The following is a 57,671-nucleotide window of genomic DNA, read 5'->3' as shown; positions in this document are numbered from 1 at the left end:
CGGAGAACGGCTTCTTCGGCGTTGCGCCGGGCACCAACTACGATTCCAACCCGATTGCCATGAAGACCATGGAGCCGGGCAACACCCTGTTCACCAACGTTGCGCTTACCGACGACGGCGATGTCTGGTGGGAGGACATGGGCGAGGCTCCAGCCCACCTCATCGACTGGCTTGGCAATGACTGGACCCCTGAGTCCACCACCAATGCGGCACACCCGAACTCTCGCTACTGCGTTCCGATTACCCAGTGCCCAACCGCTGCACCGGAGTTCGATGACTGGAAGGGCGTCAAGATTGATGCCATCCTGTTCGGCGGCCGCCGCGCGGATACTGTCCCGCTGGTTACTCAGGCATTCAGCTGGAACCACGGCACCATGATCGGCTCCCTGCTGGCTTCTGGCCAGACTGCAGCTGCGGAGGGTAAGGTCGGCGCACTGCGCCACGACCCAATGGCTATGCTGCCGTTTATCGGCTACAACGCTGGCGACTACCTGCAGCACTGGATTGACATGGGTGAAAAGGGCGGCGAGCGTATGCCGTCCATCTTCCTGGTCAACTGGTTCCGCCGTGGCGAAGATGGCCGCTTCCTGTGGCCGGGCTTCGGTGAGAACTCCCGCGTTCTGAAATGGATTGTCGATCGCATCGAGGGCAAGGCTGAGGCTGTCGAGACCGTCGTCGGCCACACCGCTCGCGCTGAGGACATCGACATCGAGGGCCTGGACTTCGATATCGAAGATGTTCGCGAGGCGCTGGCCGTCAACGCTTCCGAATGGGCTGGAGACATGGAAGACAATACCGAGTGGCTGCACTTCCTGGGCTCCCGCGTTCCTTCCGAGGTGTGGGACGAGTTCAATGCTTTGAAGTCCCGCGTGGAAAACGCCTAATCTTCTTACTTTCCACGGTTGGCTAAGTCTAAAGCAGTTAGCTGATTGCTGAAGAGGCCGACTTCTGGACAGCTTGAGTAACTGAATTCAGGCTGTTTGGGCATCTAGGGTCTGGCTCCGATCATGCATCGGAGCCAGACCCTTTGTGTTATTTCGGGCAAATGGTAGGTCAAACAAAAGGCCTAAAAGGACAGAAGTCGATTGAGCCGCGATAAAAAGAATGGCGGTGAAACAAACTCGTACACCACGCTAACGGGCGCAACCCAATTTTCGCGGATCAGCCAACTGCATCCTTGGATAAAGCTAATGCAGCTGTAGCTATTGTTACCCACGACGACCGTGTTCGGAAACAATGTTCCCGAACGTTTGAATTGGATACATTTTGCGGGGAATCGGGCTCAACGGCGTAGCACGAGGACAAGGTTTGAGGTAAGGAACTCGCGCAGGACGGGCACCCGCGTTACCCACCACGCCCAGCTGGGGTGGTAGCGCGGGAACGTCGCTACTAGCGTCGGACCATCCACAGTGGCGCCGCCAAGTGCGGCGCCACTGCTGGTGATAGCTTCCGCCCACTTAAGGCCCTCGCGGGCAGAGACCGCGAACAGCGAAGTGCCGAAGACGTTCTTCGGCGGGTGGCCGTGGCGGCGGGTATAGCGATCGCGGGCGAAGGCGCCGCCGACATAGTGCTCCCAGAGGCCGGTCTCGTGCCCGCCGAAGGGGCCCAGCCACACGGTGTAGCTGAGCACAACCAATCCGCCGGGCTTGGACACGCGCAGCATTTCTTCTCCCATATCCCATGGATGCGGGATATGTTCGGCCACGTTGGAGGAGTATGTGATGTCGAAGGTATCTGCAGCGAAGGGTAGCTGCGTGCCATCACCGCGCACGGCGCTCGCCAGGGCAATTCCCGCCGCGGACATTTCCCCGGCGTCCGGTTCCACGCCGAAATACTGTGCCCCGCGGCGGGCGAAGGCCTCTGCGAAATAGCCCGGGCCGCCGCCGACGTCGAGAACGCGCGCGCCGGTGAGTTGGGTGCCGGCGTCGTGGCAGAGGGCGTCGATAAGCAGTGCGGTGTCTTCGGCCAGACCGCCGTAAAAAATATCCGGCGCAGTCTGCTCAAAGCGGAAAGAACGGAGCAGGCGCCACGAACGCGCGAGCGTGGCCAAGGCACGGGTTTGTTTCATAACCCACTAGGCTAGTAGTTCGACATGAAGATTCTTTTACTGTGCTGGCGTGATTCCACCCACCCTCAAGGCGGTGGCTCGGAACGCTATCTGGAGCGCGTCGGGGAGTACCTGGCGGCGCAAGGCCACGAGGTGGTCTTCCGCACCGCGCGGCACATGAATGCTGCAAAGCGTGAGCATCGCGAAGGCGTTTTATATTCTCGCGGCGGTGCCAAGTTCAGCGTGTATCCGCGCGCGTGGCTAGCCATTTTGGCCGGGCGCTTGGGGCTTGGCGACGCCAAGAACATCGATGTCATTGTCGATACCCAGAACGGCATTCCTTTCTTCGCCAAACTGGTCTCGAAGGCGCCAACTGTTTTGCTCACCCATCATTGCCATCGCGAACAATGGCCGGTTGCGGGCCCTCTCTTGGCACGTTTGGGGTGGTTCTTGGAGTCGAAGGTTGCGCCAAGGGTTTATCGGAGCAGCCCTTATGTGACGGTCTCGCAGGCTTCCAAGCAGGATTTGGAAGAGCTGGGAATTAAAGGCGCGCACATCATCGAAAATGGTGTCGACCTACTGCCAGAACATGTGCCGACCCTGCAACGCGAGACGGCCATCCATCTGGTGACGCTCTCGCGGTTGGTTCCGCACAAGCAGATTGAACATGCGATGGACACGGTGGCAAAGATGCCTGGCGCGGTCCTCGACGTCATCGGTTCCGGCTGGTGGGAAGCGCAGCTGCGTGAGTACGCCGAGCGCATTGGAGTGGCCTCGCGGGTTCGCTTCCGCGGGCAGGTTACCGAGGACTATAAGCACGCTTTGCTTGCGCTTGCCGACGTCCACCTCATGCCCTCGCGCAAAGAAGGCTGGGGGCTGGCAGTGATGGAGGCCGCGCAGCACGGTGTGCCGACGGTGGGCTATTCCTTCGGGCTGCGCGATAGCGTCATCCCGGGCCAGACTGGCGTGCTGGTCGATACCGAGGAAGAGTTTGTGCGGGCAGTCCGCGAGCTTGTTGCGGATGCGAGTTTACGCCGTCAGTTGGGCGAGAATGCCCGTGAGCTGGCAGCACATTACTCCTGGGAGAAGACGGGGCGCGCTTTTGAGAAGTTGCTAACGCAGACCGCTCGTGCGACGGCGGGTAGCTAGAAGGCCTGGACGGACCAGCAGCCAGAGCACTAAGCAGGCCAGCGGGCTGGCCACCCAGGCGGCGGTAAGAGCCCACGGAACCTTGGGCGCGGGGGCGGGCGGCTCGGCGACGATGCGGCCGTCAACAACCACCGCGCCCACGCCGAGTTGGGCGAGCTTATCTAAGTCCTGGTCCTGCCAAGCTTGCAGCGCTGCGCGGTAGGCGGGCTGGGCTTGGTCGACTACAACGCCGTCGACGCGCAGTTCGCCGGATTCCAGTTTGTTCACGGCCTTCGAATACGGGTCGACTGCGGTGGTGCCGTCGGACAAAGTGACGAGGGAGGGGCGTTGCGGGAAGAGTGCTAGCCGGCCGTCTAGCTCTTCGACGAGCTGGTGATCAATGCCGCTGGGGCGTGGCGTGAGGACAGCTAGCTCGCGTGGAGTGTCGGGAGCCTGAAGCAGGCAGGCGAGGAGCGCCAAGGCTGCGGGGAGGTTAGGCAGGGCGCCGATACCGGCGACGTAGAGGGGTAGGGCAAGTAGCGTTAGCTTGGAGGCGTCGCGAAGCAGGCCCGCGCCGGGGACCGTTTCAATCAGCCACGCCAGTGCGCCGGGGCAAGCCCAGGAAATAAGCGCGCTGCCGAGGCCTACGGCGGCGAGGAGGAGCAGGGGGCGTCGGCAAGCGGGGGCGAGGCGGCGGGCGCCGAGCAGCGCAACAGCTGCAACCACTAGCCCTGCGAGCGCAAAGCCGTGGTGGCGGGAGTCGGGAACGGCGTCGGCGCTCCAGATGCCGCCGAGACCAAGGAGAGCGCCGACGGTGCCCACGCCAGCTTCCGCGCGAGGCGCGAATGCAGCCACCTGCGCGGCAGCCGGACCGGGAACTGCGTTGTTGGTAATCGCCGGCACCAGCCACGGCAGGCACAGCGCCACGCCACCCGCGGCGAGCTTGAAACGGCCAGTAACAAGGGCGATTAGCACGCCGAATACGCCGCCGGTGGGAGTAAGGGAACTTGCCCACAGACTCAGCCACGCGGGAATCGCGCGCTTGTGCAGGCACGCCCATGCCAGAACTGGCGCGAGCCATCCCGCAATTGCAAGGGACCAGTGCCCCAGGAGCAGGCGCTCGACGATGAAAGGATTGGCCACCGCACAAGCCATCGCAGCGGCGGCGGAAAGCGAAGTGCGGGCCCACTTCGCAGCAAAGTATGCGCTAGCACTTGCGGAAGCGGTGACGAGCACGCGTGCGAACCAATCACCTCCCAGCAAAGCTAGCGCGCCGTCCTGGGGCGCATTACGGGCGGGCAGCGAGCCCAGCCCAAAGTTGGAGGCGGTAAAACCGGGGTTGCGGAGTAGAACCATATCGCGCCACACCATCTCGCCGGGCAGGAAAAACGGCCAGCACACTGCCACCACGAGCAGGGCGCCCCACAGCCCTAGGCCCCAGCGCGCGGACCTGCGGCGCGCGGACCTGTGGCGCGCGGGTTTAGGCGCCGGCACGGTGGCGGCGCATGTACATAAAGGCGGCATAGGCCAGCAAGATAACGCCGATGACCTTGCCTAACCAGCCGACGATGCTGAGAATCTTCACGTTGTTGATGGTCGTGCGTACCGTGTCCAAACGTTCCTTCTTGGTGGCATCGGACCAGTTCAAGCTGGCCTGGAAGAGGGAGCGGTCGGCAGTGTCGTCCTCAGCGACCATCTTCTTCGCCTGGTCCTGGTCAGTGGCGAGGAAAATCTTTATGTCCTCATGAGCATCGACGATGGTGCCGGTGGTTGGTTCTACCCAGACGTCACGCGTGACCGTGTAGAAAGGCTCGAGGCTGACGTGCTCGGTGGGGTCCAGCCCGAAGCGGCGCAGCGACTCCTCATCGAACATCGCCTGCGCCGGGCCGGAGCGCTGTAGCTTCTCTGGGCTCGTGCGTGTGGCTTTCTCATCGGGGGTTTGCTGCTGCAAGACACCCAGCGAATAGGCCAAGGCAACCGGCTCAATTTCCTGGTGGAAGATGTAGGTCGGAATTGTCTCGCGCTTTTCGGTACCGGTGAAGTCGATGGGCGCTGTGGTCTGCGTCATCGGATCGAAATACGGGTAGCTGCGCTGTTCCGCCTTAGCCGGGAAGAAGTAGCTGATGCCATCGCGCGAAAAATCGCGGCCTGCCGCAGAGATATTCAGCGGGGCGATATCAACCTGCTGTGAGCTATTGGGCCCTGCTACCGGATAAGCGGATTCGCGGTTGAGCAGTGAGTTTTCCTTGATCTCCGCGATAGTCTGGCCATTCGAGGTGACCTGGAGGAGGGAATCGGCGGAAGCCACGGCGTCGTCGGCAGTAGGCGAGGTGCGGGTGGTGCGTTTGAGCGAAACGTCTCGTTCCTCTGCATAGCAATAGAGTGGAGCATCCTTGGCATCGCAGTCAGGGTTGCCGTGGGTATCCGCTGGCTTCTTGTGTTGCACAGCGCGGCTGACGTTAAGAGCCGTGCCCTGGGTAGGGGCGGTGTCGATGGTGAAGTTTAGATCATCAGGCAGCGGCCGGGCCTGATTGTTGTACAACGGCGGCAGCACAGAACCGAGGAGCAAAAAGACGATTGCGGCGACGATCACCTTCGTCATCCGCGAGCTCCAGTTAATCAGCCGCTTCATTACAGTAGAGTTCCAATCAGTTTACGTGCGCCGTGCATCATGAGGAGGAAGGAAAAATTAGTGTGGCTTCCCATTCTTCCTTAAAGAGCCTACCCCGCCATATTTCTGAGTTGGATGGTATGCGAGGCTGCGCCGCTTTGGGAATTGTGGTCACGCATGTCTCCTTTCAAACGGGCACCGGTTGGGGGATTGCGGAGCGTTTCGATTACTTCGTTTCGGTGTTCTTTGCGCTGAGCGCTTTCCTGCTGTGGCGCCGGCGCGGCCTGCACAGCCCGCGGGATTATGCGTGGTCCCGCGTGGGACGCCTGGCGCCTGCGTATCTGGTGTGTGTGGTGCTGGTCTTCGCACTGCTTCCCGACGCCCACTCCGCCACCGCTACCCAGCTATTCAGCAACCTAACGGGCACGCAGATTTATGTAGTCGACGGTCTGGCGCCGGGACTTACGCAACTGTGGTCGCTGTGTGTGGAGTTCGCGTTTTATCTGGTGCTGCCGCTGCTGGCGGCGGTGATGCGCGGATGGTCGCGGCGGCGCAGGGTGTGGGCCATTGCTGTGGCGGCGGTGCTGAGCTGGGGCTGGGGCTTTGTTCCCTTCGTGGCTGATTACGCCAAGGGGGACGTGAATTCGCAGATTTGGCCGCCGGCGTATGCCTCGTGGTTTGCAGTCGGGATGCTGCTAGCTGAAGCAGAAACTGTGCGCGGGCAGTTTCCAGGGTGGCTAAAACGTGCGCTGCGGATGCGGTGGGCGTGGTGGCTGGTGGCGTGTGGTTGCCTGTGGCTGGCTAGCCGCGAGTGGTTTGGCCCGCGGGGTTTGGCGCATCCGGAGCCAGGGGAGTTCGCGCGACGCATCATGGTGGGCGCGGTCTTTGCGGTGTGCGTGATGGCGCCTGTGGCTTTGGCCCCACGGAAGTCTTCGCTGCTGAGCAGCCAGTGGGGGCAGGCTTTGGGGCGTTGGTCCTACTCGCTGTTTTTGTGGCACGTTGCGGTGTTGTCGGTGGTCTTTCCCTTGCTGGGAGTGCCGTTGTTTTCGGGCAAGGTCGTGGACTTCTGCGTGGTCTTCGCGGTGACGGTGGCGGGCAGCCTGCTGGTCTCGGCCGTTAGCTACGCCGTGGTGGAAGAACCCGGCAGGCGGTTGGTTGGTCAGTTCGCGCGGCGGCTGGGCCACAGGACGCAGGCTAGCGAGGCAGCGCACAAGCAGGTCACGAGGACCGAATCGCCGGCATAGCTGCCGCTGGCCCACGGCGCGCGGGCAAGCATGGTCCCAGCCGCCGCCGTCAGGGCGGCGGCTAAAGGAGCAGCGCTTAGCGACGTCCATCTCAACACCACCCACGCAGCTACACCCGCGAGTACGGCGGGCAGGCCGAGCAGGCTGAGCGTACCCAGGCCGCATACTGCAGCGAGAATGTGGGCGCCGCGGCCATCGTCTGGCTGCCACGGCGCGGTGGGGCGGCGGCGAAGAGAAAGCAGGCAGCCGGCCACGGTCAGCAGGGCCAGCGCGCCGCCTAAGCCAAGCGCGGCCTTATAGGTACGCGCCGCGGCAAAGCTCATGCGGAAGCTACCGCTTCTGCCTGCGGGAATAACAAAAGCCTGGAGGGAAGCGTTGATCTCTCGCGGCGCGAGGTCGATGCTGCCGGCCTCCGAATCGAGGTGGCCCTGCAGGCCGGGGTTAAACGCATTGCCGGTGATAAGCAGCCGGTCCTGCCCCGTGGCTTCGATGGTGCCGGAGGTTCGTTTGCTGGCGGCGGCCGGTGACCAGCCCACCTCGCGCAGGCTGATCCATCCGCCGGTGCTGCGCACGCGGTGGGTGCCGGAGCGGAGGGTGAGGTGCGCACCGGGGTTATAACGCACACCGTCGATAAGCACGGGCTTGCGGGCGTCCAGCTCCAACCGCATGGTGCGGGGCACCGTGAAGTCACGGATGAGGATACGGGTGTCCTGGGCTAGCTGCTGGAAGAAGAACTGGTGGACGTCCGGGGAAGTCGCCGGAACGGTGACCACGCGCTCGATGGGGGAGCCCACGACCTGCGCGTTGGCGATGCCCACGCGCTCGGAAAGATCGATGCGGATGCTGCGGGTATCCCCACCTGGCACGCGCACTTCTCGGGAGCGGTAGGGCTTGAGCTTAACCTTGACCTTCGCGCTTCCCGAGCGCACGGTGACCTCGGTGTGTCCAGTGGACATGAGCTTGACCACCGGCGCGTGCCACGCCGGCGTATTCGGGTCCTTGTTTAGCTCCAGCCAGCCGGTATCGCCGGGGGCGGGCCACCAGGCGGTGGAATTTTCGCCGTCAACAGCAGCGGTGCGCGAGCGCGCGGGATTGGCGCCGCCGAAGGCATCGGCGTCGGCAGCCGAGGAAGAAGCGCGGACTGTGCCGCCGTGCGAAACCACCTTTGTCAGCGGCCCGGCGGAGGGGTAGTCGCGCAGGCGGTTATTCACCGTCGAGGGATCTCCCTCGGCCAAAGGCGCGGAGATGGGCCCGTCGAGGGTGCCGTAGTTGCGGTCGGTCAGCGTGGGCGTATCGGTGACGATGTCGGCGTCACGATCGACGAGCTCGTAGGCAGGAGCCGAACCGTCACCATGGGCATCCAGGAAGGCCAGGGACTCCCCGCCGCCGGCCACGCGGACGGGATTGGCGGAGGTCAGCGTGCCTACGGCATCGTCGGCATGCGGGAGGATGATGACCTCCACCTCGTCATCAGGGCCGAAAGAGTGGACCTGCCCGCCGTAGGAGGAAGCATCGCGCCAGGCCGCCAGCTGGGAGTCATCGCGGCCGTTCGCGCCCTCTGTAGAGACTAAGTCGTGGCGCAGCAGCACCGCACCGATGCCGAGGCGGCGCAGCGCGGCGCTACCGGTGGCGGGATCTTCGTGGAGGGCTGCCACCACGCCGTCGAGTCCGCGGATGGCCTCGGGCGGGACGAGGGGGATGGCGTCGCGGACGGCCCACGGGACGTCGAGAAGCGGCTGTGCCGGCTCATCGCGTGTCCAACCCCAGTCTTGGCGTGCGAAAGAGGTCTCGGGGAACAGCAGCGTGCGCGTGCCTTGGGCATGGGTGTTGAGGAAGTCCACGGCCTCGTGCCAGTACTCCGGGACCTTTTCGTAGGCGCCCTTGGGAAGTAGACGCCCAGTCCACGCGGGCGAGAAGGACGCGCAGGCAATGGCGGCCACCAGCACCGCCACCGCTTGGCGACGCCCCGGCCGCAACCACTCGTCCCGTACCCGCGGCAGGGGCAGGGCGGAGGTTGCCGCGGCGAAACCGAGCAGCAGTGGGATGCGCACGAGCGGATCGAACTTGTGGAGGTTTCTTAGCGCGGCAAGCGGGCCGTCGAGCGCGTTGAGATACCAGGCGGCGTGGGTGCCGAGGATAGCGATGCCCACGCAGGCCATGACCGGCCAGACTCGCGGCAGTCGTGCTAGGCCGTAGAGGCCAATTGCTGCCACCGTCATGGTGACCAGTACGAAGAAAGGCTGGGTGGCCAGTGCATATCCGGCCGCGCGCTCCGTGTCGACGAAGGGTGCCCAGCTGGTGGTGCCGCGGAGAATTTCCGGCAGGTTTAGCCAGCGGGTGGTGACATAGGAAGACTCGATGAACTCAGTAAATGGCGGGGCGTAGCGCCCCAGCACCAAAAGCGGCACTATCCACCACAGAGAAACCGCCGCGCAGCCGGCCAGCCACACTAGGCCGGGACGCCAGGCTCGGCGGTACAAAAGCACCACCGCTGCCGGAACACAGGCAGCGAGGGTAGCGGTGGCATTGACCGCGCCCATCGCTGCCACCGGCAAAACTGCTGCCGTGGCGCAGCGCCACGTTAGCTCCCGGCGCAAGAAGGGCAGGATGACCCACGGCGCCAGCATGACCGGCCAGGTCTCCGAGGAAATCGCGCCTATCGTAGTCAGCGCGCGGGGCGAAAGAGCGTAAAGCAGGGCCGCAAGAAAAGGCCAGACAGGCGAAACCTCCCGCCTAAGGCCCTCCCGCCTAAGGTCTCTGAACTGCGGAGGAAGAGACGCATAAATCAGCCGGTGGAAGCCCCAAAAGCCCACGCCTAGGACGAGCAACCACCACAAGCGCTGAGCTACCCAATCCGGCAGCGGCGAGGTAAGAAGAAAAAACGGGCCCTGCGGGAAAAGATAACCATAAGCCTGGTTCTGTAACTGGCCGAGCGTAAAGACCTCGGTATAGGCGCTGGTCGCCCCGCGTAGAAAGCCCAGGGGGTTAGCGGTGAGATCGTGCTTGGTATCCGCCGCAACCAAGCCAAAGGGCTGGGTAAATACAAAAACAGCGAGAGCTAAAAGCCCGCCTATGCGCCAGCGGGACTGCGCATTCATTAGTTCCTAGAGCCGTACTCCGGGCCGCCCATTACGGCATCAGAAGCGGAAACTGCACCGTCCGACGGAACTGCATCAGCATTAGAAAACTGCGCGATGCCGATGATGGTGATGACGCCGAGGGCGATGCCCACGACGGTGCTGCCCACGGCGGGGCCGAGGGTGCGCTTGTTGAGGGAGTCCGTCTCGAGTGCCATAAACCCACATCCTAGCAGCTACCTGCTAGAAATTTAGCTATCTTCTTCCTCCGCGTCGTCGTCCAACTCGGGCGGAACAATAAAGACCGGAAGGCCAGCGTTACGCACGATGTGCTCGGCCGTGGAGTTGGTCCACCAGCCGCGGAAGCCACTGAGAGCGCGGGTGCCGGTGACGATGATATCGACGTCGAGTTCTTGCGCGGCGTCGACAATAGCGGAGGCAATCGTGGTCACCGACTCCACCAAGTGGGCGCGGCCGGAAAGGCCCAGGTTTTCTGCAACCTCGACTCCTTGCCTACAAATCCGCAGCGCTTCCTCATAGGCCGGATCATCTTCCACCGCTTCCGGCGCCACCGTGGACTGGTGCATGCCAGTACGGCTGACTGCACGCGCTGCCTGACGGGCCATCGGCTCCCACGCCGTCAAAATCTCGACGTGGCGCGGGCGCAGCAGGCGGGCTGCGTGCTCCATCGCGCGGGCTGCCCGAGTGGAGCCGTCGTAAGCAATCAACATCGTCTCACCGTTACTCATGGATGCCATACTAACCCCCTCCGCGGGCATATCGCTGGGAATCGTGCACACTGGAAGGCATGGAACTTTCCCCGTCCCCGATGTTCTCGGCCCGCACTGCGGCTGCCGCTGTCCTCACGCTTGGGCTTGGTTTTGGCCTGGCTTCCTGCGATAGCGAGCAGCCGGAAAGCGCGCAGGAGCCCGCAGCGTCGAGCTCGGCGCCTGGTGCGGTGTCGGCAAGCGCGGCACCGAGTACAACCCCCAGCGAGGAAGTGCCTGTGCCCGTGGACCGCCGCCAGCTGGCCGCATCGGTGCTCATGCCGCCCGCGGTGAACTACGACGACGCGCTGGCCATACTGCAGGCCGGCGCCGGCGGAATCTTCATCCCCAGCTGGGCAGACCCGGCGCTGCTCAGCGAGCCAGGACGCGACATTAACGCCCTGCGTGCGGCAGTGGGCCGCGATTTCCAAGTCTCCATTGATTTCGAAGGCGGGCGTGTACAGCGCTTTTCCGAAATCCTCGGCGAGCATCCCGCGCCTGCGCAGATGGCCGCCGAGCATAGCCCAGAAGAGGTCGAGCAGATGGGTGCCGAGATCGGGCGCGTGCTGAAAGAACATGGCATCAACGTGGACTTCGCGCCGGTTCTCGACGTCGATGGTGGCGAACTCGAAGTAGTAGGCGACCGTTCCTTTTCCACCGACCCCAAGCAGGCCGGCGAGTACGGCGCGGCTTTTGCCCGCGGCCTGGAATCGGCGGGAGTAAAGGCTGTGTTCAAGCACTTCCCAGGTCACGGCCGCGCTTCCGGTGACACCCATCTCGGCGAGGCTGTGACTCCGCCGCTGGAGGAGCTTTACGGCCACGAGTTTGTGCCTTTCCAGGAGGCGATCCCGGCGGCTCCTGCGGCGGGACTCATGATGGGGCACCTCGTTGTGCCGGGGCTGGGCGACGGGCAAACCCCCGCCTCCATCAATCCCGCGGCATACCAGCTTGCGCGCGAGCAGCTGCACTATGGCGGGCCTATCTACACCGATGACATCGGCGGCATGGCCTCTATCGCAGACACCATGAACGTCCCGCAGGCGGTGGTGGCTGCGCTGGCTAGCGGCGCGGATATGCCACTGTGGTCCACGGATGCTGAATTCCCCGCGGCTGTCGATGCGGTGGCCGCAGCACTCGATGACGGCACGCTCACCGATGTGCAGCTGCAAGCCTCCGCCCAACGGCTTACGGGTGGAAAATTGCCCGAATAGTAAGAGCTGATCAGGACCTTACTAGGAAAGTTTCAGCTTGAACGATAGTCTTTAAGGCGTGAAAAAGGCAGTAGGAAAGCAAACTGGCAAAGGCTGGCACATCACACTCGGTGTGATTGTCGGCCTTCTCCTCATCGCAGGCATCGCCTATGGGTGGGATGTAGTTGCGAATCAGGGCAAGGTCCCGCGCGCGACGTCGGTTGGCGGCGTCAACATTTCCGGCATGGAGCGCACCGCAGCGGTGGAAAAGCTGGAGCGGGAGCTTGGCGACGTCGAGACTAAACCTGTCTCGGTCGCCTCTGGAGAGAAGTCATCCCAGTTGGTGCCGAATGAATCCGGCTTGATTTTGAACTATCAAAAGGCCGTGGACGGTATCCCTGATGCTTCCTATAATCCGTTTAGCCGCCTTTATAGCTTCGTGAAATCCACCAAGGAAATCCCGGTGGCCGTGGACGTTGATGCCGCGGCTTTGGACAGTACTTTGGAGCGGGTAAAGAAGGAACTTTCCTTCGAGCCGAAGGACGGCATGCTGGAGCTAAACAACGGCGGCCTGAAGGTAACCAAGCCGGTCCTTGGCCAGACCGTGGATGATGCGGATCTGCAGAAGTCGGTGAAGGATAACTGGCTGGACCCAGCCGGCGTTGAGGTGGCGCCTGTTGTTGTGGAGCCGGCGATTAACGACGACGCGATTGAAGCAATGCGCACCGGTGACGTCGCGAAGGCTTTGGATAACCCGCTGACCTTGAACGGTGAGAACAATGTCTCCGGCACGCTGCGCAAGGATGAGATCGCGCAGTTTGTTTCCATCGAGGCAAAAGACGGCAAGCTGGAACTGAAGGTGGATACCCCGAAGGCGCAGCAGTTGTTTGAAGAGCACATGGATGGCTCGCAGGTGCCAGGCCAGAATGCCAAGATTTCCTTCAGCGGCAGCAAGATGAACGTGACTCCTTCGGTCGATGGCTCGATTATCGACTGGGAGAAGACCATGAAGGATTTCGACAAGCGCGTTAAGGGCGACGAGCGCACCTGGGATGCGGACTACAAGCCGGATCCGGCGGAGTACACCACGGAAATGGCGGAGAAGGCAACCTTCAACGACACTGTTTCTGAGTTTTCTACCGGTGGCTTTTCGGGCGCTTCGGGTGAGAACATCCGCCGCGTGGCGGAGGAAGTAAACGGCGCTGTTGTCAGCCCGGGCGAGACTTTCTCTCTTAACGGCTACACCGGCCCGCGCGGTACTGCGCAGGGCTATGTGGAATCCGGCATCATTATTGATGGCCACTCCGGTACTGCAGTGGGCGGCGGCATCTCGCAGTTCGCCACCACGTTGTACAACGCTGCCTACTTCGCTGGCATGGAAGATGTGGCGCACACGCCGCACTCATACTACATCTCACGCTACCCGGCGGGCCGTGAGGCTACCGTGTACGAGGGTGCTATCGACCTGCAGTTTAAGAACACCACGAACACCCCGGTCCGCATTGAGACCAGCTTCGGTGGCGGCAAGATCACCGTCCGCTTCAAGGGCGTGAAGACCTACAACGTGGAGTCTGTCAACAACGGTCGCTGGGCCACTACCCAGCCAACCCGTATGTCGGTGGGTGAGGATTGCTCGCCGTCGTCAGGCGCGCCGGGCTTTACTACCTCGGATACCCGCATTATTAAGGACCTCTCCGGCCGCGAGATTTCGCGCGAAACCACCACCACGGTCTACGACCCGCAGCCCATCGTCTCCTGCGGTTAGGTCATGGCTCGGCCGATGCACACCGCGGTGAAGGACCCGGCGGACGTCGATCAGCTGGCCCAGCACCCGATTGCCTTTCGCCGCGTGGCCGGCCTTTTCGCAGCCCACCGCGGCACGCTGCTTGTGGTGGTAGCGCTCATCATCGCGACCTCTGGGCTGACGGTGGTGCAGCCTTTCTTGGTGCGCCGCACCGTGGATGAGGCCATTCCCAACCACGACACCGCACTGCTTCTGTGGTTGGTTGGCGGCATGCTGGCCATCACCGTGGTCTCCCAAGCCATTGGCGTTATCCAGTCCTTTTTATCCGCGCGGGTGGGGCACACCATCATGCACGAGCTGCGCACGCAGGTCTTTGCCAACCTGCAGCGCCAATCGCTGCAGTTCTTCACCAATAACCGCGGCGGCGAAATCCAGTCCCGCCTGACCAATGACATCGCGGCGATGCGCGGCATGGTGACCACAACCGCGACATCCGTGGCCAGCAACCTCACCATGACTGTGGCTACGTTGGTGGCGATGGTGGCGCTTTCGCCTACCCTCTCGCTTTTGTCCCTGGTGGTACTGCCGCCTGCAGTGTGGCTGACCCGCCGCGCCGCCGTTCTGCGCCGCAGCCTCATGGAGAAAAACAGCCGCGCGCAGGCGACGCTGCAGCAGACCATTTCGGAGAACCTGTCCGTGTCCGGCATGCGCCTGGCGGCCACGCTGGGTGCGCAGGAGCGCGTCTATGACGGCTTTGAGAAAACCTCCCGCTCCCTCATCCGTTTGGAGCTGGAATCGCAGTTGGCCGGGCGCTGGCGCATGGCGCTGACGCAAATCATCTTCGGCGTGATGCCGGCCCTGATTTACCTGGCGGCCGGCTTGCGCCCGGGCATTACGATTGGCACGCTCATCGCCTTTTCCACCCTGCAGACCCAGATCTTCCGTCCCATTACCGGCCTGCTCAACGTGGGCGCGCAGTGGGTAGCGTCGATGGCGCTGTTCAGCCGCATCTTCGAGTACCTGGACTTGGAGCCCGAACTCACGGAGACCACCCAGCCCGCCCAGCTTGCCGACGCCTCCCTCACCCTCCACAACGTCTCCTACCGCTACCCCGGCACCGACACCGACGCGCTTTCCGACGTCTCCCTTTCCATCCCCGCCCACACCACCACCGCGCTAGTGGGGCATACCGGGTCCGGCAAGTCCACGGTGGCCGCACTTTTTGCGCGCCTTGCCGATCCGACCGAAGGCACCGTGCACCTGGGCGGGGTCGACCTGCGCGATATTCCACCTGAGCAGCGCGCGGAGGTCATTGGCGTGGTCTCCCAGGAGACCTACCTGATTCACGGCACGGTGCGGGAGAACCTCCTTTTCGCGCAGCCGAATGCGAGTGAGGAACAGATGTGGGCGGCGCTTAACGCCGCGCGCGTGGACGAGGTCATCGCCGCGCTGCCGGAAGGTCTGGACACAGTGGTGGGCTCGCGCGGCTACCGCTTCTCCGGCGGTGAGCAGCAGCGCCTTTCGCTTGCCCGCACGTTGCTGCGCCAACCACGGGTGCTCATCTTGGATGAGGCCACCTCCGCCCTCGACAACGAGACGGAGCGCGCCATCCAGGAGGCAGTGCTTGGCGCGGATGCTACCCGCTTGGTCATCGCCCACCGCCTGTCCACTATCCGCGATGCCGACCAGATCATCGTCCTCGACGCCGGCCGCGTGGCCGAGCGCGGCACCCACGCTGAGCTGCTGGCCCGCGACGGCGCTTATGCGGCGCTCCTTCGTGCCGCGAAAACTACTGGTGATCGTTCTTAGAGAGCCCCGCCAAGAAACCTAGGGATGTTAGCTTTCTATCTGGAGTTTGTTAAAGACCGAGAAAATATATGGCTTCGGGATTGTCCTGAGGTACCTTCTTGCCGCGCCCCAGTGGTTGCCCATGAAGATTCACGTCTACCTGGCGATATTGACAGTGTTAATGGTTGTGCTGGTGGTTGCATGGCGCTCTTGGTAAGCGTTTCGCAGTGAGATAGTTGCCACCAATGTGCCTGGGCAAGGCTGCTAGAGCCCCCGTAAGGGGGCGGTGAGGTCGATATCACTCAAAGTGGAATGGCAGCTACCAATACCGCAGTTTAACTGCGAATATAATTATTATCTGCGCGGGGGGGGGCGATTACTTGAGAGGGCTAGCTGGTTTTATGGGAAGCGGGCATTTGTTCGATATCGCATTTCTTCTTCTAGGTATAGGGTCTAGCTATGTAATCCACAGGCTACCGTTACTTAGGCTAGGGGCCCGGGTAGGTGCCTTACCTTCTTGGGAACGTCGCTCTATGTGGGTGAAAGATTCTTAGCGATGGGCCGGGCCATGGTGTGTAAACCGTGGGGAGTGGATTGCGTACAGCTGATGAGGCGCGGTGTCTCATTACACAACTCATGTAAAGGACCTGTTTCCGTGAACAAGATCTCTCGTACCGCTCGTTCGGTCACTTTCGCAGCAGTCGTAGGCCTCTCCCTGGGGATCTCCGCTCCGGGCGCCCTGGCTCAGGACGATACCGCCGCCGATGCTTCGGCGACTACCACTTCTGAGGCTCCCGCGGGCACCTCCGTTAACCCGGCCAACATCGACTTTTCCAAGAAGGGCTCCATCACCCTCTACAAGAAGAAGGGTGCCGAGTCTGGTAATGCAGCTACCGGCCAGGAGATGGAAGGCGTACAGGGTGAGCCGCTCGCTGGTGTGACCTACAAGATCACCAAGCTGAACTACGACCTGCAGAATGGCGACTGGTCTAAGTTCCCGAAGACGGCTGCCGATGCCAAGGGCCACGAGACTGAAGAAACTTTCGAGACGACCACCGGTGACGACGGCAAGGTGGCTTTCGAGAACCTGGATCTTGGCATCTACCTCGTTGAGGAGACCGATGCTCCTGCCGGCATCGTGTCTGGTGCTCCGTTCATCGTGTCGGTGCCGATGGTCAATGAGGCCTCCGATGCGTGGAACTACAATGTCGTGGCCTACCCAAAGAACACCGAGACCAAGACTGAGAAGACCGTCAAGGATGCAGATAAGCACATCCAGGATGGTTACACCTACACCATTAACGCTTACGCCCCGACCTGGGGCGAGGGCAAGAGCCTGACTGCTTTCCGCTTCGAAGACCAGCTGGATAAGCGCCTGGACTTCCAGAAGGTTACCGAGGTCAAGGCTGGCGACACTGTTCTGGAAACCGGTGACTACGAGGTCAACACTCCGGCTGACAACAGCAACAAGCTCATCGTCAAGCTGACTGACCAGGGCCTGACCAAGGTTGAGTCCGGCGACAAGATGTCCCTGACCTTCGAGGTCAAGCGCAAGGAGGTTGGCGACACCACTGAGCTGAAGAACCAGGCTGACGTCATCTTCAACAACCCGAATACCGGTAAAGAGGTCAAGAACAAGACCAACGAGGTCGTGACCTACCACGGCAAGCTGAAGGTTGTGAAGAAGGACGGCAAGGAGGCCGGTAAGGTCCTGCAGGGTGCGGAGTTTGAGCTCTACCGATGTGCCTCCGCGCAGGATAAGCTCGAGAACCCGCTGAGGGTAAACGGTGCGAACAAGTGGACTACCGGCGCTGACGGTACCTTTACAATCGACGGCCTGCACGTCACCGACTTCGAGGACAGCAAGGAGGTTGCTCCGGCAACCAAGAAGTTCTGTCTGAAGGAGACCAAGGCTCCGGCTGGTTATGCACTGCCGGAGAAGAACGTTACCGAGATTGACTTCACCCGCGAGAATATCGCGAAGACTGGTGAGCTCAACGGTGACGACAAGATTACCCTCGTGTCTGAGATCGACAACATCAAGCAGGACACCCCGAACCTGCCGATGACTGGTGGTGCCGGTGTCGGAATCCTGGCCGCTATTGGTGCAGCCATCGTCGCAGCTGGTGCATGGTTCGCTCGCCGTACCGCGCGCAACTAATAGCCGGGCGTAGTTCCGGTGGCGCAGACTGTCCATGGTGGTCTGCGCTGCGGGTCGGGTAGCCAAGGTAGGCAGCCCGACCCAATGAGGGGACTGGACTAGGCGTAGATTCCGGTCCCTATCTTTCTCTTTCGTTGTAATCCCGGTCGCGCTGCGCTAGCGCGTGGGCATTGTTTTGGGTGGTGCGGGTCGTTGACTTCGGTGGTAGGCCAGGAAATGGGCCGGCGGCACAGGCGCCGTGGAGGCTTAGCTCTTCCGGCGGTAATCGTTGTCGTCGGGTTGTTGGTGATGCTGTACCCAGTGGTCTCGACCGCCTGGAACAACTGGAATGCCTCACGGGTGGCGCAAGAGTATGCGCGACTGGACAAAGAGACACCGGCGCAGGTGCAGGACTCCGTATGGGATGCTGCGCATGCGTACAACGAGGAGCAGACTTCGGGTCCGATCTTGGATCCGTGGCTGAACCGTATCGGTGTGGATAATCCCGATTATGAGGCTTACCTGGAACAGTTGGGTGAGACCGAAGCGATGGCTCGCCTTGTCTTCCCAGCCGTAGACGTTGATCTGCCGGTGTTTCATGGCACCGCGGATAAGACACTGCAGCGTGGACTAGGACATTTATATGGCTCTGATTTGCCGGTAGGCGGACCAGGAACTCATTCCGTCATCACGGGGCATACGGGCCTGGCGAATTCAACGATGTTTGATCACCTCGACTCTGCCACCGAGGGAGATGTGTTCTACATCCAGGTTGCTGGCCACAAATTGAAGTACGTCGTCGACAGCATTCAAGTGGTTCTGCCGAGTGAAGTTGATGGCCTACGGCCAGTCGCCGATCAGGACTACGTCACGCTGATTACGTGCACTCCGTACGGGATCAACACGCATCGCTTGCTGGTGCGTGGCCATCAGGTTCCTATGGAGCCGGGGGAGGAGTCGGTATTTGAAGGCTCCCACGGCCCGGGTTGGCAATGGTGGATGTACGCACTGTTGGCTGCGGTGATTGTCATTGGTTGCTGGCTGGTGTGGTGGCTGCGACGGCAGAAGGCGGCCGGAGCGCAAGAAATTATTGGTGAAGAAAGTAGCGTGCGGGAGTAAGGCGATGAAGAGGTTGACAAATACTTGGTCGGCCCGAGTGGTTTCCGTCGGAGTAGCGTGTGCGGTTTCGTTCGCAGGGCCGGGCGTGGTTGCTGCAGAAGCGGTGCAGGTTGCCGGGCAGCAGTCCACTGGTGCCGAACGCACTTCGGCTACGGATACAGTGACAATCCGGCTGACACAAGGCAATCCCAACGACGATGGCCAGGCGCCCTCGGGAAAAATCCAAGGTGTCACAATTCATCTGGACCGGCTTGCCGGCTTGGACCCGACCAACGCTGACGACGCAGCCCGCGTACGGAACGCGAATCTCGACGAGGTTCGTGATTGGCGCACCGATGTGCACGTGGATCTGGTCACCAATGCCAATGGCGAGGTGACGTTTGATGGTCTAGCTCATGGCTTCTATGTGGTGACGTCTACAGCGCCGGATGATTCCTACCGAGAGATAAACCCGTTTGTGGTGGCGGTTCCATTCCACACGGTGGTAGATAACCCGAAACCAGTACCAGGAGTGATTGTGGCCAAGACCCACAAACCGGGTGAAACGCCGACGCCACCCACGTCGTCATCTGCTCCGAGCGCTCCGTCGTCACGCCCGGATACCCCGCAAACACCTCCGAACTATCCACCGACTAAACCAGGGAAGCCACCTCACCAACCCGAGACAACGCCGCCGGGTACTCCAAGTGCCGGTAAGACCTCAACCCCAGTAACGCCGTCGGGCAATGGTGGCTCATTGGCGATGACCGGTGCACAGGTAATCGGTGTAGTAGCCGCAGCGTTGGCATTGATTGCCACTGGTTTCGTGATGATTGCCTTTAGCCGTAGGAAGAATTCAGAAAGCGAGGGACGGTAATGTCCTGGACAGATTCTCATCTGGTCGAGCCGGTAGCGTATCGCTGGCGCGTCGTAGGGGCGTTCGCTGCAGTGCTGGCCCTAGTTTTTAGCGTCGCTGCGCCGGCTGCTCTTCCAGGTTTCATTGGCGCTGTCGCCGAGGCACAAACCACAGCGTTGCGTGTCGAGCTTGATTCCGCAGACCAACTGAGCCTGACTGTTGGCGACTCCGCAACATTTGAAGGCCACTTTGTTGACGCCGGAACCGTGGAGGAGTTGGAATTCACTGTTGAGACTGCAGGACTGGAGTTCGACGGCTCGGCCTACACACTGACTATCGACGGCGAAGTGATCCCCGTCCGCGAAGGAGACAACCTCGTTGTAAAATCAACCAGTTCTTCAGTGACTTTCCGAATCGCTGGCCTTTCTACTGACGTGCCAGCAGGGGCAGCTTTCTCACTGAAGATCCCAGCGGTCGCAGAGGAATCCGAACTGAGCGGGATGTCCGTCGACGTGCGTGGAGTAGCCGAGGAGACTACCAGCACGTCATCACCTGAATCCAGCGAAGCCTTAGAAGCCCCTTCGGAGGTGACTGAGCCGCTTGATATTGCTGACGTTGACGCGGCCCCAGCCCGTCTGATGGCGGCGCCGAACATTACCCCGTACGCTGCAGGCGACCGCACCATCACGATGGTAAACGATGGATACGTGCTTAAGGGAAGCCGATATATCCCGAACTTTAAGATTCCGTCCGGTGAGCTTTTTGGCGGCCAGCTGTCCATTCCGCAAGGCACGGTGGTTACCCTCAAATCCAGCGTTAACAGTTATTTATCGACTAACCCTGATGACCTGACGATCTATTACACCGGTGCCAACGGAGGTTGGTATGAGGCGAAGGTGACCTACAAAAGGATTAGCGCCAAGGAATACCAAGTCATCCTGCCGCAGATTACTATTGGTGGCACCGCACAGATTCAGTTTAAGGGTGTTCACCGCGGGCCAGACAATACAGTGTTTACAGCTTCCTTCACTGTTCCTGCGAAAGAAGAGTGCCAAGATCCGGTTACAAGCAGGCAGCCAAAGCGCGAGCTCACCCCAGCTGAATTTGCTGACGGTAGCCCTGTCTACGTTGTGACCAGTGAGCCTGCAGGCCGGACCCGCGATACCTCTGTCCTGCGCCGGCAGATCGACCAGGGCCGCGATTACCGGCAAGTAGGCGAGAAGACCCCATGGGTTTATAACTCTCTAGCATTCAATTCGAGCGACAACTGGCTCTACGCGGTGAGCCAGATTCGCGGCGAAAATGGTGATCCTTGCTACCCAGCAGGACATCTCCTGCAGATTAATCCGGCGACCGGTGTGGTACATAACCTTGGGCCTATCCTTACGTCCGGAAGCACCGGTACCCCTTTCGAAACGAGCAGCGACCGGGATCTGCTTAACGCGGGCGTGTATACCAGCGAGGGTTTCTTCGTGGCTAACACGTCTACCTCTGGTACTCGGCGCCTTTATAGAATCGATGTCGATAATGTCACTGCTAAACGCGTGTTCGGAAACCAGCAGTCTTTTTCGGAGGACTGGGCGGTGCTCCCTCAAGCCCAGAAGTACATGTGGGGCTTCCAGAGTAGATCTCAGGCCGGCGACAAGCTGATTCTTGAACGCATCGATACTCAGACCGGGGCAGTCAAGACCTGGGATCTCACGGGAATCAAGACTTTGGACGGGCGCACTATCTCCAACCCCTCCGCCTCGTGGGGCAAGGCATGGACCTATTCCAATGGAAACCTAGGGTTTGGATCGGGTAGTTCGGCTGCGAATCAGCTGGGTTTTGAGCTAAAAATCAGTAACCCGGACTCCGAAAGTCCGACGTTCGAGTTGGTCAACATAATGAACAACCTGCCTGCTTCATTTAACACGGATGCTGCTTCCGATCTGGTGCCGCCGCCGCCAGCGCTGCAATCCAACATTGCAGTGAAGAAGCAACGCTCCGAGACCAAGGCGGTAAACGGCGAGGTCCGTACTTTCTGGACCATTTCGGTGGAAAACACCACAGCTAACGCCAGCTCGGGAGGCACGTTCTGGGAGTACCTACCAACGGATACTCACTATGGGGTGAATGCTTCCGGTCCCACTGCTAAGTTCGAAGGCTTTGGGCCTGGATCCACACTCGTCAACGGGCGTAATCCAGGGCCTAACGAGATTGGCCCGGGGGCCGGTATTTATGCAGGCATGACTGTCCCGTCCGGAGCGGACGGTGAGTCCCGATACATGAAGGGCTATGTTGGTACACTTCCAGGACACGCGAAGGTAGAGTATGTCGTCTCTGCGCCGGTGCGAACGGATAAATACGGCAACCTCAAGACGGTGTGTAGCCCGAACAAAGTGGCTTTCCAAGCCACTGATGGTGAGGCCGGTAGCGACAACGTTGCTACTGAAGCCTGCTTCAGCAAGGTTGCTGTCGACAGTGCACCGCAACCTGTTCCTGGTGCGGCGAATGAATATACCGCGAAGTACAACGTCGTAGTAGCCGCCCCGGATGCTCCCGGCTTCGACACCAATGAGGTGATCTACGGAAAGCTGACGGATACCCCGAAGTTCGTTGGTGCCGCCACGGTTACTGGGGCCACTGTGGTCTTCAAGGACGAGTTCAACAAGACCAGCCAGCCGCAGTCGTACCAGGGGGCCGGTCCGTATGAACTCAACAAGAACGACACTCCAAAGATCATTAAGCCCAAGGGCGTCAATGGAAGCTCCGGGCAGCACGTCTACGAGGTGACGGTGCGCTTCAAGCTGGATCGAACCAAATTGAATAGCACATCCGTCCCTGCCGGGTACCCGAGTCAGCCTGCCGGTAACTCCCGCTGCTACACCAAGGATGGCCTACATGAACCCAACTTTGGCCTCATGAACGAGGCAGAGATGGGCGGTTGGAAAGACACCTCTTGTATCCCGCTGGAGACCAAGCAGATGGATGTCCTGCTTGAAAAGGTGAGCTATGATCCAGCCGCGCCGGACAAGATTCAAACCGACGAGTTGCTCGACGGCGCGCAGTTCACCGTCCACCGTGGTGACGCTGACGGCAACTTGAAGCTCAACGCGGATGGCACCGTCAATACTGATGCTAACCCCGTAGTGAAGCAGTCCACGACCACCACCACAGGCCGCGTCAAGCTCGAAGGCTTGGATGCCCCTGGCGTGTACTACCTCATCGAGACCAAGGCGCCGAACGGCTATAACCTGCTGCCCGCGCCAATCAAGTTCTCGACGGAGTGGGATCAGAATGGCAATGCAGTCATCAAGGTGCTCTCCGGAGGAACTGCTATCACCAGTAGTAGGTGCGCTGAGTCCGACACTGCTGCCAATTGCGTAAAGAAGGTCGGCATCCTTCAGGTCGCCGACATCACCAAGGGTGCACTGCCCAAGACCGGTGGTGAGGGCGTAGGCCTGTGGGCTCTCGCTGGTGCCGCGATTGTCGCGGCAGGGTGCCTCGCTTTGCGACGCCGCTGGGTATAGAACCACCGCTTGCGGCTACTTTTAGAAAAGGCCCGCTCTTCCAAACAACCAGGGAAGGGCGGGCCTTATTGTATCTTCATTGGCGGCTAGGAATCTTGCGGGTCGTCGTCAAGCGCGGCGTCCTTGGCGTTGCTGACATATTTGCGCCACCAGTAGATGAGCAGAAGCACGATGATGACAGCGGCTGCCAGAATGACCCACATCCACCACTGCCAGTGAACACCCGAGCTGTTGAACGCAGCCTCATCTTCCGGATCCATCGGCACTTGGTGGCCGGTGACGAGCAAGCGGTGGGTATTAACACCGTAGGGGGTGCAGGTAATGAGCGTAACGAGGTCCTGGCCTGGCTCACGGTGGAGCGAGCTGGTGTCCGCAGGCTCGACGACCCGAATATCGTGCACCTCGTACTTGAGCTTCTCGCCGCCGGCGGCGATGTAGAAAGCATCGCCCTTCTTGACCTTGGTGAGGTTGTCCCACAGCGTGGCATTTTGTAGGCCTGTGTGGGCGGAAAGTGCTGCGTGCCGACCCTCGCCATCACCTACGCCGCCGACAGGTAGGTCCGTGCCGTAGAGGTGGCCAGCGCCGCGGGAGAGCGCCTTTTCTGAAGTGCCGTGATAAATGGGCAGATCGGAATCGATAGAGGGGATGACGATACGACCCATGGCATCGGTCTCAGACAATACCGACAGGTACTGGCGGTAGCGCTGGTACTCGGGGGAGTCTTCGTTATCGGTGGTGGTCCACGCGTCGCCAATGCTGATTTGGCCCAACCCGGCGTTGTAGGCTTGTGCTTCCTCCCATGCGGTGTGCAGTACTTCTGGCGGGGCTTGCTTCTCCAGCTTGGCGTATTCCTCGGCGGCGCGGGATTGGGTGTGGTTGTTCCACTGCGTGGCCACGACGGGGTAGAGCAAGACACCGAGACCGACGAGGATCAGAATTAACGCAATGATGGCGTTGGGGTTGACGACGCCCTTCTTCTTGGGTGCGTCGCTGATTTCCGCTGGTTCGTGCTTGCCCATTGTGTCCTGCCTGTGTGGGGGTCTGTTGCCGCGCGTCCTAGGGGTTGACGTGGGGTACATAACGTGAGTGTTAGAACCTCAGACTAGATCGGAGAGAATCCGAAACTGTGCCTAGTCGCCGATAACGAAGCACAGGGCTTCATACCGATTTAGAGTGGCCTCATCGATGGCTAAGTTTTGATCAACCGCGCACAGTTCGCGGAGTTCATCGATTGTGCGGGGCGCAAGCTCTTGGAGTAGATGCTCACACTCAGCGCGAAGATCCGCTGTGGTTTTGGGCGTGAAGATAGGGGCTGTCATGGTCCATCCTGTAAGTATGAAATTAGTCCATGAACTGGGAAAATAAGTGGAGCCGACGACGGGAATCGAACCCGCGCCAGCAGCTTGGGAAGCTGCAGTTCTACCATTAAACTACGTCGGCGCAATGCATCTTGTGCATCGTCGTAAAGCTTAGCACCGCCGCCGCCTAAGGCCATAAAAGGCCCAGTGGGGAGGTAGACTATCAACCGTGCTTCTTTCTGATCGTGATATCCGTGCCGCCATTTCCGCTGATGCTCCCGAGCGTTTGAGCATCGACCCTTTCGACGCCGAGATGGTCCAGCCTTCCTCCATCGATGTGCGCTTGGACAAGTTCTTCCGCGTGTTTAATAACTCGCGCTATACGCATATTGACCCCAAGCAGGAGATGCCGGACCTCACCAGTGAGGTGGAGGTGGCCGAGGGTGATGCCTTCGTCCTACACCCCGGCGAGTTCGTGCTGGGCGCCACGCTGGAAAAGTTCACCTTGCCGGCCAACCTGGCAGGCCGCTTGGAGGGCAAGTCCTCCCTGGGTCGCCTAGGCTTGCTGACGCACTCCACGGCAGGCTTCATCGATCCGGGCTTCTCCGGACATATCACACTCGAGCTGTCCAACACCGCTAACCTGCCCATTTCGCTGTGGCCCGGGATGAAGGTGGGCCAGTTGGCTATCTTTAAGATGTCTTCGCCGGCGGAGGCTCCGTATGGTTCCGGCGCGCTGGGCTCGAAGTACCAGGGCCAGCGTGGACCGACGCCGTCGAAGTCCTATCTGAACTTCCGTTAAACTTTTCGTTCTCGCCGCGCGCTTCAGGTCAACCGCGCCTAAAATTCCCGGTTATGCGTATGACTGTGATTGGTACCGGCTACCTAGGTGCGACTCACGCCGCCTGTATGGCGGAGCTCGGCCACGAGGTACTCGGTGTAGATGTTGATGAAAGCAAGATTGAAGCTCTCAAGAACGGCCGCGTGCCGTTCTACGAGCCCGGCCTGCCGGAGGTACTCGAGCGCAACATCGAGGCCGGCCGCCTAGATTTTTCCACCAGCTATGACGACGCCGCGGAGTTCGCCAACGTGCACTTCCTCGGCGTTGGCACCCCGCAGGCCCACGGCTCCTACGCCGCGGATCTCACCTACGTGAAGTCTGTCATCACGGAGCTCGTACCGCGCCTCAAAGGCGAGCACGTCATCTTTGGTAAGTCCACCGTTCCCGTGGGAACTGCGGCGGAGCTGCAGGAGATGGCGAATGAGTTGGCCCAGGAGGGCAGCCACGTGGAAATCGCGTGGAACCCAGAGTTTCTGCGCGAGGGCTATGCAGTAAAGGACACCATCGCTCCAGACCGCATCGTTTTGGGCGTGCGGGGCGGGCAGTCCCGCGGCGAGGCTGTAGCCCGTGAAGTCTATGCCAAGCCGTTGGCGCAGGATACGCCGTTTATTGTGACTGACCTGCAGACTGCCGAGCTGGTCAAGGTCTCTGCGAATGCGTTTCTGGCCACCAAGATTTCCTTCATCAACGCCGTGTCTGAGATCTGCGAGATTGCGGGCGCGGACGTCGTAAAGCTTGCCGATGCTATCGGTTACGACGAGCGCATCGGCCGTAAGTTCTTGGGCGCAGGTCTGGGCTTCGGCGGTGGCTGCCTGCCGAAGGATATTCGTGCATTCATGGCACGTGCCGGCGAGTTGGGTGCGGACCAAGCGCTGACCTTCCTGCGTGAGGTCGATGCCATCAATATGCGTCGCCGTGACCGCACCGTGGACATGGCTAAAGAGGCCTTCCAGGGTTCGCTGTTAGGCCACCGCGTGACAGTTCTGGGATGCGCTTTCAAACCGAACTCTGACGACGTTCGCGATTCGCCAGCGCTGTCCGTGGCGGGTTCTTTGTCCTTGGCTGGCGCTGCGGTTACCGTCTATGACCCAGAGGGCATGGAAAACGCCCGCAAGGTGTTTCCTACGTTGAACTACGCCGCTGACTGTGAGGAAGCTCTGCGCGAGAGCGAGCTGGTTATTCTCGCCACCGAATGGCAAGAATTCCGCCAGCTGGACCCCGCCGAAGTGGCGGAGCTGGTCACCAACAAACACATCATCGACGGCCGCAACGTCCTCGACGTTGAGGCGTGGAAGCAGGCCGGCTGGACCATCGAGGCGCTGGGCCGCAGCCTCTAGCGAACGGACAGGGCGCTATTAGTAGCGTCAGGTTCGGGACCCGCCTCACGCTGCGGGATGGTCAGCGCTGCGATGAGAGTGGTGATGGGCACTGCTAGGGTCAGTGCCATTGCACCCACGGCGGAGCGCAGGAGCTCGGTGGCTACGAGGTCGCTGGAAAGAATCTGGCCCGCCGGGCGCTGAGCTGCTGTAATCAGCATGAGCAGCGGCACTGACGCGCCGGTATATGTGAGGACGATGGTGTAGACCATGGAAGCGATATGGTCGCGGCCGACCTTCATGGCGGACTTGAACAGCTCCGCAGGGCCTGCTTCGGGGTTGAGCTCATTGAGCTCGCGGACGGTGGAGGCCTGCGCGATGGAGATATCGTTGAGGCTGCCCAGCGCGCCGATGATGAATCCGCAGAGCAGGACACCCACGATGGAAACTCCGGGCATGTAGAGCAGGAGCTTGAGGTTGTCTTCGGAGCTAAGTCCCTGCAGGCTCGTTGAGTTGATAGTGGAGCTGGCCAGGAAAGCCGCCAGCAGCAGGGCGATGAGTGCACCGCCCAAAGCAGAGGCGGACTTCCAGTTGAACCCGTGCACGAGTGGTACAACGATGAAGATGATGGCGGCGCTGGTTACCAATGCCAAGCCCAAGGGGTTTGTGCCCTCGACGAGAGCGGGAAGCAAGTAGAAGAATACGATTGCGAGCGAAATTGCCAGGCCAATGAGCGAGCGCAATCCGTGCCATGCCGCGAAAGCAATGATGACGATAGCGGCGATGATGGCCCAGAGGACGAGGTTGCCGCTGCGTTGATAATCGGCGAAGGCATAGTCTACGTCCCCGTTGGGGCCGGTGGCCTCGGAGAGCAGGATCTTGTCACCCTCCTGCAAGTCTGGGTCACCCGCGACGCCAAAGTGCACCAGCTGGGTCATCTTGCCTGCGTTGTCCCCGGAGGTGATATCGATGAGGGAGCGGGTGCAATCGCCACCTGGCTCCGCCGGAATGAGTGGTGGCTTGTCGAAGGCCTTGCCGGTCTGATCCGACTGGCAGATGGCGTGGTCGACAGTCTTGACCGTGCCCTCGGCCTGCGGGTGGTTCAGAGCGTAAGTCTGCGAGAACTCTGCGCTCGTGTGATCTACCGGAGAAGTGGTAGGGCGCAGGAAAATAGCGCCGATGATGGTTACAAGGACGGCCAGCGCAAGCCCGATAAGCAGCGCGAGACGCCACGGGTTTTGGTTCGTCGCTAAATAAAGGCGGCCTCCACTAGGAAAGGAGACCACCGGCTTGGAAGCCGTCGTGTGTTTGCCCATGCAGCTTATTGTGAACGATTGTCAGTTCAAATGGCAACTGCGCACAAAAATTGCAAACAAATACGAGGCCTTTCACTTAGAAAGGCGGCTTGAGCTACTGGCGGTAGCTGGCCAGGAAGTTGCCGAGGCGCTCGATAGCGTTTTCCAGCTGGGAAGCCCACGGCAGGGTAACCACGCGGAAGTGGTCCGGGTTTGGCCAGTTAAAACCAGTGCCCTGGACCATCAGGATCTTCTCCGAGCGCAGGATATCCAGCATCAGCTTGGAATCGTCGTGAATCTCGTAGACATTCGGATCCAAGCGTGGGAAGCAGTACAAAGCACCCATCGGCTTGGTGACGGAAACGCCCGGGATCTCGTTGAGCTTCTCGTAGGCCACGTTGCGCTGCTTGAGCAGGCGACCGCCCTCGCCCGTGAGCCCGTAGATGGACTGTCGTCCGCCGAGAGCTACCTGGATTGCGTGCTGTGCCGGAACGTTCGGGCACAGGCGGGTGCCCGCCAGTAGGGCGAGACCCTCGATGAAGCCGCGTGCATGGCTCTTCGGGCCGGTCAGAACCATCCAACCAGCGCGGTAACCAGCCACGCGATAAGCCTTGGAAAGACCGTTGAAGGTAATCGTCAGCAGATCCGGAGCGAGGGACGCGATCGAGATGTGCTTCGCGCCGTCGTAAAGAATGCGATCGTAAATCTCATCCGCCAAAATTAGCAGGTTGTACTCACGCGCTACGTCTACAATGCGCTGCAGAACCTCGCGGGAGTAGACGGCGCCCGTTGGGTTATTCGGGTTGATGACCACGATGGCTTTAGTCTTTTCCGTGACCTTCGCACGGATATCCTCGATCGAAGGATTCCAGTCATCCTCCTCATCACACAGGTAGTGCACCGGCGTACCGCCCGCTAGGGAGGTGGCGGCAGTCCACAAAGGGTAATCGGGGGCTGGGATGAGTACCTCGTCGCCATCGTTAAGCAGCGCCTGCGTGGTCATGGTGATGAGCTCAGAAACACCATTGCCCAGGTAGACATCGTTGACGTCGAAGTGCGGGAAGTCCTCCAGCTCGTAGCGGGTGACAATCGCGCGGCGTGCCGGAATGATTCCCTTCGACGTGGAATAGCCCTGGGAAGTCGGCAGCGCTGCGATCATGTCGCGCATGATGACGTCCGGGGCATCGAAACCGAATACGGCAGGATTGCCGGTGTTCAGCTTGAGGATGCTGTGGCCGTCGAGCTCCATGCGCTCCGCCTCCGCAGAGACCTCACCACGGATGTCATACGCGACGCCCTGAAGCTTGGTGGATTGGTCAAAAATGCGGTTGTTCGGTGTAGTCATGGAAAGTATTCTGCCACTTACAGACTATAAATGGGTCAACCGGCAGGCTTATTTTTTATTCCATTGCTCAAGCTTGCGCTTGGCCAGATTCATGGCCTCGCTGGTCAGCTCACCTGCTTGGCGGCGCCTCTCCGCCCACTGCGCTTGCTCCAAAGCCTTCTGCTGGGCGCGCTCTTGGGCCGTTAGCTGCAAAAGCTCGCGGCGGTGCTGGCGCTCAATCTTGCGCGGGGAGGGCTGGTGCCAGGACTTTGGGCCGATTTTGGCGACGTAGAGCATAATCCATAGCGCTGGGATGAGGAACAGTGCGCCCACGCCGCTGAGGAGAGCAATCGTGCCGGCGGTTTCGGAAACGACGAAGCAGGTGGTGGCGGCGAAGGTTAAGGCCATCGAGCCAATCAGCGCGGTGGCCAGGCGCGGCTTTTTGCCGGCTTTGTATGCACGCTCGACCTCGCCGCGGGAATAGACCTTGATTTCGGTGGCAGAAACCGCCGGGATGTCTGTGAACAAGGGGACCAACTCGCGGCGGGTGGTGGCGCGCATGACGTCGTCAGAGCGCTGCTCGAATTCCTCCATGCTGAGCCTGCCCTCGCCGACGGCGCGGGCGAGATCGTTGATGGCGTCCGTCTTCTCTGCGTCGGAAAGCCGCATTGAAGAGGAAGGATCGAAGGGCGAGGAACCGTAGCTGTGAGTCACAAATTCTACTATAGGAAAACTATTTGCCTTTGTGGTCAGCTGTTAGTGATCAGCATTCTTCTGCTTCGATTCCGGCTGAGGTTTAGGCTCTGCGGGTTCGTTTTCTTGCTTGCCTTTGACCAAGCTAGATAAGAGCGGGAAGAGCGCTACAGTCAGCGCGCCACCGGCAACAAAGATAGAGGCGGTTTCGGTATCGACGATTTTGGAGCTGACCGCGATGGTCATGACAGCGACGATGATCGGAAGACCCGTGGCGGCGTAAAGGGCGACCTGCAGGCGCTCGCGGGTGGTTTCGATATCGGAGCCGGTGTGGTGGATGTTCTCACGCAGGAATACCGGCAGGCCGCGGGTGACCAGAATCAGCGCGGGGATGCCGATGACCTTGAGAGGGCTATTGGCGATGACGTGCCAATCGATGGCCATGCCGGAGACCACAAAGAAGACGGGGATCAGCATGGAATAGCAGACCACATCGAGGCGGGTTTCGAGGCGCTTGTGGAACTCGTCCGGAATGATCCGGTTGAGGATGATGCCTGCGGCGAAGGCACCGAGGACGATGTCGAGCTCGAAGACCGAGGTCACGGCCATGAGGATGGCCAGGATCAGGATGATGAGGCGGAGGATGGTTTGGTTTGTGGAACCTGCGCCGGAAAGGAACGCCGTCTTGAGCCACGGCACTGCGACGATGAGCGCGCGCGGCATGACCGCAACGACGACCGCGATGATGATGAAGGCCAGCAGAATTAGCATCGTGGTCAAGGTGGAGCGGGTACCGAGCAGCAGAGCCATGGCGGTAATCGGTGCGACCTCGCCGATGGCGCCGTGGATGACGACGGAATTGCCCACCTTGGTGCCGAGGAGCTTGTCCTGCTTGAGCATTGGGGTGATGGTGCCCAAGGCCGTGGAGGTAAGCGCGATGGCCATGACGATGGCACTCGGAATGTCATCGAGCAGGAAATAAGCACCCACGAGACATGCCACCATGCAGATAAACCAGGTGGAAAAGCCGGTGACGGCTTGTTTAGATTTCAGCGTCGCAAGATCGATTTCGAATCCCGCGAGGAGGAACAAAGCGCCGACGCCCAGCTCTTTGAGCATGCCGATACCAGGGTCCTCGTGTGCGAGGTCTAATACAGACGGGCCCAGGATCATGCCGAACAAGATAAGCAGTGCCACGGCGGGCATCTTGTTTTTCAGCATGAAAGAAACCAGTGGCGCTAGGAGGGCGGCGGCCATGATCCAAGCGAAGGAGACGAGGGACGGGGTGTAGTCAGCTTCCCCAGATGCGAGCACCAATGTGTCGGCGGCGCTAGTCGCGACATTAAGCATGTCAACAGCGTACGCGTCGAATCTTCCATGTGCCTATTCGGCGAAGCATGCGCCTTTTCCACCTAGTCCTGTCTATCTGCTGATAGCCCCTTTACTCGGCTCCTTTTATCAAGCTCCCCTTGCTGCCAAATGCCTTGATTTTCGGTTGATTCGGCTTTTAGTTACTCGATAAACAACCATTTGCAACGGACCGGATGACCGGGACCATTTGGCCAAAACGACGAAAGGGCAGCCTGGGTATCCCAGACTGTCCTCGTGAATGGCCAACCAGCTTTACTCTGACGCTGGCGGCTTGGGCGCAGCTGGTGGCTGTGGCGCTGCGGGTGGCTTGGGCGCTGCGGGTGGCTGCGGCGCTGTTGGCGGCTTTGGCGCGGCCGGTGGTTCAGGCGTGGCTGCCGCAGGTGGCTTTGGCGCAGTCGGTGCTGCAGGTGCAGCGGGCGCCGGGGCACTAGGTGCCGCCGGCGCAGCTGGTGGTTGTGGTGCAGCAGCCGCTGGGGGAGTAGGAGCACTCGGGGCCGTCGGTGCTGGAGTTACAGGTGGTTGTGGTGCAGCCGGCGCGGCCGGTGGAGTTGGAGCTGGCGGAGTTTGAGCAGAGGGTGCGGCGGACGCCGAGGGAGCGGCTGGTGCGGCGGGCGCCGAGGGAGCGGCAGGTGCAGCAGGAGCAGCCGGGGTAGCCGGTGCGGGCGCAGCTGGCGCTGCAGGCACGGCCGGAGAAGGTGTAGAGGGGGCAGCTGGGGTTGCGGAAGCGGCCGAAGCAGACGCAGCTGGGGCGGAATCGGCAGATGCTGGGCGCGCCGCGGAAGGCGCAGGCGTCTGGGAAGGTGCCTTGCGGCGGATTGGCGTGCCGAGGAACGCCTTCGGCCGCGGCTCGGGGAGGGCGCCGTCGGCGTCGGCGACGGAAGCGCGGAGCATGAGGGCAACGTCGGTGACGGCAGGTGCAGCGGACGCTGCTGCAGAACCGGGGGCGTCGGCAAGCGCTTTAACGCCGCCGGTGAACATGACGTTGCAGAATGGACAACCCGTGGCAATCTCCTCCGCGCCGGTGGCGATGGCCTGCTCCGCACGGAACTCGTTGATGCGGGTGCCTAGCTTTTCCTCCATGAACATGCGTGCGCCGCCAGCGCCACAGCAGAAGGCCTCGTCGCGATTTCGGTCCATCTCACGGAGGGAAACGCCAGTGGCTTCCAGCAGCTCACGCGGCGGATCGAAGACCTTGTTGTGGCGGCCCAAGAAGCACGGATCGTGGTAGGTAATCGGCTTGCGGTTTTCCGGCGTACGCGGGATCGGCTTGAGCAGCCCCTCACGCACTAGGCGGTTAAGCAGCTGGGTGTGGTGGAAGACGTCGAAGTGCCCATCGAAATCTGGGTACTCGTTGCGCAGCGTGTTGAAGCAGTGCGGGCAGGTGGTGATGATCTTGCGCTGGCCTTCCGGAACGCCTTCGAAAGCGTTGTTTAGGGTCTCAACGTTTTGCTGCGCCATCATCTGGAACAGGAACTCGTTGCCAGCACGGCGCGCGGGATCGCCGGTGCAGGTCTCACCAGTAGAAAGCACGCCGAACTTCACGCCCGCCGTGTGCAGCAGGTCCACCACGGCGCGGGTGGTCTTGCGGCCCTGTTCGTCGTAGGCACCGGCGCAGCCGACCCAGAACAGGTACTCCATGTCGGCAAAGTCCGTGGCGTCCTCGCCGATGATAGGCACCTCGATGCCGTCGGCGCGTGCCTCATCGATCCAGGCGCGGCGCTCAGAGTTATTGCGGCCCCACGGGTTGCCCTTGGTCTCAATGTTTTTGAACAGTCCGGTCAGCTCAGAGGGGAAGTCGGATTCCGCCAAGACCTTGAAGCGGCGCAGGTCAGCGATGTGGTCGATGTGCTCGATGTCGGTCGGGCACTGGTCCACGCAGGCGCCGCAGTTGGTGCAGGACCAGAGGACGTCGTCGTCAATAGCGTTTGCCATTGCCAACACGTTGACGCCCTCGTGCGGGTTGTAGTTCTCGACGGCGGCATCGCGCATGTCCATCACGAACTTCTTCGGACTCAGCGGCTTCTCGGTGTTCCACGCCGGGCAAAGGTCCTGGCAGCGGCCGCACTCGGTGCACGAGGTGGTATCGAGCAGCATCTTCCAGCTGCCGGGGGCGATGTCTTCTTCGAGGGCCGGGGTCGGAAGGGAGCCGAGTGCCTTGTCGCCGCTGACGTTGCGCTGGAAGAAGATGTTGAAAAACGCCATGAAGCGGTGCCACATGACGCCCCAGGTGAAGTGGCGCGAAATCAGGAAGATGAAAATCAGGCCGGTAAGCAGCTTGAACAGCGCGAAGAAGGACACCAGCGCTGGCGAGGCGGGAAGCAGCTTGGCCAGGTGGATGGAAAGGAAATCCGCCCACGGGGAGCCGTGGCCAAACGCCGCGATTTTCGACGCCTTGACCAGCAGCATTCCAAGCCCCTCCAGGAAGACCACGGCCTCGACGATGCGGGCAGGGCCTGGCTGGGAGTTGTAGAAACGGGAGCCGCGCTCGGTGTGTCCATACTTGAGGCGAACGCCGATGAGGAAGCTAATGCCCACAACGGTGGCGATACCGAGGACCTCTTCGATGAAGTGATAGACCGACCAATGCGATAGCAGCGGCCAGCCTCGCGACGGTGCGAAGGTCTGGATATAGGCTTCAAACCAGACGAGGATGCCGAAGAGGAATCCCACCATGACTGCCCAGTGCGCCGCGTTGACGAAGGGGCGGCCCTTGAAGTGCGTGTGGCCGAATACTTCCACCACGACCCGCCACAGGCGCTTGCCTAGGTGGTCGAAACGCTGCAGCAGAGTTGGCCCGCCGGAGCGAATGAAAGCGAACATGCCCCATGCGCGGTACGCAAAGTAGCCCCACACGGGGATCGAAACGAGGATGGCTAGCCAACCGAAGACGGCTGTCATTTCACGGACTCCTTATAAAGTTGCGCGCAGATATAAACAGCCTAAACGGTGGGCGCGCAAAGATGGGAGTCGGTATTCATCGCGGTTTCGAACCGAGCCCAGCCGGCAAACGCGAGGCACAGCTTTTCGACGCACTCGCCGAAAGGCTAGTCCTCTTCGGCGAACTGCGCCTGATTAAGCCGCCAGTAGGCGCCTTCGCGGGCAAGCAGCTCGGCGTGGGTGCCTTGCTCGACGATGCGGCCTTCCTCCATGACGAGGATGAGGTCCGCATCCCGGATGGTGGAAAGACGGTGGGCGATGACGAAGGAGGTGCGGTCGGCGCGCAGCGCATTCATCGCGTGCTGGACGAGCATCTCGGTGCGGGTATCCACAGAGGAGGTGGCCTCGTCGAGGATGAGCAACGCCGGCTGGGCCAGGAAGGCGCGTGCGATGGTGATAAGTTGGCGCTCGCCAGCAGAGATAGCGCCGGCGTCTTGGTCGATGAGTGTGTCGTAGCCATCGGGCAAAGCGCGCACGAAGCGGTCCACGTAGGTGGCCTTTGCTGCTTCGATGACCTCCTCGTCGGTGGCATCTAGGCGGCCGTAGCGGATGTTTTCCATGATGGTGCCCTCAAAGAGCACAGCGTCCTGGAGCACCATGCCCACCTGCGAGCGCAGTTCGGTGCGCGACATTTCGGCGGTGTCATTGCCATCGATAGTGATGGTGCCGGAATTCAGCTCGTAGAAGCGCATGATGAGGTTGACCAGCGTGGTCTTGCCCGCGCCGGTAGGCCCGACGATGGCGGCGGTCTGGCCCGGCTCAACGCGCAGGTTGAGATCCTCGATGAGCGGCTTGTCTTCCGAGTAGGAGAAGTCCACGCCGCGGAACTCCACCAAGCCCCGCGCGCGGCCTTCGAAGTGCGAGGTCGCGGTGTCCGGGCGCTGTTCCTCAGCGTCGAGGAATTCGAAGACGCGCTCGGCGGAAGCAACACCGGATTGGATTTGCTGCATCATGCCGCCCAGCTGGCCCAGCGGCTGGTTGAACTCGCGGGAGTACTGAATGAAGGCTTGTGCGCCACCCAAGGTGAGCTGGCCGTGGGCCACGCGCAGCGCGCCCATCACGGCGATGACCACGTAGGACAGATAAGAGATGAACTGCATGACCGGCATCATCATGCCGGAGAGGAACTGCGCTTGCGATGCAGATTTATAAAGCTCCTCATTGCGCTCATCGAATTCTTCGGTCATGGCGTCCATGCGGCCATAGACCAAGGCGAGGTCGTGCCCGGAGAAGGCCTCTTCCACCTGGCCGTTGAGTTGGCCGGTGGCACGCCACTGGGTGGCGAATTGCTTCTGCGAGCGCGCGCCGATGACACCAATGACGATGCCGGTCAGCGGCAGCGAAAGCAGGGCCACCAGTGCGAGCTGCCAAGACACGGAGAACATCATGACGGTAATGCCCACCACCATGAGCAGGTCGTAGAAGACCTGCGAGACCGCTTGCTGGAGCGCGGTCTGGATATTGTCGGCGTCGTTTGTCGTGCGCGAGAGCAGGTCGCCGCGGGAGTTGGTGTCGAAGTAGTTCAGCGGCAGCGCGTTGACCTTGGCCTGGATGCGTTGGCGCAGGTCATAGACCGCGCGCATCACCAATGAGTTGAGAATATGACCCTGCCACCACTGGAAGAGCGCGGAGACCAAGTACATCGCGATGACGATGGTGATGATGCGGCCCAATTGCGTGAAGTCGATGCCCAGGCCTGGGCGCAGGTCCATGGCGGAAGCCATGTCCGCGAAGGTGTCCTTGCCTTCCGCCCGCAGGCCCTCGATGACCTGCTCCTCGCTGGTGCCCGCCGGCAGCTGCTTGGAAAGCACGCCGGCGAAGATGACGTCGGTTGCCTTGCCCATCACCTTCGGTGCGTAGACCGCGAGGAATACGCAGACGATGTTCATCAATGCGATGATGATAAGCCGCGATTTGAAGGGCATGAGCAGCCCGAACAAGCGCTTCGCGGAAGGCCAGAATGCCTTAGCCTTGCGTGGGGCGTTGCCGGACCAATCGTCCCCGGCGGTCTTGGCTTCGAGTTCGTGGAGCTCTTCTTCGGTCATGCCGTGCGCATCTTGTGCAGTGCTTGCCATTACTGCTCACCTTCTACTGGTGTGGCTTGAGAATCGACGATTTCCTTATAAGTTTCAGAGCCTTCGACCAGCTCGGCGTGGGTGCCACGGGCAACGATGCGGCCGGCTTCCATGACCAGGATTTGGTCGGCGTCCATGATGGAGGACACGCGCTGGGCGACGACCATCATCGTGGCGTCGGCAAGCAGCGGGCTCTCGTGCAGGGCCTGACGTACGTTCGCGTCGGTGACCACGTCGAGGGCAGAGAAGGAGTCGTCGAAGAGCAGCACCTTCGGTCGCGCAACGAGCATGCGCGCGATGGATAGGCGCTGGCGCTGGCCGCCGGAGACGTTCGTTCCGCCTTGGGAAATGGGCATGTCCAGGCCCTTTTCGTCCCTTTCCACGAAGTTTGCTTGGGCGATGCGCAGCGCTTCCCACAGCTCCTCGTCGGTGGCTTCAGGGCGGCCGAGGCGCAGGTTAGAAGCCACGCTTCCGCTAAACAGGTAGGGCTTTTGCGGCACGAGGGACACGCGCTTGACGATGTCCTGGCGGTTCATGCGGGAGACATCCGCGCCGTCGAGAAGCACCTGGCCCTCGGTGGGCAGATACAAACGCGGAATCAGGTGCAGCAAGGTCGACTTGCCGGAGCCGGTGGAGCCGATGATGGCGGTGGTCTGGCCGGGCCGGGCAGTGAAGGAGATGTCGTGGAGGACCGGGGCGTCGGCGCCGGCGTAGGTGAATGTGACGTCACGGAACTCGACGACGCCGTCGTTGCGCTCCGGCGTCACGTTCTTCGCAGGCTCGGCGATGGAAGGCTCGTGCTCCAGTACCTCGGTGATGCGCTTAGCGCAGATAACGGCGCGGGGCAGCATCATGGCCATGAACGTGCCCATCATGACGGCGGCGAGGATTTGCAGCAGGTATTGCAAGAACGCGGTCAGCGCGCCGACTTCCACAAGGCCCTCATCCACGCGGTGGCCACCGAACCACAGCACGGCGCCGGTAGCGACGTTGAGGATGACAGTGATGATGGGGAACATCAGGACGAAAATCTGGCCGATCTTCAAGGAAAGCTGCGTGAGATCGTGGTTGGCCTTGGTGAAGCGCTCGGTCTCGTGGGCCTCGCGGACGAAGGCGCGCACGACACGAATGCCCACGATTTGTTCGCGGAGGGTGCCGTTTAGGGAATCGAGTTTGTCCTGCATGCTGTGGAAAAGCGGCATGAGCTTGGCGATGAGCGCGGAAATCACGCCGAGGAGAACCGCCACGGCGACCCAGACCAACCAGGACAATCCGGCATCCTCGCGCACCGCCATGACGATGCCGCCGATGGACATGATGGGTGCGGCCACCATGAAGTCCAACATCATCAGGTAAACCATCTGCACCTGCTGGACGTCGTTCGTGCCGCGCGTGATGAGGGTGGGCGTGCCGTAGTGGCCCATGTCCTCGGCGGAGAAACGAGCGACGCGGCGAAAGACCTCGCTGCGCAGGTCGCGGCCGACGCCCATGGCGGTGCGGGCTCCAAACCACACGGCGGCGACGGCGGTAATGACTTGGGCGAAAGCTACGGCGAGCATGATGCCGCCGGTGTGCCAGATGTAGTCGATGTCCACCTTGACCACGCCGTTGTCGATGATGTCAGCGTTGAGCGAGGGCAGATACAAGGTGGCGGCGGTGGATAGTGCTTGGAGCACAATGACTGCAAGCACGAAGCCACCATAGGGTTTTGATCGAGAGACCAGAATGCGAACTAGCTCCACTAGACCGACCTTTACTTAAGAATTGAAATTAACTCGGTCGAGTCTAATGCGAATGTGAAGAATGTGACTAGCCGCGTGCAGGTGGTATCGGCTGAATCACGTTTGAGCGTTAAAGGCAGACTGGCGCAAGTTGCGCGCGGCGGGTGACGGTGGCCCAGTCTTCGGGCTGCTCGGTGGGCTGGCGCAGACGAGGTCCACACACATGCCGGCGCCGATGAGCCTTTCAGCTGTGGATAGCGCCGCCGGGCCATCGCCGACGATTGCGACACGCTGCATGGAAACCTCCTTGGTTTATTGTTTATAGACCGTTTTGTCTAATAATCTAGTCTGACCTGTTCAGTTATGGCAATTTTTATTCTTGCATTGCCCCAAGCTCATCGGACTATTCGCGTGTTCAGCGCGCAATGTCTCCTGCACGAATGCGCCGCCTTGCCTAAAGTGAGTCGGCATGACCCAATCGTTAAACCTGCTGGACGGCGACAAGCCCTACCGCGACCCCAGCATTAGCCCGGAAGGCACGCGCGATACCGCGCCGCTCAACCAAGATATTGCCGCGAAAAACGAGCGCCTTGTCGATGAATGGGCGGACAAGCTCTATGCAGAATCCGCCGAAAACATCATGGCGTGGGCTGCAGAGCACGCGCCGGGCCGGCTGGCAGTGACGATGTCGATGGAAAACACGGTTCTGGCGGAGCTCGCGCACCGCGCACAGCTGGACGCAGACCTGCTCTTCATCGACACTGGCTGGCACTTCCCGGAGACGTTGGCTGTGGCCAACGAGGTTGAGGAGCGCTATGCGGACCTCCCCCTAGTCCGCGTGAAACCGCTGCTGAGCCCGGAGGAACAGGACGAAATCTATGGTCCGAGGTTATATGCACGTGATACCAGCGCATATAACCGTATGCGCAAAGTGGAACCGCTGAACATGGCGATGGACCCATACGTTGGTTGGGTGACCGGTCTGCGCCGCGCGGATTCTGAACACCGCGCCACGGCCCCAGCGCTGAGCCTGGACCAGCACGGAAGGTTAAAGATTTCGCCGATGATTACCTGGGATTTGGCAGATACGGATTGCTATATCGCGGACAATGATCTGATTATCCATCCCTTGACGCTGAAAGGCTATCGCTCTATCGGCTGTGCGCCTTTGACCTTCCCGGTGGGTAAGGGCGAGGACGCTCGTTCCGGCAGGATTTTTGGAGACGGCAAGACAGAATGCGGGTTGCACGAATGACACAGAAGAACACACTTTCGCCCCACTTAAAGGACTTGGAAAATGAGTCCATCCACATCCTGCGCGAGGTAGCGGGCCAGTTCGATAAGGTCGGCCTGCTTTTCTCCGGCGGCAAGGATTCCGTGGTGGTCTTCGAATTGGCGCGCCGTGCCTTTGCACCAGCGGTGGTGCCTTTCGAGCTTGTGCACGTTGATACCGGGCATAACTTCCCGGAGGTCATCGAATTCCGTGACCGCTTGGTTGCTGAGACCGGTGCGCGCCTGCACGTGGCTAAGGTGCAAGATTGGATTGACCGCGGCGAGCTGCAGGAACGCCCTGATGGTACACGCAATCCGCTGCAGTCGGTGCCGCTGGTTGAAACCATCGCGCAGCGCCAGTACGACGCCGTGCTGGGCGGCGCCCGCCGCGACGAGGAGCGGGCGCGTGCGAAGGAACGCATCTTCTCCATCCGCGATTCCTTTGGCGGCTGGGATCCGCGCCGCCAGCGCCCAGAGCTGTGGGATCTCTACAACGGCGGCAAGATGGCCGGTGAGAACGTGCGCGTTTTCCCAATCTCCAACTGGACCGAGTCTGATATCTGGGAGTACATCGGCGCGCGCGAGCTGCAGCTTCCTTCCATCTATTACTCCCACGAACGCGAGCTGTTCAATCGCAATGGCATGTGGCTGTGCCCGGGCGAGTGGGGTGGCCCGCGCGAGGGCGAGGAGCTTAAAAAGAAGACCGTGCGCTATCGCACCGTGGGCGATATGTCCTGCACTGGCGCCGTTGAATCCACGGCCTCGACCCCGGAGGAAATCCTGGCGGAGATTTCCGTTTCCACCCTGTCCGAGCGCGGCGCGACCCGCGCGGATGACAAACTTTCTGAATCCGCCATGGAAGACCGCAAGAAGGAAGGCTACTTCTGATGACTAATTCTTCACTCGTCGAACGCCTCACCACCCGCGAGACGCTGCGCCTGTGCACTGCAGGTTCTGTGGACGACGGTAAGTCCACCTTCGTTGGCCGCCTTCTTTATGACACCAAGTCTGTGCTGGCGGACCAGGTAGAATCCATGGAACGCTCCTCGGCGGACCGCGGTTTCGACGGCATGGATTTGAGCTTGCTTGTCGACGGCCTGCGTGCCGAGCGCGAGCAGGGCATCACGATCGATGTGGCCTACCGCTACTTTGCGACGGACAAGCGCACCTTCATCTTGGCGGATACCCCGGGCCATGTGCAGTACACGCGCAACACGGTCACCGGCATGTCCACCTCCCAGGCGGTGGTGCTGCTTATCGATGCCCGACACGGCGTCGTCGAGCAGACGCGTCGCCACCTGAACGTGGCTGCGCTGCTGGGCGTGCGCCACGTGATTTTTGCAGTCAACAAGATTGACCTGGTGGATTATGATGAAGCGACGTTCCGCGCGATTGAGGCGGAGTTTGGTGAGATTGCACGTCGCCTGGGAATTACAGATTCCACGGTCATCCCGATTTCCGCGCTGAAGGGCGATAACGTCGTGGAGAAATCCGCGTCGATGCAGTGGTACACCGGCCCGACGGTGCTGGAAACCCTTGAGACCATCCCGGTGGCCGGTGGCCGCGCGGAGGAGCTGGATTTCCGTTTCCCCATTCAGCACGTGATTCGCGAGCATGCCTCGGACTACCGCGGCTACGCGGGACGCATCAAGGCGGGCACGGTTGCGGTCGGTGACGAGGTGACCGCGCCGCATGGTCGGACGACAACGGTCACACACATCGACACCACCGACGGCGAACTTGGCCCCGACGAGCGCGCGACTGCTGGTGATTCGGTGGTGCTGCGTTTGGCCGATGAAATTGACCTAACTCGTGGTGACCTGCTGGCGGGCAGCGCCCGCCCGGCCGATGTCCGTGAGTTTGCTGCGACTGCGGTGGTGCTCACAGAAAAGGACATCACGCCGGGGCAGATGCTCAAGCTGCGCTATGGAACCTCGCTGGTCAAGGCCCGCGTGGCATCGGTAGACCGCATCCTGGACTTGGATGGTGTGGCTGACGATGAGGCGCCGGAGAAGGCGAGCCTCAACGATATCGCGTACATCACCGTGCAAACGCAGGCTGAGCTGCCTGTTGAGGACTACGCGGCGCGCGGCGCGGTGGGTAACTTCTTGCTCATCGACCAGGCCAATGGCAACACTCTGGCCGCGGGCTTCGTGGGCAAGCGCCTGCGCGGCTAAGGCTTCACCGGTGTAACGGTAGAATTCTTTAATGTGATTGATTACAGCGCCCGCATTCTGTTTGTTGCTGCCGTCGATAAAGAAGCAGCCGCTCTTCCGGAAGGCACGCCTTTACTCGTTACGGGAATTGGTACTCTGCCTGCGGCAATTTCGCTTACTGAGTACCTCACCGTCGCGCGTGAGGAGGGTACTTTGCCGGAGCGCGTGGTCAACATCGGCACAGTGGGCGCGCTGCGCGATGGGCTGGATGGGGTCTATGAGGTTGACCGCGTGGTCAAACACGACTTCCAGCTCAAAGTGTTAAGCGATATCTCCCGTTACCTGCTGCCTGCGGTAATTGAGCTTCCCACGAGCGGCAAGTTCCCGGTTCAGGGCCTGGCCACTGGTGACACGTTTGTTTCCGACACCGCTACTCGTGACCGCTTGGCTGTCGACTCTGGACTTTGTGACATGGAGGGCTACGCCATCGCCGCAGTGTGTCAGCGTTTTGGCGTACCAGTCACCCTGTTGAAGCAAGTATCTGACCCAGCCAACGAGTCCTCCGTTGGCGCCTGGGATGATGCGCTTCCCCGAGCTGCACATGAGTTAGCTGATGCTGTGCGGGAATTGGGCTTTCTACCGCGCTCCTAGCTCGGCGGAATTGGGGCCGGTGCAATTTGGTCCGGCCTTAGATGGTCCGGCCCCAAATGGTGAGGAACAAATGGTGAGGTCACGCCACATGCGTCCCAGCAGGTAACTGTAGCCGCAGGAGTTGTGGGGCGACCTCACCATTTGGAGAGCGGGGCCGCGAAGAGGACTAAGCGGAAGCCTTCGGCGCAATCATGTTGTAGAGCTCGCGGACCTTGGCGCGTGGGGAATCCGGGTCGAGTTTCTCCACGGATCGGGCGGCGTCGAGCTCTGGGCTGCTGCCGGAAGCATCGATGTGGGCTTCGGAGTCTTCCTTCTGCTTCTGCAGGCGGGCCTTGCGCTTCGGCTTCGGGGCACCGGTGACAATCTCCGCCTCGTTCGGGTCAACTTCACCAGCGCGAATGGCGGTAACCAGCGCCTGGTAACGGAAGGTGACGCCAATGGTCGCCGCCACCGGCACCGCGAGGAATGCGCCGATAATGCCAGCCAGCGCAGAGCCCACCGTGACAGACAGAAGGATGACCGCAGCGTGCAGGCCCATAGCCTTGGACTGCAGGATCGGCTGTAGGACATTGCCCTCAATCTGCTGGACTGCAACGACCACGAGCAGGGCAAGCAGTGCGGTTGTCAGGCCGTGGGAAACCAGGGCCACGATAACGGCGAGGGCACCGGCGGTAATCGCACCGACCAGCGGAATGAAGCTCGCGAAGAAAGTCACGACACCGATGACGAATGCCAGCGGTACCTGCAGGACCATGAGGCCGAGGCCGATGAGAACGGCATCGACAAGCGCGACGGTGGCCTGGGCCTGGATGTAGCCCGAGAGCGTCTTCCAAATGCGGTTGCACAGCTCAGTCAAGTGCCAACCGGCCGGGAATCCGGTGTACTTGCGCATCCACGGTAGGAACTTCTCGCCTTCCTTAATAAAGAAGAAGGTCAGGAAGAGCATGATGACGATGGTCACCACGATGGAGCTGACCGTGGAGAAGCCGCTCATGACGCCGGTGGCGATGTGGGAGGCCTGGCCCTTAACCGCGTTGGTGACATCATCGATGAGTTGCTGAACCTTGGTCTCATCAATATCGACAGGGAGCTTCTCGCCGAGCTTGATGAGCTCATCGATGCCGCCTTGGGCCTGGTGGATTAAGTCCTGGCTCTGGTTTTTCACGGTCGGCGCCATTGCGGCGAAGATGCCGGTGACGATGGCGAAGAAGCCTAGCAGAGTCGTGGCTGCGGCCAGCGCGCCGGGGAAGCGCAGCTTCGTGCGCATCCATGCGGTCACAGGGTAGAGGACCGTGGCGACCAAGATGGCCAGGATGACTGGCAGGAGGCCGGTCCACAGGAATTTCAGCAGGTAACCAGCAATGGCCGCAGCTGCGACGATGAGGATAAAGCGGCCAGAGGCTTTTGCCAGCGTGCGGAAATCTTTTGCTAGGACCTCCGTCTTCAGGTCCTCGCGAATCGGCTTCGGCGCATCGGAGCCCACGCCCTCGGCGTCATTGCTGACGAGTGGCTGCGGTAGCCGGTGCTCGGCATTCTCGGCGCCCTGTGGGACTGCCACGGAGTCTTTTGCAGATGAGGCAGATGTATCTTTGGAATTCACTTGACCTATCTTGCCATATAAATACATCTGCCCGTCTCCTAAAAGTGCAGGAGACGGGCGATTGCCACGCAGCCACGGTTAGCGGCTGGTGGCGGCTGGTGGCGGCTGGGCGCTGGGCTAGCGCTCGATGCCGGCGACGGAGCGGATGATGCCGAAGCGGTGCATGGTCACCGATACGGCCTGCTCCAGGAGGTAAGGCAGCAGCTCACGACGGCCGTCGGCCAGAACTGGCTGGTCAAGAATGACGGAGTTGGACTCCACGGCTGCCTCGCGAGCGGTGTCCGCGACGGCGCCCAGCGTGCGTACACGAGCAGACTCGGCGCGGGAGAGCTCGGATGCGAAGGCGGCATCGGAAAGCTGGCGCACCTCGATGCCCAGGACCGCGAGCTGCTCTGCGACGGCCGGGGTAGCGGAGAACTCCACCTTGGTTCCGGTGACTGCGGCGGCGAGCACCTGGCGGATGACGTCGCGCAGTGCGAAGCCTTCGCCGATGCGCACGCGCAGCTTGTCCAGCAGCGGTACGTAGCGGAAGATGTTCGCCTCCGAAATCAGGCCGGTGCGGTCATGGTCGCGGCCGAATTCTTCCATCCAGGCCAGCTGGTCGAGCTCGGCGGCGCGCCAGAGCCATTCGACGTCGGCGTCGGAAAGCGCGGCGCGGCTTGCCAGGTTACGCAGCTCGTTGGCCACCGCCGTTGGGACGTCGACCTCGCGTGGGCGCAGCTCGCCGTCTGCCCAGGAGCCCATCTGCGGCACGTAGTTCGGGCCGCCTGCCTTGGCGCCTGGGCCCATGACGGACTTCTTCCAGCCTCCGAAGGACTGACGCTGGACAATGGCGCCGGTGATGCCGCGGTTGACGTAGGCGTTGCCGACCTCGACGTTGTCGATCCAGTACTGGATCTCATCGTCGTCGAGGGAGTGGATGCCGCCGGTCAGACCGTAGCCGGTGGAGTTCTGCCACTCGATGGCTTGCTCGAGGGTTTCGGCGTGCATGATGCCGAGCACTGGGCCGAAGCACTCGTTGAGGTGGAACCAGGAGCCCGGCTTCACACCATCGCGGATGCCTGGGGACCACAGGGTGCCTTCCTCATTGAGCTTTTCCGGCTTGAGCAGCCAGCTCTCGCCTGGCTCCAGCTGGGTAAGGCCGCGCAGCAGCTTCTCGCTTGGTGCCTCGGCCAGGCCGTTCATGGTGGTGGTGATGTCATAGCCTGGGCCTACCTTGAGGGTGCGCACGGCGTCGAGAAGCTGGTCGCGCAGGCGCTCGGAAGTGCCGGCGGCGCCGACGAAGATGACCAGGGAGGAAGCAGAGCACTTCTGACCAGAGTGGCCGAATGCGGAGAGATAAAGATCCGCAATAGCCAGGTCAGGGTCCGCAGCCGGGGTGATGATAAGCGCGTTCTTGCCGGAGGTCTCCGCCATGAGGTTCATCTCTGGACGCCAGGAGCGGAAGAGCTTGCCGGTATCGGACGCGCCGGTCAGGATGACAGCGTCGACATCCGCGTGGGAGATGAGAGCCTTGCCTGCTTCGCCCTCATCGGTGAGCACGAGCTGGACGAGGTTGCGGTCGAGGCCGTGCTCCTCCAACGCGGCGTGTACGCACTCGACTGCCACCTTGGCACAGTGGACAACCTGTGGCGCCGGCTTGATGATGACGGCGGAACCCGCAGCTAGGGCGGAGAGCATGCCGCCTACCGGAATAGCGATAGGGAAGTTCCACGGTGGGGTGACCACGGTGACGCGGTTCGGGGTGAACTTAGAGCGTGCCTCATCGAGCAGGCGAGCAGAGTGTGCGTAGTAGACGGCGAAGTCGATGGCCTCAGAGATTTCTGGGTCGGTCTGCGTGATGGTCTTGTTGGCCTCGTAGGCTGCGACGTTGATGAGACGGGAGCGGGTAGCCGCCAGCTTGTCTGCCACGGTCTCGAGGACGGCAGCGCGCTCTGCGCCGGGCTTGGCGCCCCACGCGTCGGCAAGCGAAGAGGCGGTGGCAACTGCCGCGTTCACGGCCTCCGGATCGGTGACCTCGTCGATGCCGTGGTGGCCTGGGTCCTGGCTCAGCAGCTTATGCGCCCACTCGCGGTTGGCTTCCAGGGCTGGGTCGGTGTCCGGCTCGTTGGTGAAGCGGCCACCGCGTGGGGCCTGGCGGCCTTCACCCGCAGCCTCTTCTTCGATTCGGTTCTGGGTACGCTCTGGGCCGGCGAAGGTCTCCCAGCGGTTTTCTACTGCCGCGCGGAAGTGAGCTTCCTGCTGCTCAATTGGGGTGCCGGCACGCTTGTTGCCACGGGAATCGCGCTCCGGTTCATCCGGCGCGAACAGCGCGTAGAGGAAGTTCTGGCTGGCGGAGTTCTCCTCCAAGCGGCGGACTAGGTAAGACACGGCGACGTCGAAGTCCTCCGCGTGGACGACCGGGGTGTAGAGAATCTGACGGCCCTCGTAGACCTCGCGGACTGCAGCCTGCTGTGCCGGGGACATGCCCTGCAGCATCTCGGAGTCGAGCATGTGCAGTACGCCGCGGGCGTTGCCGAGCTCGTAGCCCAAAGCAGCGGTGAACAGATTGTGGGTAGCAACGCCGACGCGTACGGAGTCGGCGAACTCTTCGCGCACGATGTAATCCAGCAGGCGGTAGTAGTTCGCATCCACGTCTGCCTTGTCGGTGTAGGTAGCAACCGGCCAGCCATGGACCTCACCCTGGACGTGCTCCATGGACAGGTTCGCGCCCTTCACGATGCGGACCTTGACCTTGGCACCGCCGGTTGCCACGCGCTCCTTGGCAAACTCCGCTACTTCCTGCAGGGCCTCGAAGGTATCTGGCAGGTAAGCCTGCAAGACGATGCCAGCTTCTAGGTTCTTGAATTCCGGCTCGGAGAGCAGCTCCTTGAACAGGCGGATGGTCAGGTGAAGGTCGTGGTACTCCTCCATATCCAGGTTGATGAATACGTTAGGAGAGCGCTTGACGGCCTCTTCATACAGTGGGCGCAAGCGCTCCTTCAGGCGCTCGACGGAACCATCGATGTCCCATGGGTTGAGCTGGGCCACCATGGAAGAAGCCTTGACGGAAACGTAGGTGACCTTTGGGTTCTTGATCAGGTCAAGCGTGCGCTTTGCACGGGAGCGGGCCTCGTCCTCGCCCAGAACTGCCTCGCCCAGCAGGTTGAGGTTGAGGTGCTCACCGGATTCGGCTGCCTTATCCAGCATCTTGTCCAAGGACTCGGACTCAGCGTCCAAAACGAGGTGGCCTACCATCTGGCGCATGCGCAGGCGTGCCAGCGGCATGACCAGGTTCGGCAAAATGGGGCCAAAGAAACCACCCATGCCAACCAGGGTGCCGTTGATAAGGCCTAGGAAGGCTGGGTCGAATCGCTGGGTGATCTTCTTCAGTGCGTTGGCTGCGACCTTATCGTCTTCCGGGCGCATGACTCGGTCGACGAAGTCCATGGTGAATGCGACGCCTTCAGAGTCGCGGAGCAGCTGGGCCAGCTGCTCGGTTCCCTTATCCTGTTCGCCTTCGCTGGCACGCAGCCAGGAATGGGCGCGGGTAACGGCCGCGTCGACGCAGGCCTCGACGTCGCCGGATTCAGGAAGGCGGGTGTGTGCAGAAGTTGTCATAAGCAGTGTGTACCTCAGGTGAATACCTGGCGCTTCCACGCGCTTTTAAATAGATCGGGGCCTTTTTAAAGACAGATGTGCAAAAGCTATCTGCGCGAGGAAAGCGTCCAGAGCCGGTTTGATTACTTAATTTCAAGAAGTTGAAAGTGCGGTCTCTAGCGCAGCGTCTGCGCACAATGCACCGGTGGGCGGTCACCCTGGCGACGGGTACGAGAATGATTTGAATTCATCGCAACCGTCCTTTCCAAATGTTTCCGCACCAATTGCCCTTCCACTCCGCCAGCGCCTGCCAGCGCCTTTAAAATCCCCGCCGGTAACTGCGAAAATTCGCGTATTCGGGCAGGCGAGAACTTAAGAGGAAAGGGAGTGTGTAGGAGTCAGCTTGGTGAGCTGGATTAAATAAAGTGCGAACCTGTGATCGGTATCGCTAATCGAAAATTAGCGGTCGAAAGGCAGGTTGGTCAAGAGGGGGGGAGTAAGGGGGTAGAGAAATCTTTTCCACCTATAGTCCAAATAGATTTTGGGCCGTTCAACTGGGGGAATATAGAAAATTTCAAAAAAGTTGAGCGAAGTGGGAACAACTTTGGGTTAAGCGCGGTTGAAGAGGTTGAGTGGATCGCGCTCAGGTTCTTGTAGCAAACACCGAAACTTCTGTTAGAGTGGCGCAAGAGCCAACGAGAAGTTGAGCCACCTGAAATCAACTTAAAGCTAAAAACAGTCTTCTAAGACAAGCAAGGAGAAAATTCATGGGACGCGCAGTAGGCATTGACCTCGGTACCACCAACTCGGTTGTTTCCGTTCTGGAAGGTGGCGAGGCTACCGTCATCGCTAACTCTGAGGGTGCACGTACCACCCCATCCGTCGTTGCTTTTGCAAAGAACGGCGAAATCCTGGTCGGCCAGTCCGCCAAGAACCAGGCTGTCACCAACGTTGACCGCACCATCCGCTCCGTCAAGCGCCACATTGGTACTGACTGGACCATCGACATCGATGACAAGAAGTACACCCCGCAGGAGATCTCCGCTCGTACCTTGATGAAGCTCAAGCGCGACGCAGAGGCATACCTCGGCGAGGATGTCACCGACGCAGTTATTACTGTCCCGGCATACTTCGAGGACTCCCAGCGTCAGGCCACCAAGGAAGCCGGTCAGATTGCAGGCCTGAACGTCCTGCGTATCGTCAACGAGCCAACTGCGGCTGCATTGGCATACGGCCTGGAAAAGGGCGAGCAGGAGCAGACCATCCTGGTCTTCGACCTGGGCGGCGGCACCTTCGACGTTTCCCTGTTGGAAATCGGCGACGGCGTCGTTGAGGTTATGGCAACCGCTGGTGACAACCAGCTCGGTGGCGATGACTGGGATCAGCGCATCGTGGACTGGCTCGTTGAGAAGTTCAAGTCCGCTAACGGCATCGACCTGACCAAGGACAAGATGGCCCTGCAGCGTCTGCGCGAGGCCGCTGAGAAGGCAAAGATTGAGCTGTCTTCCTCCCAGTCCGCAAACATCAACCTGCCGTACATCACCGTTGACTCCGAGAAGAACCCGCTCTTCCTGGATGAGACCCTGTCCCGTACCGAGTTCCAGAAGATCACCCAGGATCTGCTGGACCGCACCAAGGCTCCGTTCAACCAGGTCATCAAGGATGCAGGTCTGTCCCTGTCCGAGGTTGACCACGTCGTTCTCGTCGGCGGTTCCACCCGTATGCCGGCTGTTTCCGAGCTGGTCAAGGAACTGACCGGCCGCGAGCCAAACAAGGGCGTTAACCCGGACGAGGTCGTTGCAGTCGGCGCTGCTCTGCAGGCAGGCGTTCTGCGCGGCGAGGTCAAGGACGTGCTGCTTCTCGACGTCACCCCACTGTCCCTCGGCATCGAGACCAAGGGCGGCGTGATGACCAAGCTCATCGAGCGCAACACCACTATTCCGACCAAGAAGTCCGAGACCTTCACCACCGCGGAAGACAACCAGCCTTCCGTTCAGATCCAGGTCTTCCAGGGTGAGCGCGAGATGGCTTCCGCTAACAAGCTGCTCGGCTCCTTCGAGCTCGGTGGCATCGCTCCGGCACCGCGTGGCGTCCCACAGATCGAGGTCACCTTCGACATCGACGCCAACGGCATCGTCTCCGTTTCCGCTAAGGACAAGGGCACCGGCAAGGAAAACACCATCAAGATTCAGGATGGTTCCGGCCTGTCCCAGGAAGAGATCGACCGCATGGTCAAGGACGCTGAGGCACACGCCGAAGAGGATAAGAAGCGCCGCGAGGAGCAGGAGCTGCGTAACCAGGCAGAGTCCACCTCCTACCAGACCCGCAAGTTCCTGGATGAGAACTCCGACAAGGTTTCCGAGGACGTTAAGACCCAGGTCACCGAGGCTGCCGACGCCGTCGATGAGGCTCTGAAGGGCGATGACATCGAGGCCATCAAGTCCGCAGTTGAGAAGCTGGGCACCGTCTCCCAGGAGATGGGCAAGCAGATCTACGAGGCACAGGCCGCTGAGGCCGGTGCTGAGGGCGCCGCAGCTGGTGCCGAGTCCGACCCAAACGTTGTTGACGCAGAGGTAGTCGACGAAGACGAGACCAAGGATGGCGACAAGTAATGACTCAGAACAGCGGAATGCCGCAAAACCCAGGCGACCCGGACAACACTGATCCAGAGGTAACCTCGGCGGACCGCGCTGAGGCAGCTGCCGCGGAAGCACAAGAGGCTCAGGCTGCACAGGACGCGCAGGCTGACTCCGCCGAAGAGGCAGAACTTGATCCAACTTTGGATGCGGATCTGGAAGCCGCGCTTGCCGGCGTCTCCGCAGAAGACGCAGCCGACCAGGCTGAGGCAGCAGCCGACGCTGCCGCTGACCAAGGCAACTCCCTGGAGGCGCAGCTGGCTGAGCGCACCGAGGATCTGCAGCGTCTGAATGCGGAGTACACCAACTACCGCCGCCGCACCGAGCGCGAGCGCCAGGCTGTCATCGAGACTTCCAAGGCCAAGGTCCTGGCAGAATTCCTGCCTATCCTTGATGACCTAGAGCTCGCACGTCAGCACGGCGACCTCGAGGAGGGCCCACTGAAGGCTATTGCCGACAAACTCTCCGGCGTGCTGGAGAAGAACCAGCTGCAGCCATTCGGCGAAGAAGGCGACGCCTTCGACCCGGAAATTCACGAGGCTGTGCAGGATCTCTCCAGCGGTGGCGAGCAGGTAGTCGGCACCGTTCTACGCCGTGGCTACAAGGTGGGCGAGAAGCTGGTGCGCACCGCGATGGTAATCATCGCTGATGCACCGGACGCCTCCACGGAGGCCGGCGAGGGCAGTGCTGAATCTGCCGGTTCGGAATCTGCTTCCGAATAATGCGAGGTGGCGTCAGGGCTTAAACAAACAAATGCCTTGGCGCCATTTCACTGTTTAGTGAACTTAGAACAAATCTTATTTAGTTATATTTTGTCCTCAATAGCCGCCAAAGCTGGCGGTTTCAAGGAAGGAGGGGATGCCCAGTGAGCGCCAAACCCGAATGGGCAGACAAGGATTATTATGCGGATCTGGGGGTCTCCTCGTCCGCTACGCCAGAAGAAATCAAGCGCAGCTACCGCAAGCTAGCGCGCGAAAACCACCCCGATACCAACCCGGATAACCCCGGGGCAGCCGATAAGTTTAAGCGCGCTGCCGAAGCCTATGATGTGCTTTCCGACGCCACGATGCGTAAGGAATACGACCAGTTCAAGGCCATGCTGCGCAACGGCGGTGGGTTTGGACGGATGGGAGGCGCCGGGTTCCCCGGCGGGTTTCGATCTTCGCACATGGGTCAAGGATCTGCGGAAGAATTCGACCTCTCCGACCTCTTCGGAGGAAGAACGCCTGGAGGAGCGGCTCAAGGCGGCGGTTTTGGGGATATCTTCGGTAGCGTTTTCAACCGCGGCGGTAGTGCTGGCCACACAGCTCGGCCGTCGCGGGGGGCCGACGTCGAAACGGAAATAACCCTCGAATTCCGGGAGGCTGCCACCGGCACCACCATCCCGCTGCAGCTAACTGGCGACGCCCCCTGCACCACGTGCCATGGCTCCGGTTCCAAGTCAGGTAAGACGAGCTCCTGCAAGAACTGTAAGGGCACTGGCTTTACCTCTGAGAACCGCGGAACCTTCGGTTTTTCCGCGCCGTGCACTGAGTGTGGCGGCACCGGTCAGAAGATTGAGGATCCATGCGCGGACTGCAATGGTTCCGGCACCGTGCACCGCACGCGCTCTATCACCGTGCGTATTCCGGCAGGCGTCATCGACGGCCAGAAAGTGCGCTTGGCCGGTCAGGGCGAGGCAGGCCCCAATGGCACGCCAGCGGGCGATCTCTTCGTCGCGGTGAAGGTAAAGCCGGACAAGATTTTCACCCGTGAGGGCGACGATTTGCATGTTACGGTGCCGGTTTCCTTCGCGGAATTGGCGTTGGGTGACACCATTACTGTGCCAACCCTGGATTCGCCGGTTCGCGTGAAAGTGCCGGCGGGCACCCCCGATGGCCGTACGCTGCGCGTGCGCAATCGCGGCATCGAGAAGCGCGGCGGCAAGGCCGGCGACCTTCTGGTTACCGTCCAGGTCACCGTCCCGACCCACCTTGATGGCGCCGCCACGAGTGCGCTGCGCACCTACGCGCAGGCGGAGCGCGACTCCGGTTTCGACCCGCGCGCGGGCTGGGAAGGCAACGTCGCCCATGGAAGCGCCGCAGGTAGCGCATAAAAGGAAGGTGCAACGATGAGCAAGGAAAATCAGGCAGGGGCCAACGCGGTCTATGTCATCTCCGTTGCCGCTGAGCTGTCCGGAATGCACGCGCAGACCCTGCGCACCTACGATCGCATCGGCTTGGTCTCGCCCGCCCGTACTCAGGGCGGCGGGCGCCGCTACTCCGACCGTGACATCGAGTTGCTGCGCAAGATCCAGACTTTGTCGCACGACGAGGGCGTTAACCTCGCTGGAATCAAGTCCATCATTGAGCTGACCGAGGAGCGCGACCAGCTAGAGGCCGAGCGCGATGCATTGCTCGCTGAGGTTCAGCAGCTGCGCGAACGGGTTGGTGAACGCCAGCCGCGCGGCGAGCTCGTGCACGTGCCGCGCTCGACGTCAGTGGTCATGTGGACCCCACGCCGCAGCCGCCGGCGCGGCGAAGCCGGCCACGAAGGCTAGCTTTTAGCCTCCACAATCTTTCCGAGACCCCGCAGAAATGCGGGGTCTTTGAAGTATGAGATGTGGTCTCCTGGCAGGCGGTTTGCGCCTGGTAGTGGGGAAGCCCCAAAGTTGGGTGTGCTCGGGTCCGGGCCGTGAATGCCACCGCGCGGGCCCGTAACCGCACCGATGGGATCGTGCGCATTCGTCGCGGCCCAGCTGCGTGCCTGAATGTCATCGGCGCTTTCGGCGGTGGTGCCAGGGCTGCCCACGAAGACCACGTCTTCGGCCACGCCGGGCGCCTTCGCGGCTTTTCCTGCCACGACGGAACCATAGGAATAACCCACCACTATCCGCTGTGAGCGGGAAAAGCGTTTGCCTAATGAGCGTTGAAAGCGGCGTAGGTCCTGCGCGCCACGTGCCGCCGGGGAATCGTGGCCTGCCTGTGCGAGGCTGTCTGGTGCGCGGTAGCCAATCCAGGCCACCGCGGGACCGCCCGTTGCACGCGCTACTGCCCGCGCGCGATCGATACTGCTTTGCCAGCCGGACGGATCCGAAGAATGCACCCCGGAGACCACCGTGGAAACGCTCGCCGCGGAAGTGCCCAGCTGGCCGGGATCGACCAGTGCTGCAACGCGACCGGGCCCGGCTTCAAGCAGCTGCACGTCCGGATTGCTCTCCGCTAGCGCGACGGCCTCTGGCGGGGCGGTGCTCATAAGCATCTGGTGGATGGCCTCGATGGGTAGCTCCTCGTAATCCTCCAGATAGCCGCCGCCGGTGGGCAGCTCTGGCGTGCACAGCGCATCTATTTCTCGGGCGCATGCCCAATCCAGGCCGTCGCCCAAAGCATCGAGCGCATTCAGCATCGCGCCTATCTGGCTGCTCCACGGTTCTATCTCATCCATCCGTGCTAGCAGGCGGGTGGCCTCGGTGCGCAATTGTTCGACCCGAGCCAGGATGGGCGCATAGGCGCGAAGAGTCTCTGCCGCAGCCTCCATGCTCTGAGCGGGTAGTTCGAGTTGTTCCGTGGTGTTTGTCAGCTGGGCGCGCGCGGCGTCGGCAAAAGCGCCAATTATTTCTAGGTCATGCCAACTATTGTGTAGTCCTTGTTTGAAAACGTGCAGGTTAGCAGCGCCAGACTGCATTTCTTGAGAGGCTAAATAAAGGCTTAGCGCGCGTCTCACGGCAGCCCTCCGTCCAGCTTGTTGGCTAGGGAGGCATCGATTTTTCTGCTGTGCCTGATGAACTCATCGAGGTCTTGGAGCATGGCGTCGTGTTGCTTAGCGTTAGCGGCAAGCTGACCGTCCCAGTGTTTTGCCACGCGCGCTAGGGCGCTGGCCGTGCGCGGATACTCGGGCGGCGGCGGGGTAGTGAAGCGGTGCCTTTGGCCCATGTGGGAGCGGATGGTGTTGCGTGCGTTGTCAGCGATGTAGAAATCCATACCTCAAGCTTTGTGGGCCAAGTTCAGTAATTTCTAGACCCAATTTCTGATTAGGGCGAAATCTGTGGATAACTCATCGCGACTCGGCTAGTTTGGGGTGTCATGTTGGTAGCAGCAGTGCAAATTTTGACCGGCGGTAACCTCGAGGAGAACCTTGAGCTGGCCGTGGAGAAGATCCGTGAGGCCGCTGAGAATGGTGCGCAACTGATCGTGTTGCCTGAGGCCACGTCCCAGGCCTTCGGGGCTGGCCGCTTAGACGAGCAGGCCCAGGGCCTTGATGGTTCCTTCGTCACCACCATCCGTGCGGTAGCGCAGCAGCTGGGGGTCACCGTCGTGCTTGGCATGTTCAGCCCAGCGGACACCGTTGAGCGTGATGGCAAGACCATCAACCGCGTGAGCAACACCGCGCTCATCGCGGGCCCGGACGTTCTTGGCGGTTACGACAAAATCCACACTTATGACGCCTTCAATTACAAGGAATCCGATACCGTGCGTGCGGGTGAGGCGCTAGTCGCTTTCGACGTCGCGGGCATTACCGTTGGCGTGGCCACCTGTTATGACATCCGCTTCCCAGAGCAGTTCAAGGAGCTGGCTCGCCAGGGCGCGCAGGTAATCGTCGTTCCTACTAGCTGGGCTGACGGTCCCGGCAAGCTGGAGCAGTGGCGTCTGCTCACCGCGGCGCGTGCTCTAGACTCCACCTCTTATATCGTGGCTGCGGGCCAAGCCCGTCCAGGCGGCGCGGAGATGGCTGGCCAAGACTCTGGTCCCACCGGCATTGGCCATTCAGTAGTTGTAGCCCCCGATGGCACCCGCGTAGTCGAGGCCGGCTACGAGCCGGAGATCATCTACGCCGAGATCGACTCCGACCTCGTTGCCCTGACCCGCAAAGCGCTGCCGGTCCTCGAGGCTTAAGTTTGCGTCCACTCCGACTTCTTCCAGGCCGCCCACGCATCCCAGTCCTCCCAGCCGTCTAGGTCTGCGGCGGATGCGGCCCACTCGTGGCCGCGCTGCCAGGATTGGGCGTGGATATTGCCAGCTGGGATGCCGGCTGCTAGGAGGGATTCGCGTGCCACCTCGACTCGGTCGGCGGGGCCTACCAAGATGAAGCGCTTGTCCTTGGCTGCGTCCTTCTCGTGGCGTAGCACCACGGCGATGGGGTCTTGGGATTCACCGGCGGTTTCGGATGCGAAGCCCTCTGCCTGCGGCTGCGCGCCGAGCAGCCAGGGATCCTGCTCGCTGCGGGAAATGTTATGAAACGAAAGCTCAGGCAAGAGGGCCTGGAGATTAGCCTGGAAGTGGGTGTCGTAGTGTTCGCCAGGGGAAGAAGCCACGCTGTAGACGCTGAGGTTCTTCGGCACTTCGCCGGCAGCCAAGCAATCTAGGAGAGCGGCGCGGGCGCCCGCCCATCCCGTGCCGAAGCTTATGAGCGCGGTGGCCTTGCCGTCGTGCAAGTTCGGAAAGTTTCCGGCAGGGTTACCCAGGGTCCACCAATCGCCGGGCTTTGCCTTGGCCAGCATAGAGGAGGCGTCGCCAGCCAGCGCAATGTGGAAGAGCAGCTGGCCCGTAGTGTCCGCCGGATGCGCCGGGGTCAGCATGCGCCAGGTGCCGGGCAGCAGCTGCGAGGTGATGGGAAAATGCTGGCCCGCCTCGTATTCGATGGGCGCACCGGATTCCAGCCGCACCACCGCAGTATTGCGGTTGGGGTGTTCTACGGCGACTACCTGCGCGCTGTGGGCCGGGGCGATGCCGGCGATGTCGGCAGCATGCGCCGCCTGTGCCATCGTGGTGCACACAGTGTGGACGGCGCGCTTTGCCACCACTAGCTGGTGCTGAGTCAGTCCCAACGCGATAAACCCCTCGTTCAGGGAGGCCTCGAACTTGGGATAAATCTCTGTGGGGAAGCCGTGGCGGCGGTGCTCCTTGCCTAGCTCGCGGACGCGCTCGATGGTCTCTTCTGGGAGGAAGCCGGCATCGTCAGCCGCATCCAATATCCACGCCACTGCAGGCGCCAGTGCCGGGTGGGTATCACGCATGGATAGAGCGAAGATTTGGCGCGACTCCGCGACGGTGGCAAAGAAGTGCTGATGCACCGCATCGCGGTAATCGTCAGCGTGCCTGCGGATGTGTTCGCCCAATTCCTTCATGCTGGCCCATCCTACTTGCCCGCGGCCGCGGGCGATCTGGTTTAGGGAAGCCGCTTCGAGGTGGCTTCTCCGTATGATGAGCGCATGGAGGTCGCACTACCGCACGAAGTTCGTCGAGCGGGCCGTTCGTATCTGGACGCCGCCGATTGGCTGCTGCCTGGAGCGATCACGGGTGTCGTGGTGGGCGGTTCTGTTGCGCTGGGTGCGTATCGCCCGAAGGCCAGCGACATCGACCTGATCGCCACGCTTGATGACGCCTGGCGGGAGCGCTCCGACCTGATCCCACGCCTGCGCGCTCTGCACCTCTCCCAGCTCCCGCGGCTGCTCGGGCGAGCTGTTCGAGGAATGGACATCAGCGCGTGCTGCAACACCTCGTTCGTGTGGGACTCGGAGATCACGCGCCCTGTGACACAGATCGAGCCGATCGCTTCCCACGTGGGCGAGATCTTCAACCCCAGGGGCGCGTTCGATGTGAATCCCGTGATCTGGCACGAGCTCCAGCACGGCGGCATCGCGCTACGGGGAGGGGACGTCTCGACCTGGGGCCTAGACCCGCAGCCCGACGAGCTCCGGCCATGGACCCTGAACAACCTGCTGGGGTACTGGAAGCCGCTGATGCTGCGCACCGAGAGAGGGCGTGGAGCCCTCGGAGCCGGGAGGGTCCAATGGCGGCTCCTTGGACCTGCGCGGATGCACGCGACGCTCACGACGGGTGAGGTCATCAGCAAGCAGGAGGCCGGAGCGCGTGCTCTTGGATTGTTCCCTCATCACGCACCGATCCTCGGCGTAGCACTTGCTCATCTCAGCGGAGAGAATGCTCCAAGCGCTCCACCGAAAAGCGAATGGCGACGGCTGACTGCCGTCTGCATGCGCGAGATCATCTCCAGGTCGGAGCAGCTTCCGAGCTGAACTTGACGCCACCTTCGGCCTGTTTCTGGCGCTAACTCGCGACGGGCTGGTGGAGCTGGGGATTGAGCCGGAAGGCCAGGTGGCCTACGTCTGGAACCTCGCACGATTGTGCGGTTTCCCTTTTCTATGCGGTGCCTAAGTGCTCAGCGAAGCGATTAAACGGCAAGGAAAACTTGAGTCTGCTACGCTCAGGCAGGGAAGAAAAGAAAATTTGAAGTTGAGTGGAACAAACTCAACTTTGGATGCGTTGTTGTAAATATCAGGCAATAAACCTTCTAATAAACAACTTCCAAGGAGGAAGCAATGAGTGCTTTCAACCCCACCACCAAGACCCAAGAGGCCTTACAGCAGGCGCTGCAGACCGCCTCTTCCAACGGCAATCCGGACATTCGCCCGGCGCACCTACTAGCGGCCATCCTTAGCCAAGAAGACGGCATCGCCGCACCGGTCCTCAAGGCCACCGGCGTCGATCCGGAAACCGTGCTCAAGGAGGCGCGCGCACTTGTGGATTCCTATCCCAAGGCTGAGGGCTCTGGGATGGCGAACCCGAACTTTAACCGCGACGGTCTCAACGTCTTGACCCGCGCGCAGGAGCTGGCGGGCGAATTGGGCGATGAGTACGTCTCCACCGAGGTTCTTCTCGCTGCTATCGCCGGCTCTAAGACTGACGCCGCCGAGCTGCTTACCGGCCG

Annotated in this window: 43 protein-coding genes and 1 tRNA gene (2 of these 44 only partly in view); 23 read left to right on the top strand and 21 right to left on the bottom strand. The window is 61.1% G+C overall.

Annotated features, from left to right (window positions below; genetic code table 11):
* A protein-coding gene (locus HMPREF2692_RS07985) for a phosphoenolpyruvate carboxykinase (GTP) (RefSeq protein WP_070433126.1) crosses the window boundary here: on the top strand, positions 1-884 show its final stretch. Its footprint begins 934 nt before the window's first position; the window shows 884 of its 1,818 coding nt (coding positions 935-1,818); its start codon lies off the left edge, out of view; it ends in the stop codon at positions 882-884.
* A gap of 398 nt (positions 885-1,282) precedes the next feature.
* Here HMPREF2692_RS07985 and HMPREF2692_RS07980 read toward each other — a convergent pair whose 3' ends face one another.
* Positions 1,283-2,068, bottom strand: coding sequence for a class I SAM-dependent methyltransferase (locus HMPREF2692_RS07980; protein WP_070433127.1), 786 nt, complete (start codon positions 2,066-2,068; stop codon positions 1,283-1,285).
* Positions 2,069-2,092: 24 nt separating this feature from the next.
* On the opposite strand from HMPREF2692_RS07980, the gene HMPREF2692_RS07975 reads away from it, so the two are divergent.
* A complete protein-coding gene (locus HMPREF2692_RS07975) occupies positions 2,093-3,196 on the top strand; it encodes a glycosyltransferase family 4 protein (RefSeq protein ID WP_061924992.1) in 1,104 nt (367 codons plus the stop codon).
* Here the strand turns inward: HMPREF2692_RS07975 and HMPREF2692_RS07970 are convergent.
* Together HMPREF2692_RS07970 and HMPREF2692_RS07965 are read right to left on the bottom strand one after the other, a co-directional pair.
* Positions 3,161-4,699, bottom strand: coding sequence for an MmpA family trehalose lipid delivery protein (locus HMPREF2692_RS07970; RefSeq protein ID WP_246823437.1), 1,539 nt, complete (start codon positions 4,697-4,699; stop codon positions 3,161-3,163). The two genes, HMPREF2692_RS07975 and HMPREF2692_RS07970, sit on opposite strands and share 36 nt — an antisense overlap.
* Positions 4,656-5,807, bottom strand: coding sequence for a PorA family protein (locus HMPREF2692_RS07965; RefSeq protein ID WP_070823324.1), 1,152 nt, complete (start codon positions 5,805-5,807; stop codon positions 4,656-4,658). The genes HMPREF2692_RS07970 and HMPREF2692_RS07965 overlap by 44 nt, the downstream gene beginning before the upstream one ends.
* A 119-nt stretch (positions 5,808-5,926) precedes the next feature.
* Here HMPREF2692_RS07965 and HMPREF2692_RS07960 point away from each other — a divergent pair, with 119 nt between their 5' ends.
* A complete protein-coding gene (locus tag HMPREF2692_RS07960; RefSeq protein WP_070823322.1) occupies positions 5,927-7,030 on the top strand; it encodes an acyltransferase family protein in 1,104 nt (367 codons plus the stop codon).
* Here the strand turns inward: HMPREF2692_RS07960 and HMPREF2692_RS07955 are convergent.
* Genes HMPREF2692_RS07955 through HMPREF2692_RS07945 form a run of 3 tightly spaced genes read right to left on the bottom strand, consistent with a single transcriptional unit; the run spans position 6,946 to position 10,856 of the window.
* Positions 6,946-10,128, bottom strand: a complete 3,183-nt coding sequence (locus HMPREF2692_RS07955) for an alpha-(1->3)-arabinofuranosyltransferase domain-containing protein (protein ID WP_061924983.1) — start codon at positions 10,126-10,128, stop codon at positions 6,946-6,948. The genes HMPREF2692_RS07960 and HMPREF2692_RS07955 overlap by 85 nt on opposite strands.
* Positions 10,128-10,325, bottom strand: coding sequence for a DUF2613 domain-containing protein (locus HMPREF2692_RS07950; RefSeq protein ID WP_061924980.1), 198 nt, complete (start codon positions 10,323-10,325; stop codon positions 10,128-10,130). Before HMPREF2692_RS07950 ends, HMPREF2692_RS07955 begins: the two co-directional genes overlap by 1 nt.
* 33 nt (positions 10,326-10,358) lie before the next feature.
* Positions 10,359-10,856 (bottom strand): universal stress protein, encoded by a 498-nt coding sequence (locus HMPREF2692_RS07945; RefSeq protein ID WP_061925158.1) that lies wholly within the window; start codon positions 10,854-10,856, stop codon positions 10,359-10,361.
* A gap of 59 nt (positions 10,857-10,915) precedes the next feature.
* Between HMPREF2692_RS07945 and HMPREF2692_RS07940 the strand changes: the two genes are divergently transcribed.
* The 7 genes from HMPREF2692_RS07940 to HMPREF2692_RS07915 all read left to right on the top strand — a co-directional run bounded on the left by HMPREF2692_RS07940 (position 10,916) and on the right by HMPREF2692_RS07915 (position 23,202).
* Positions 10,916-12,085, top strand: a complete 1,170-nt coding sequence (locus tag HMPREF2692_RS07940; protein ID WP_235591086.1) for a glycoside hydrolase family 3 N-terminal domain-containing protein — start codon at positions 10,916-10,918, stop codon at positions 12,083-12,085.
* A 58-nt stretch (positions 12,086-12,143) separates the two neighbouring features.
* Positions 12,144-13,829, top strand: coding sequence for a VanW family protein (locus HMPREF2692_RS07935; protein ID WP_210400652.1), 1,686 nt, complete (start codon positions 12,144-12,146; stop codon positions 13,827-13,829).
* A 3-nt stretch (positions 13,830-13,832) separates the two neighbouring features.
* The gene (locus tag HMPREF2692_RS07930; RefSeq protein WP_070823320.1) at positions 13,833-15,617 is read left to right on the top strand and encodes an ABC transporter ATP-binding protein; all 1,785 of its coding nucleotides are present in this window, start codon (positions 13,833-13,835) and stop codon (positions 15,615-15,617) included.
* Positions 15,618-16,251: 634 nt separating this feature from the next.
* Positions 16,252-17,757, top strand: a complete 1,506-nt coding sequence (locus HMPREF2692_RS07925; protein ID WP_070455355.1) for a SpaH/EbpB family LPXTG-anchored major pilin — start codon at positions 16,252-16,254, stop codon at positions 17,755-17,757.
* Between the two features lie 216 nt (positions 17,758-17,973).
* Positions 17,974-18,855 (top strand): class C sortase, encoded by an 882-nt coding sequence (locus tag HMPREF2692_RS07920; protein WP_070432260.1) that lies wholly within the window; start codon positions 17,974-17,976, stop codon positions 18,853-18,855.
* Between the two features lie 4 nt (positions 18,856-18,859).
* Entirely contained in the window at positions 18,860-19,711 is an 852-nt protein-coding gene (locus HMPREF2692_RS12720) for an isopeptide-forming domain-containing protein (RefSeq protein WP_083323821.1), read from the top strand.
* Positions 19,711-23,202 carry a prealbumin-like fold domain-containing protein gene (locus tag HMPREF2692_RS07915; protein WP_070432261.1) on the top strand — a complete coding sequence of 1,164 codons (3,492 nt, stop codon included), beginning with the start codon at positions 19,711-19,713 and terminating at the stop codon, positions 23,200-23,202. Before HMPREF2692_RS12720 ends, HMPREF2692_RS07915 begins: the two co-directional genes overlap by 1 nt.
* Before the next feature lie 86 nt (positions 23,203-23,288).
* Here the strand turns inward: HMPREF2692_RS07915 and HMPREF2692_RS07910 are convergent, their stop codons facing one another.
* Both HMPREF2692_RS07910 and HMPREF2692_RS07900 read right to left on the bottom strand, forming a co-directional pair.
* The gene (locus tag HMPREF2692_RS07910; RefSeq protein WP_070432262.1) at positions 23,289-24,221 is read right to left on the bottom strand and encodes a class C sortase; all 933 of its coding nucleotides are present in this window, start codon (positions 24,219-24,221) and stop codon (positions 23,289-23,291) included.
* A gap of 347 nt (positions 24,222-24,568) precedes the next feature.
* Positions 24,569-24,642 (bottom strand) — tRNA-Gly (locus tag HMPREF2692_RS07900).
* 87 nt (positions 24,643-24,729) lie between these two features.
* Here HMPREF2692_RS07900 and dcd point away from each other — a divergent pair.
* Together dcd and HMPREF2692_RS07890 are read left to right on the top strand one after the other, a co-directional pair.
* Entirely contained in the window at positions 24,730-25,302 is a 573-nt protein-coding gene (gene dcd, locus HMPREF2692_RS07895) for a dCTP deaminase (RefSeq protein ID WP_062036915.1), read from the top strand.
* Positions 25,303-25,355: 53 nt separating this feature from the next.
* Positions 25,356-26,678 carry a UDP-glucose dehydrogenase family protein gene (locus HMPREF2692_RS07890; protein WP_070432263.1) on the top strand — a complete coding sequence of 441 codons (1,323 nt, stop codon included), beginning with the start codon at positions 25,356-25,358 and terminating at the stop codon, positions 26,676-26,678.
* Here the strand turns inward: HMPREF2692_RS07890 and HMPREF2692_RS07885 are convergent.
* From HMPREF2692_RS07885 to HMPREF2692_RS13400, 8 genes are all read right to left on the bottom strand, one after another.
* Positions 26,675-27,973: a YibE/F family protein gene (locus tag HMPREF2692_RS07885; protein ID WP_083281207.1), complete on the bottom strand. Its 1,299-nt coding sequence runs from the start codon at positions 27,971-27,973 to the stop codon at positions 26,675-26,677. The two genes, HMPREF2692_RS07890 and HMPREF2692_RS07885, sit on opposite strands and share 4 nt — an antisense overlap.
* A 94-nt stretch (positions 27,974-28,067) precedes the next feature.
* A complete protein-coding gene (locus tag HMPREF2692_RS07880) occupies positions 28,068-29,297 on the bottom strand; it encodes a pyridoxal phosphate-dependent aminotransferase (protein ID WP_070823318.1) in 1,230 nt (409 codons plus the stop codon).
* A gap of 48 nt (positions 29,298-29,345) precedes the next feature.
* Positions 29,346-29,990 carry a DUF1707 SHOCT-like domain-containing protein gene (locus HMPREF2692_RS07875; RefSeq protein ID WP_339018849.1) on the bottom strand — a complete coding sequence of 215 codons (645 nt, stop codon included), beginning with the start codon at positions 29,988-29,990 and terminating at the stop codon, positions 29,346-29,348.
* Between the two features lie 42 nt (positions 29,991-30,032).
* Positions 30,033-31,319 (bottom strand): cation:proton antiporter, encoded by a 1,287-nt coding sequence (locus HMPREF2692_RS07870; protein WP_070432264.1) that lies wholly within the window; start codon positions 31,317-31,319, stop codon positions 30,033-30,035.
* 273 nt (positions 31,320-31,592) lie between these two features.
* A complete protein-coding gene (locus HMPREF2692_RS07865; RefSeq protein ID WP_061924963.1) occupies positions 31,593-34,238 on the bottom strand; it encodes a (Fe-S)-binding protein in 2,646 nt (881 codons plus the stop codon).
* A gap of 146 nt (positions 34,239-34,384) precedes the next feature.
* Positions 34,385-36,352: an ABC transporter ATP-binding protein gene (locus tag HMPREF2692_RS07860; protein WP_070455366.1), complete on the bottom strand. Its 1,968-nt coding sequence runs from the start codon at positions 36,350-36,352 to the stop codon at positions 34,385-34,387.
* A complete protein-coding gene (locus HMPREF2692_RS07855; protein ID WP_070455368.1) occupies positions 36,352-38,094 on the bottom strand; it encodes an ABC transporter ATP-binding protein in 1,743 nt (580 codons plus the stop codon). The genes HMPREF2692_RS07860 and HMPREF2692_RS07855 overlap by 1 nt, the downstream gene beginning before the upstream one ends.
* Positions 38,095-38,190: 96 nt before the next feature.
* Positions 38,191-38,370, bottom strand: coding sequence for a hypothetical protein (locus tag HMPREF2692_RS13400; RefSeq protein WP_061924958.1), 180 nt, complete (start codon positions 38,368-38,370; stop codon positions 38,191-38,193).
* A gap of 172 nt (positions 38,371-38,542) precedes the next feature.
* On the opposite strand from HMPREF2692_RS13400, the gene HMPREF2692_RS07845 reads away from it, so the two are divergent.
* From HMPREF2692_RS07845 to HMPREF2692_RS07830, 4 genes are read left to right on the top strand one after another with little or no spacing between them, the layout of a single operon-like run.
* Entirely contained in the window at positions 38,543-39,328 is a 786-nt protein-coding gene (locus tag HMPREF2692_RS07845; RefSeq protein ID WP_061924955.1) for a phosphoadenylyl-sulfate reductase, read from the top strand.
* On the top strand, positions 39,325-40,233 hold the full coding sequence (cysD, locus tag HMPREF2692_RS07840; RefSeq protein WP_061924952.1) for a sulfate adenylyltransferase subunit CysD: 909 nt from the start codon (positions 39,325-39,327) through the stop codon (positions 40,231-40,233). Before HMPREF2692_RS07845 ends, cysD begins: the two co-directional genes overlap by 4 nt.
* On the top strand, positions 40,233-41,522 hold the full coding sequence (locus HMPREF2692_RS07835; RefSeq protein ID WP_070455369.1) for a sulfate adenylyltransferase subunit 1: 1,290 nt from the start codon (positions 40,233-40,235) through the stop codon (positions 41,520-41,522). The genes cysD and HMPREF2692_RS07835 overlap by 1 nt, the downstream gene beginning before the upstream one ends.
* Positions 41,523-41,555: 33 nt before the next feature.
* Entirely contained in the window at positions 41,556-42,152 is a 597-nt protein-coding gene (locus tag HMPREF2692_RS07830) for a nucleosidase (protein WP_070455371.1), read from the top strand.
* A 166-nt stretch (positions 42,153-42,318) separates the two neighbouring features.
* On the opposite strand, the gene HMPREF2692_RS07825 is transcribed toward HMPREF2692_RS07830, so the two are convergent.
* Together HMPREF2692_RS07825 and HMPREF2692_RS07820 are read right to left on the bottom strand one after the other, a co-directional pair.
* A complete protein-coding gene (locus tag HMPREF2692_RS07825) occupies positions 42,319-43,752 on the bottom strand; it encodes an AI-2E family transporter (RefSeq protein WP_235591085.1) in 1,434 nt (477 codons plus the stop codon).
* Positions 43,753-43,869: 117 nt separating this feature from the next.
* The gene (locus HMPREF2692_RS07820) at positions 43,870-47,352 is read right to left on the bottom strand and encodes a proline dehydrogenase family protein (RefSeq protein ID WP_070823317.1); all 3,483 of its coding nucleotides are present in this window, start codon (positions 47,350-47,352) and stop codon (positions 43,870-43,872) included.
* 746 nt (positions 47,353-48,098) lie between these two features.
* On the opposite strand from HMPREF2692_RS07820, the gene dnaK reads away from it, so the two are divergent.
* The 4 genes from dnaK to HMPREF2692_RS07795 all read left to right on the top strand — a co-directional run bounded on the left by dnaK (position 48,099) and on the right by HMPREF2692_RS07795 (position 52,506).
* Entirely contained in the window at positions 48,099-49,943 is a 1,845-nt protein-coding gene (gene dnaK / locus HMPREF2692_RS07810) for a molecular chaperone DnaK (protein ID WP_062036964.1), read from the top strand.
* Positions 49,943-50,689 (top strand): nucleotide exchange factor GrpE, encoded by a 747-nt coding sequence (grpE, locus tag HMPREF2692_RS07805; RefSeq protein ID WP_070586800.1) that lies wholly within the window; start codon positions 49,943-49,945, stop codon positions 50,687-50,689. The genes dnaK and grpE overlap by 1 nt, the downstream gene beginning before the upstream one ends.
* A 143-nt stretch (positions 50,690-50,832) precedes the next feature.
* The gene (dnaJ, locus tag HMPREF2692_RS07800) at positions 50,833-52,062 is read left to right on the top strand and encodes a molecular chaperone DnaJ (RefSeq protein WP_070823314.1); all 1,230 of its coding nucleotides are present in this window, start codon (positions 50,833-50,835) and stop codon (positions 52,060-52,062) included.
* Positions 52,063-52,077: 15 nt separating this feature from the next.
* Positions 52,078-52,506: a heat shock protein transcriptional repressor HspR gene (locus HMPREF2692_RS07795; RefSeq protein WP_061924927.1), complete on the top strand. Its 429-nt coding sequence runs from the start codon at positions 52,078-52,080 to the stop codon at positions 52,504-52,506.
* On the opposite strand, the gene HMPREF2692_RS07790 is transcribed toward HMPREF2692_RS07795, so the two are convergent.
* Complete coding sequence (locus HMPREF2692_RS07790; RefSeq protein ID WP_070823312.1) at positions 52,503-53,630, bottom strand: alpha/beta hydrolase; 1,128 nt, start codon at positions 53,628-53,630, stop codon at positions 52,503-52,505. The genes HMPREF2692_RS07795 and HMPREF2692_RS07790 overlap by 4 nt on opposite strands.
* Before the next feature lie 35 nt (positions 53,631-53,665).
* Positions 53,666-53,926 (bottom strand): hypothetical protein, encoded by a 261-nt coding sequence (locus HMPREF2692_RS07785; protein WP_062036975.1) that lies wholly within the window; start codon positions 53,924-53,926, stop codon positions 53,666-53,668.
* Positions 53,927-54,028: 102 nt separating this feature from the next.
* Here HMPREF2692_RS07785 and HMPREF2692_RS07780 point away from each other — a divergent pair, with 102 nt between their 5' ends.
* On the top strand, positions 54,029-54,838 hold the full coding sequence (locus HMPREF2692_RS07780; RefSeq protein ID WP_062036978.1) for a carbon-nitrogen hydrolase family protein: 810 nt from the start codon (positions 54,029-54,031) through the stop codon (positions 54,836-54,838).
* Here HMPREF2692_RS07780 and HMPREF2692_RS07775 read toward each other — a convergent pair.
* Positions 54,835-56,070 carry an FAD-binding oxidoreductase gene (locus HMPREF2692_RS07775; RefSeq protein WP_061924916.1) on the bottom strand — a complete coding sequence of 412 codons (1,236 nt, stop codon included), beginning with the start codon at positions 56,068-56,070 and terminating at the stop codon, positions 54,835-54,837. The genes HMPREF2692_RS07780 and HMPREF2692_RS07775 overlap by 4 nt on opposite strands.
* A gap of 84 nt (positions 56,071-56,154) precedes the next feature.
* Between HMPREF2692_RS07775 and HMPREF2692_RS07770 the strand changes: the two genes are divergently transcribed.
* A complete protein-coding gene (locus HMPREF2692_RS07770) occupies positions 56,155-56,979 on the top strand; it encodes an aminoglycoside adenylyltransferase domain-containing protein (RefSeq protein WP_070823352.1) in 825 nt (274 codons plus the stop codon).
* A gap of 303 nt (positions 56,980-57,282) precedes the next feature.
* Positions 57,283-57,671, top strand: the 5' end (the start) of a protein-coding gene (clpB, locus tag HMPREF2692_RS07765) for an ATP-dependent chaperone ClpB (protein ID WP_070497924.1). It continues 2,173 nt past the right edge of the window; the window shows 389 of its 2,562 coding nt (coding positions 1-389); it begins with the start codon at positions 57,283-57,285; its stop codon lies off the right edge, out of view.

It is taken from the genome of Corynebacterium sp. HMSC036D03 (genome assembly GCF_001836185.1).
Classification (GTDB): Bacteria; Actinomycetota; Actinomycetes; order Mycobacteriales; family Mycobacteriaceae; genus Corynebacterium; species Corynebacterium simulans.
The sequence above is the reverse complement of the archived record's forward strand: the minus strand, read 5'-3'. Positions and strand labels throughout refer to the sequence as shown.

Excerpts from the sequence above, each read along its gene's own strand:
- HMPREF2692_RS07975 (WP_061924992.1), top strand. The coding sequence starts at position 2,093 with ATGAAGATTCTTTTACTGTGCTGGCGTGATTCCACCCACCCTCAAGGC.
- cysD (WP_061924952.1), top strand. The coding sequence starts at position 39,325 with ATGACACAGAAGAACACACTTTCGCCCCACTTAAAGGACTTGGAAAAT.
- HMPREF2692_RS07890 (WP_070432263.1), top strand. The coding sequence starts at position 25,356 with ATGCGTATGACTGTGATTGGTACCGGCTACCTAGGTGCGACTCACGCC.
- grpE (WP_070586800.1), top strand. The coding sequence starts at position 49,943 with ATGACTCAGAACAGCGGAATGCCGCAAAACCCAGGCGACCCGGACAAC.
- HMPREF2692_RS07920 (WP_070432260.1), top strand. The coding sequence starts at position 17,974 with ATGGGCCGGCGGCACAGGCGCCGTGGAGGCTTAGCTCTTCCGGCGGTA.
- HMPREF2692_RS07965 (WP_070823324.1), bottom strand. The coding sequence starts at position 5,807 with ATGAAGCGGCTGATTAACTGGAGCTCGCGGATGACGAAGGTGATCGTC.
- HMPREF2692_RS07915 (WP_070432261.1), top strand. The coding sequence starts at position 19,711 with ATGTCCTGGACAGATTCTCATCTGGTCGAGCCGGTAGCGTATCGCTGG.
- HMPREF2692_RS07970 (WP_246823437.1), bottom strand. The coding sequence starts at position 4,699 with ATGCCGCCTTTATGTACATGCGCCGCCACCGTGCCGGCGCCTAAACCC.
- HMPREF2692_RS12720 (WP_083323821.1), top strand. The coding sequence starts at position 18,860 with ATGAAGAGGTTGACAAATACTTGGTCGGCCCGAGTGGTTTCCGTCGGA.
- HMPREF2692_RS07865 (WP_061924963.1), bottom strand. The coding sequence starts at position 34,238 with ATGACAGCCGTCTTCGGTTGGCTAGCCATCCTCGTTTCGATCCCCGTG.
- HMPREF2692_RS07980 (WP_070433127.1), bottom strand. The coding sequence starts at position 2,068 with ATGAAACAAACCCGTGCCTTGGCCACGCTCGCGCGTTCGTGGCGCCTG.
- HMPREF2692_RS07795 (WP_061924927.1), top strand. The coding sequence starts at position 52,078 with ATGAGCAAGGAAAATCAGGCAGGGGCCAACGCGGTCTATGTCATCTCC.
- HMPREF2692_RS07955 (WP_061924983.1), bottom strand. The coding sequence starts at position 10,128 with ATGAATGCGCAGTCCCGCTGGCGCATAGGCGGGCTTTTAGCTCTCGCT.
- HMPREF2692_RS07870 (WP_070432264.1), bottom strand. The coding sequence starts at position 31,319 with ATGCTTAATGTCGCGACTAGCGCCGCCGACACATTGGTGCTCGCATCT.
- HMPREF2692_RS07860 (WP_070455366.1), bottom strand. The coding sequence starts at position 36,352 with ATGGCAAGCACTGCACAAGATGCGCACGGCATGACCGAAGAAGAGCTC.
- HMPREF2692_RS07820 (WP_070823317.1), bottom strand. The coding sequence starts at position 47,352 with ATGACAACTTCTGCACACACCCGCCTTCCTGAATCCGGCGACGTCGAG.
- HMPREF2692_RS07960 (WP_070823322.1), top strand. The coding sequence starts at position 5,927 with ATGCGAGGCTGCGCCGCTTTGGGAATTGTGGTCACGCATGTCTCCTTT.
- HMPREF2692_RS07780 (WP_062036978.1), top strand. The coding sequence starts at position 54,029 with ATGTTGGTAGCAGCAGTGCAAATTTTGACCGGCGGTAACCTCGAGGAG.
- HMPREF2692_RS07940 (WP_235591086.1), top strand. The coding sequence starts at position 10,916 with ATGGAACTTTCCCCGTCCCCGATGTTCTCGGCCCGCACTGCGGCTGCC.
- HMPREF2692_RS07845 (WP_061924955.1), top strand. The coding sequence starts at position 38,543 with ATGACCCAATCGTTAAACCTGCTGGACGGCGACAAGCCCTACCGCGAC.
- HMPREF2692_RS13400 (WP_061924958.1), bottom strand. The coding sequence starts at position 38,370 with ATGCAGCGTGTCGCAATCGTCGGCGATGGCCCGGCGGCGCTATCCACA.
- HMPREF2692_RS07950 (WP_061924980.1), bottom strand. The coding sequence starts at position 10,325 with ATGGCACTCGAGACGGACTCCCTCAACAAGCGCACCCTCGGCCCCGCC.
- HMPREF2692_RS07885 (WP_083281207.1), bottom strand. The coding sequence starts at position 27,973 with ATGGGCAAACACACGACGGCTTCCAAGCCGGTGGTCTCCTTTCCTAGT.
- HMPREF2692_RS07790 (WP_070823312.1), bottom strand. The coding sequence starts at position 53,630 with ATGCAGTCTGGCGCTGCTAACCTGCACGTTTTCAAACAAGGACTACAC.
- dnaK (WP_062036964.1), top strand. The coding sequence starts at position 48,099 with ATGGGACGCGCAGTAGGCATTGACCTCGGTACCACCAACTCGGTTGTT.
- HMPREF2692_RS07835 (WP_070455369.1), top strand. The coding sequence starts at position 40,233 with ATGACTAATTCTTCACTCGTCGAACGCCTCACCACCCGCGAGACGCTG.
- HMPREF2692_RS07880 (WP_070823318.1), bottom strand. The coding sequence starts at position 29,297 with ATGACTACACCGAACAACCGCATTTTTGACCAATCCACCAAGCTTCAG.
- HMPREF2692_RS07930 (WP_070823320.1), top strand. The coding sequence starts at position 13,833 with ATGGCTCGGCCGATGCACACCGCGGTGAAGGACCCGGCGGACGTCGAT.
- HMPREF2692_RS07775 (WP_061924916.1), bottom strand. The coding sequence starts at position 56,070 with ATGAAGGAATTGGGCGAACACATCCGCAGGCACGCTGACGATTACCGC.
- HMPREF2692_RS07770 (WP_070823352.1), top strand. The coding sequence starts at position 56,155 with ATGGAGGTCGCACTACCGCACGAAGTTCGTCGAGCGGGCCGTTCGTAT.
- HMPREF2692_RS07945 (WP_061925158.1), bottom strand. The coding sequence starts at position 10,856 with ATGAGTAACGGTGAGACGATGTTGATTGCTTACGACGGCTCCACTCGG.
- HMPREF2692_RS07785 (WP_062036975.1), bottom strand. The coding sequence starts at position 53,926 with ATGGATTTCTACATCGCTGACAACGCACGCAACACCATCCGCTCCCAC.
- HMPREF2692_RS07910 (WP_070432262.1), bottom strand. The coding sequence starts at position 24,221 with ATGGGCAAGCACGAACCAGCGGAAATCAGCGACGCACCCAAGAAGAAG.